A 57,671-nucleotide genomic window follows, 5' to 3' on the forward strand; every position below is an offset into this window, starting at 1 on the left:
CCTTTGCCGAATGTGCACAGCTTGTACTGCTTCATGTACGGACTGCGGCGAATGACACGCAGCGCCTCATCAACCCATTTTTGCGACTCGGGAAAGAAGTCCAGACAGCAATCAATGCGCGAGAGCGTCAGCTGTTCGAACTCGCAGTCCAGACCGATTTCATACAGCAGTTCTGTCATTTCCTTATCAAGCGATTTCAGCTGGTTTTTTTTCGCGGTGAACACTTTCTTGGGGGAATATTTTCCGTGCAGCAAAGTGTGCGGATTAAGCCGGAAACGAATAGAACAGGCAATGTTTTTATTGGTTTTATTTTCGTAGTGTTTCTGTTTGAACAGATAGAGCACCACGCCCCGACCGCAGTACGAGGTGCAGATATACTTCTCGATGCCTTTGCCGGAATGATATGTCGCGTCCGGGTAGATCTTGCCGAAATGCAGACTTTTCAGATGCTGAAACACCTTGTTGAAGCTCTTCTGGGACATTCTGCGAAAGAATTCAATCGTGTGAATGCCATAGCGAAAATCCATTTCACACGCCGCCTTTCACAAAGCAGGCGATTACGGCGTCATGCAGATCGTCCGATGATTCACAGATCGCATACAGTTCATTGACGGCTTCCACTGCACGGTCATCCGTGTCAGAGATAATGTCAAGATTCATCTGAAAGTCGGCGTCATTCCAGAGCAGCAGTGCCTTTGCGCGTTTGCCGTCGCGCCCGGCCCGGCCTGCCATCTGGTAAAATGACGCGACGCTGAACGGCAGCTGAGAGACAATAATCAACCGGATATCCGAGATATTCACGCCCATACCAAAGGCGGAAGTTGCAATCATGATATGTGCCTCACCGGAACGAAAGCGCGCTTCCTGCTCGGCTCGGTTAGACAGCCTGCTGTGGCAGAGAGCAATAGCAGAAGCCGAAATATCGCAATCCTCAATAAGAAAGTCATGCATATCTTCTACATCGCAGACGCGGGTGCAGTAGATAACGATTTTCCCTTTACTATCGTATTTCTGAACCACTTTTCTGACTTTCGCATAACGAGCAGCATCATTTTTCACAAATGCTTTCTTGAGGGAGAGATTAGAACGTTTGAGCTTGCCGATATGTACCGTCGGATTTTTCATACGCAGACTTTTCGTGATATATGGAATATCCTCCTGCATAACGGTTGCACTGAACGCAGCAACAACAGGGGATGAGGGTAAATCCTTAATAAATTTACCAATATTGCGATACATTGGACGGAATTCGCTGCCCCATTCCGTCAGACAATGCACCTCATCCACAACGACCGTGTGCACCTTGTTCTTCTGAATTGCCTTCCACAGATGCGGATCACTCAGCCGTTCCGGCGCGACAAAGATTGCCTGGAGTTTACGATGTGTCAGCCGTTCGATAACGGTGGTATTCTCCCTGTTTCCACTGTACAGGCAGCCCGCTCGGATTTTACTGTCCTCGCAACGCTGCACCAGATCACGCATGAGCGCGACTGTCGGGAGAATACTAATCAGCAGACCGTTCGGGTACAGGGTGATCATCGAGAGAAAGCAAATCGACTTGCCCTCAGAAGTTCGTGCTAAACCGAGTACATCTTTACCATCAGATAAGTCTGTGATCACCTTCTTCTGAAACGGTTTGAGTCTCGAAATGCCAAAGGTATTACATATCATCTTTTCCTGTTTGTTCGTCATAATTTTCACTCCAAAACATAGAATTTTCGTTCAAAACTAAAATCCAAAAATTTCGCCTGAACTGCCTTTATTCCATTGTTGAGATTGAAGTAGCTTTATAATTTCACAGGAATAACATGATATATAATAATAGCAGCGAAAGACGTTGTACTATGTACTAACTCCACCCATTTCTTTTGGCTAAATCGCTTACCGCAAAACAGAATTTCTCCCACGGTGCCAATGTCATCTGTAACGGGTCGCCCTCTCGAATCCTAAGCGTTCTTCTGATCTCCTTCGGAATAACAACGCGGCCGAGATCGTCCCTTTATGTCAAGTAGGTGCAAAAAAAATTTACAAACTATCCGAAAAGCCTTTAATATCAATGACTCTGGGCTTTCCGGACGGTGCTACGATGCGCCTACGAGGTTTCGATAGATTATGTTATTTTAGGAGTAAATTCGACAGATTTGCCCCGAAATGAAACACCGGAGTCAATTCGCAACTCCGATGTTTTCATCGGTGTCGATTTTTGATTCGTTGAACTTCCAGACAATTTCGATTGTCTCAGTGTCATAAACAAGTACACGTTCAACTGCATCATACAGATGCTCTCTGAGTTTGTCATCGGGCAAGCCGGTCATCCGGCTTGCTGCTTCATGCTGTTCTTCTGCATCGAGACTTTGCTGATGGAAGACCTCAAGCTGGGTTTCACAGGATTCAAGCTGCTCTTTCAGGGCGGCTTGTTTTTGTGCAAGGGCGTCTTTGCCGGACAGATACTCTTCCGGAGTCAGCTTCCCTTCACGGTAGTTTTCATAGATCGTAAACTTCTCACGATCACAGGCATCATACTGAGCTTTCAGCAAGACGAGCTGTCTTTCCAGACTTTCACCTTTGCTTTTCGCTGTTTTTCTGACGGCTGCGGATTCAATACTGACGATCTCGATCTGTCTTTTCAGTGCTTCAAAGACGATTTCTTCAAGTGCGCTTTTTCGCCAGCGGACGTTTTCACACGGACTGCCATCGTGATACCGATGGGACGGACAAGCAAATACAGTTCCATTGGCTTTCTCAAGTTTTCCGCCGCAATGAGCGCAGAAATAAACTCGGTCTGACTGGTCATGGGAGCTTCGGACAAACTTTTTACGTCTCTGGATTGCCTCTTGTGCCTGTTCGTATTCATCCTTTGTCACAATCGCCTCATGCGCATTTTCGCGGATATACCATTCTTCTTTGGGAACGCGCCGCTGGTTTTTGTCACGGATGAATCGGCTTTCGCGGGTATGGTTGACCATTGTTCCAGCGTACTTCACGCTCTCTATCATAGTCAGGATACCGCGATGTGTCCACTGGGGCTTCTTGGAAGATGCCTTTCTGGATACGGCTTTGTGCTGGGCGGGCGTTGGAATACCCTCTGTGTTCAGTTCCTTTGCAATCTGTGTACAGGACTTGCCACTGATCACTTCCATGAAAATACGGCGGACTATCGGAGCGGTTTCCACGTCGATGATAAGGTGATGCTTGTCAGCAGGATCGGCTTTATACCCGTATGGAACTGTGTTCACAAACTTTGCCTTCTCCTGTTTCATGCCCATTGCAGACTTAACCTTCTTGGACAGGTCTTTGCTGTAATAGTCATAGATAAGGTTTTTGAAGGCAATATCCATGCCGATAGTCTTGCCTTCATGTTTCGCGCTGTCATAATGGTCATTGATAGACTTGAAGCGGATGCCGAGAAACGGGAAAATATGCTCCAAATAGTCACCAACTTCAAGATAGTCTCGCCCGAAACGGGAAAGGTCTTTCACTACGATGCAGCTAATTTCTCCATGCTTTGCGCACTCTATCATCTTTGCAAAGTCAGGACGATCAAAGTTCGTGCCGGAGAAACCGTCATCGCAGAACTCTATACGAGGCAGATCGCAGAGAAGCGGGTTCTGATCCAGATGACGATTGATGAGCATACGCTGCGATGCGATACTGTTGCTCTCGTCCTTGACCTTGTTTGTGCGCTTGTCAACGTCTTCAAGCGACAAGCGCAGATAAATAGCGATTTGCTGTTTCATCAAGCAACCTCCTTCCTGATTTTCTCGCAAGTCTTCGTAAGTGCTGCAAACTCATCCATATAGCTGAGTTTGATTTCCAATGTGCCGTCCTCATGAATTTCCATAGTCTCGATGAAAGCGTCCGCCATTTCTTCGGAGATTTCCGTCGCGTCGTGGAAACGGCGGATCATCTGCTTCCACTTCATTTCGCCGGTAATCTGTTCCTCTGTCTGATTCTTTGGCGCTTCCAGCTCGGATAGATTTCTCTCAATCGCCCGGATGTCCTCCATGACGATCTCTTTATGGTGGCTGTACTCGGCGTCAGAGAGCAATCCTTCCTTGAGATCAACATACATACCGCTAAGGAGAGACTGTTTTTGCGCAAGTTTTTGACGCAGTGTCCGTATCTCTTGAACGGTATTGTCTTGCTTAATCATGACTTTTTTCATTGCCAGCAGAGAATGAAGCGTCTTCTCCATATCGAGGAATACTTCCATCTGAGACTTGATGAAGGAAAAAACTGCATCGTCAAGATCCTGCTTCCGTATTTTCACGTCGGAACAACCTCTTGTTCCATGCTCGGCGTAGGTCGGGCATTTGAAGGTGAAATACACCTTGTCCTTCTTCGTGCTGATGGAACGTTGCAATTTCATAATTGCTCCGCACTCGGCACATACAAACTTCTTCCCGTAGATATTTTTCGCTTTGGGTAGATGATCGTACTTGCCTGAATTGGCTCTCGTGCGTTCTACGGCTGCACGGTTGATCTCCTGCACCTTTTCAAAAAGTTCTTCACTGAGAAGTGGCTCATGGGTGTTTTTAGCGATGATCCATTCGTCTTCGGACGTGATGTGATAAGGGATGCTTCCATAGAGACACTGACTGCCTTTCTTCTGAGCTAAATGCCCGATATAGACGATGTTTTGAAGAATTTCGGTTATCATGTGTTTGTTCCACAGAATGACCCGATCCTTCTTATTGAAGTTCGTTTCCACCCCGCGCTCCCGTTTGAGCTGACTGGGTGAAAGAATACCGGCATCGTTAAGCTTTTTGTTGATGCCCATGTAGCTGACACCTTCGGCTCTCCATTGGAATATCTGGACAACAATCGGCGCAGTTTCAGGGTCGATCAGAAGATGGTTCTTGTTCTCAGGGTCTTTACGATAACCATAAGGTGCATAGTTTCCGATATAATCCCCGCGCTCCATCTTCGCTTGAAGGGCTGTTGTGACCTTGCGCGAGATGTCCTTCGCATAAAAATCATTGACGATGTTCGACAAGGAAGCGGACAAATGCCCTTCGCTCGTTACCGTTGCAGTGTCAAAGGAGTCATTGACGGAGATAAAGCGCAAATCGAAGAACGGGCAGACCTTTTCAATGAACTGAGAGGTTTCAATATAGTTTCTGCCGAGACGGGATAAGTCCTTCACCACGATGCAATCTACAATGCCCATCTTGACGGCTTCCATCATCCGGTTAAACTCTGGACGGAGAAAATCGGTTCCGGTATAGCCGTTGTCAACGAACAGCGCCGTCTTCTCAAGATACGAGCGTGACGCAACATAGTCTTCAAGGAGCGTGGTCTGGTTATCAATCGAGTCCGAACCTTTACCGTTATCCTCGACGGAGAGGCGGACATAAAGAGCGGTTTTCCAGCGGCGGATAGGAGTATCAACTGCTGGGGTAGGGAGATTTTGCTTTTTCCGCGATACTCGTGCCATTAGACCACCTTCCTTTCAAAGCGAATGACTTTATTCGCGTCCTCCTTTTCCTGACGTTCGCGCAGGAACTCAACGATAGATGCAAAGCGGTCGCAGTGCATGAGACCGACATCAATGTCTTTATTCTCTCGAATGTGAATATAGTCGATTAAGTTGACCACGGTGCTTCGAGTGAGTTCCTTGATATTTGCGTATTTTCTGAATTGCTCAAGCCAGCTTTGTTGTTCTGCCAGACCTCCCATCACGCTGTTTCGCTCACTGGTGAGCCGCATAATGGTGTCGCTTGCCTCCTTGATCTGCTGGTCGAACTGAGCTGTAAAGGCTTTGTATTCCTCACGGCTGATAAAATCGCTCTTGAAGTCTTCATAAGCACCGGTTTTCAAGCGGCGGTTCTTATCAATGATTTCTTCCTGAAACGAAATTTTTGCTTTGATCTTCTCAATCTCGCGGTTTTCCCAAGCCATATCGTCAATCCGCTTCAACGCATCTGCCATATTCATAGCGGCGTCAATATGTCCTTGAACGACAGCGAGAACGGTATCATATACAACAGATTCTTTGATGCTGTGAGACGAACAGAAGGTCTTGTCGCTCTTGTTGCCACCGCAGATGAAATAGGCATATTCCTTATCTCCGCAGCGTGATACTCTGCGTACCATCGGGCTTCCGCAGTCAGCACAATAAATTTTCCCGGAAAACGGATGGACGCCGGTTGCACCGGACGGGCTTCTTGTATCATCCAGCATGAGCTTCTGAACAAGATCGAATTGAGCATGGGCAATGATAGGCTCATGGGCATTTTCTGTCCGCGCCCACTCACTTTGCGGCTTCACTACGGTCTTTTTAACCTTGTGGTTTGGAGACGTGGTTTTGCCTTGCACCAGTGTTCCGGTATAAACCTCGTTCTTGAGAATGCGATATATCGCAACGGCGCTCCACAGAGCAACCTTCTTCGTCTGGAAACAGGTGCGCTGCTTTGAGCCATTCGCTTTCTTGTATTCAATCGGAGAAGGGACATTGGCGTCATTAAGCCGGTCTGCGATCTGAGCCGGAGACAGCCCTTCTATCTTCCACTTGAAAATATCCTGCACAACCGGCGCAGCAACCGGGTCAATCACCAACTGGTTCTTGTTGTCCGGTGATCTCAGATACCCGAAAACCACACGAGAGCCGACAAACTGTCCATTCCGTCGCTTTGCATCAAGGTTTGATCTGACTTTGATGGAGATGTCACGGCAATAGGAATCGTTCATCAGGTTCTTGAACGGAAGGACAAGCTCGTTGTCTGCCGCTCCGGGCTGTGCGCTGTCATAGTTGTCGTTGATTGCAATAAAGCGAATACCGAGGCGGGGGAATATCTTCTGGATGTAGTCACCAGCCTCAATATACTCACGACCAAAACGCGAAAGGTCTTTCACCACGATGCAGTCAACTAAGCCAGCGCGGACAGCCTCCATCATTCTGTTGAAGTCAGGACGCTCAAAGTTTGCGCCGGTAAAGCCGTCATCGCAGTATTCTTTTACTACGGTAATCTCCGGGTGCTTCTTGAGGTATTCCTTAATGAGCATTCTCTGGTTTGAAATGCTGTCACTCTCAAGTTTTTCGCCGGAAATAGAAAAGTCGCCATCTTCCTTTGATAATCTCAGGTAGATGGCGGCTTTATAATCTTTATCCAAAGATAATTTCAGCATAAAACGCCACTCCTTACTTTATTCCGGTCTGATAACCCGAAAACTAAAGTAGCAGTGGTGTTTCGCTGATTTTGTCCATGCTTATTATAGCACAGTCCAAAGCAATTATCCAGCCTTTTCAGATTTGTTCACAAAAAAGATTCTTTTGGGGTTATCCGACGGCTTTCTCACATACTTGCAAGCAGATTTACGAAATTGTCATTGATCGTAGCCTGAGTATTTGCGTAGGAAACCCTAACTACCGTGTTGCCGACCTTAAACATATAGGGATTTTTGATCTGCTCCACATAGGATTTCATCCGATCTTCTACCGACATGGAACGGTCAATTTTGACGTCCCGAATATCCACCAAGGAGTCGAGAAGTTCTTTTCTGCTTCTCTCATTCTCCATAACATCACCGCCTTTTCACGAGTATTCTTGCCCAATATTTACCTTCTTATGCGTTAAGCCGCGAGAACACTTTATCAGCAAATTGATAGGCAGCGGTCATGAGGATCGCTGCCCATAGTATTCACTGATAAGTCCTTTCGGACGTTTTCACAGTGTTCTACTTCCGGCATATTTGCAGCTCGCGCCCCTGCCGAATAGGGAATGCTGCGGACTACCAATGGTCAATCGGTATCATGGGACTCTCACCCCTCCGAGGATCGCTCCGAGCCGCCCCTTCAAAGAAAAGACGGAAGTATCATTATACCCGGCATCTGCATCGTCGCAAGCAGCCACACCACACGGCTGTTATAGCTCTCCGGAGGTCGCTCACTCCCTTGCAGGAGGTCTTGGCGTCGGAAGCTGTGTTGCTTCGCAGAAGCGGAAAGATCCGCAGCACTGAACTATTCAGTTTTCAAGGAACAGTGAAGCGGCCTGATTAACCCCTTCACTTTACAACGGACATTTTTTAAGCGAATTAGGGGGTGCCGGAGAAAAATTTTTTGAATTTTTTTCTGAGGGCATTTCGGGTTTCCTGAACCGTCGTGTAGTCAACGCCAATTTCCCGCGCATAGCTGCTTAGACTTTCCCCAGCAATCATGCAATGCTCAAATACACCGCGCTGTTTTTCTGTCAGACCGGCGTAAAATGTCTTAACCATGAGCTGCATTGTGACTTCTTTTGCGAGATCATACGAGTCAGCAAGCCATGCGGCAGTCTTCACATCGTCCTCCGGCATAGCGTCAAGGGACAGTACAGCATCAGAAGTTTTTTCTTCGCCGTCTTCATCCTCAGATGCACCATCAGAGCCATACGAACGTCTGAGCATCTTTTCCTCAGCGCGAAGTATTTTCATGACCTCACGGTCAACCTCCGTTACTTCGCCGGTGATTTTTACGCGCACCATGCACTTTCCGTCCTCCGTAGTCCAGAGGTCGTAGTCGAACTCGACAGGGGTTTTAGGGATTCGTTTCATTGCTTGTCCTTTCCGCTGGCGCGGAGCAGCGGATGGACAAGCCTAAAAAAAGAGCCGCATGACGGTGAGTTGTGATCCCATGCCGATAAAACAGAGTGCGAACACTCTGTTCATGCGGCATTAGGAAGACTCACCAGTCAGCGGCTCCACAGCACAGCTATCAAATATTTATTTGTTAAACTCCTTATCCTCTGTTGAGGTGGAGATATAACCTTCTCATACTGAGAACATTGAAGACGGTTTCTCTTCCGCAGAGTTTGCACTTTGCCTGAACGTGACCTCTTGTGTCCTCAAAAACGATGATGGTATTGTGATGGCAGTACGGGCATTCCATCGTTCGCCTCTTCTGGCTGGCAATGGCGATACGCGCCCGTCTGATCTTCATCTGCATTTCAGCAGACGGTTCAGTAACACGGATATTCTTTTTCATGCCCATACCTCCGTCGGATCGTTGAACTCTGAATATGGGCGGTCTTCGAGATAACCAAGCTGGCGCAGACGGATGACGGCTGCGGATTGGGAAACACCGAGTTGTGCGCATATCGCTCTGAGCGACAGGCGATCCCGGTATGTAAAGTAGCCGTCATAGGACGTCAACTTCTTCTCAGGGATGAAATACCATGCGGCAAGGTCAATTTCTTTCTGCGGCATCAGGATTGCCGCGCCGAGGACGTTTGCTTGCCATTCATTCCAGTCCTCATGTGTTTTGAGATCGCGCAGCGAATAGGCTGTTCGTGCGGAATACTGCCGGTTGCAGCATTGCTTGACTTCATCGGATTCCATCTGATAGAGAATCTGATGAGCGCATTCGTGGGCAAGCGTGAAGCGCCGCTTCCCGCAGAGCTTCTTTATCTGTCCCTGACGGATGAAGCTCTCGTCGAGCAACACCTGATTACATTTAAGCGGGAGTGTTCGTCTAACGCCCTTTTCCTCAACGATGTACTCTGTATCTGTATAAGCGGTCAAGCCGCAGATACTTCCATCGGAGGACAGGCGGGCAAAAGACACTTGCAAGCCGAGATAGTCTCTTGCGAACTGATCAATCGGCGTTGCACGAGCCATACGGACTTCCTCGGACTCCGTGCCAAAGAAGAACTTGTTGAAGTCTTCCGTGACGGCTGCTGCAATTTCTTCGATTTGCTTCTGGGATAAGATCACTGGGCATTCTCCTTTGCTTCGACAAACCACTTGTCTCCTTCATGAAAAAGGAACGACTCCTTTCCTTTAATCATGACTGTGTAACGGATGCCGCCACCACCAACCTTCTTGGATGTGGCGCGGCATTTGTAAAGAATCTGGTCGATCTGAAAAATCAAACCATTGTCCCACCTGATGAAACGCGGACGGATAGCCCCTTCCTTGTCTACATCCAGATTGACACAAACATACGCCTTCCTGCATCGTGCTTCCATGTTTTGCATCCTCACTCCTTGCCATTGAGCTGTTTCGGTGAAACAACTTATATTTGTAACTTTTCTGTGCATATTCTCGCGTTCCTCTTGACTTGATGAGTAATCCGCGATATACTGTGGGTAATTGAATTACGCATATCTATTATACATACTTCAACTACCCATGTCAACAGAAATGGGAAATTCAGTTTCGCGAACTTTTTGTGAAGGAGTGGTGAACGAGACATGACGTTTGCTGAGAAGTTCAAGGAAGAACGAGTAAAGAAGGAACTAACCCAGCAGCAAGTCGCGGACAGCTTGGGGATTACGCGCAAAATGATCACGCTGTATGAAAAAGGGACTTCTTTGCCCCGCACACGGGAAGCATATAAGAAGATTGCCGATTTCTTCGGTGTTGATGTCAATTATCTTCTGACGGAAGATGAGAACTTCGTTGTTCAGGCAACAGAGAAATATGGTGCGCGTGGAAAGAAACAGGCACAGGACTTGGTGGATGGTATCTCCGGTTTATTTGCTGGCGGAACGCTTTCTGAGCAGGACAAAGATGCCGTCATGAAAGCGTTGCAGGACATCTACTGGGATTCCAAAGCCCGAAATGTCGAAAAATACACGCCAAAGAAATACAAACTGCATCTCGATGAGGATTGAGGGCGGTTTATTGGACTGCTGATGTTATATAATTACGGAATAACCATCGGTATAGCGGGGGTGATGAAAATTGCTTCTACGACCTGAACTCATTCACCGCAAAGCCACGGATATTGTACGAGGCTGCGGAACACGGGACACCGTGCGTATTGCAAAAGAGTTGGGTATCTACGTTCATTTCATTGATGGACTGAACGAACTGCTTGGAATGTACACCTACCGGCATAAGGAGAGGCACATTCTTTTGAACTCCAATATGGAGTATATTGTAAAGCTCATGGTCTGCGGACATGAGATTGGTCACGACTGCTTGCACCGGGAGCAAGCCAAAGGCGCAAGCGGATTGCAGGAGTTTACGCTGTTCGATATGCGTAACGAGATGGAATATGAAGCCAATGCGTTCAGCGCCCATTTGCGGATCGACGATGACGAGCTGATGGAACTGATGAAGCAAGGGTATGATGTGGTACAGCTTTCCTCCATCATGGAGACGAATGTGAACTTGATGCTGATCAAGCTCAACGAGCTGAATCGCATGGGATGGCAGCTTAACTTACCGTATGTACCGCGTTCAGATTTCCTCAAAAATGTCAAGCCGGAAGGTTGACAGCAGAGGTTTTAAGGGATTTCCTGTCTGATATATTCATTATATGGGATGCCCTATGTCGAAACCTACACAATCCTGCAATGGCACTGAATTGCCGTATGCAGATGATGCTTGAACTACTCTCTCTACTTATGTCTCGTTACACAGTCGGAGTTCAAGAAGCAGCAAAAAGCCTTACACAAGAAACGTAACCGCGATAGACAGAGAAAGGACGTGCATTATGAAGTACAAACTGTTCCGTTCCCCTGGTGATCTGGACAAGTCCGTCCTCAAGCATGAGCTGGTTGCTGTGGAGATTGGCGGCAGCATTGAAGAAGTCACAGACGCACTCATCCGCGCAGTTCGGGATGATCTTGCGGAAATGCCAGAATATGCGCACTGTGAAACCGCTGCGTATGCACCGGAGCCGGTTCAGGAGCATCGCCGCGTGAGACGTTATCAGTATGAGATGATGGGTATTGTTTACCCGCAATATGCGGAGAAAAATATTCTGATTGATTATGGTGTGATTGAAGAGGTAGAGTAATGTCAGAGCGTTATGTCGGACAACTGCATAGTGCCGATGACTTGATTGCCGCTGTTGAAGAATACGGCTTTCTGCCTTTCTTTCAGAACGAGATTCCCGGCTTTTCTGTTGAAGAGCTGTGCGCCCCTGAATTGTGGTTTGCGGATGATGCAGACGGTCCGTGGGAGTGGAAAGGTCCGGCTGCGCGAAGCGGCAAATGTCTCTACGGCAAGATTTTCAATAAAAGAGCTGGCTTCGTGAGCCGTGATTGGATTCCGGACTTTGCAAACTTCCGGCGAGACGGATATGACTTTGATGCTCGGTGGGATGATGGCTTGACGTCCTATAAGGACAAAGAGCTTTACGAAACCATAGCTGATGAAGGCACAGTTCTTTCCAAGCGTCTGAAAGAATTACGGAACTATCGCAAGGGCGGCAACACCGGCTTTGAAACGTGTATCACAAGGTTGCAAATGCAGAGCTATGTCTGCATTGCGGATTTCGTTTATATGCAGGACAAGTACGGAAGACCTTATGGCTGGGGCGTTGCAGAGTATGCGACGCCGGAAGAGCTTTTCGGGTACGACTTTATCACGTCCGCCTATCAGCGAGACCCGCAGGAATCCAGAGAACATATTCTGAGACATCTGCACACGCTTCTTCCCAATGCAGTCGAGAAGCAGCTTGAGACAATCATAAAGGGGTAACGCTATGGACGATCTAATCTATGAAAAGGATTACCGACAAGTTGAGCCTACTGAACGCGATGAATGGTCCGAAGAGGTCTATGACCGTGTGCTTAACGGAGGTATGCTGAAAGCGTACTCTGAGGCGATGGACAAGATACCTAAGATCATTGTGCCGGAGGATAAGAAGAATTACGAGTATCTTTTGGAACGCTGTGATGCGTTTGTCAAGCAGCATCACGGACGTATTGAAGGGATCGTAGACTACCACCACTGGCATTCTGAAATCAATTTGTTTCTTCCATTCGTGGAGTTCGATGATCCGGAAGGCCTCGCTTTCCTGAAAGAGATCGCGGATAAGGCACATACCGTCTGCTTCTCTCCCGCTGAGGAAGGCGGCATTCGCGTCCACATCTTTATCAATTATTTTGACGAGTGGCTGCCAGAAGGAGCAAAGCAGCTTATAGAATACGACGCTATCATGAAGGATGAGCGGCTTGCATCTCTGCTGGGAATGCAGGATTCGTTTAAGCCGGAAGATGAGCCGGACTTGGAGCGCATAGAAGCACTTCTTGAGCGGTTTGAAACGGAAACTGATCTTAACCAGAGCGACGTGTTCTATGGAGTATTTCAGTTGATTATGAAGTCCAAAGATGAGGACATTACACTTGGAAAGATTGCAAATTTGATGGAGGTACTGTTGTATCTTGTTCTGAATGGTGGTCTGGATCAAGACGAATAAACATGGAGGCAATTATGAGCAACAAACTTGTAGCATATTTTTCTGCGTCCGGCGTAACCGCAAAGGTAGCCGAGACGCTGGCAGAGGCAATCGGCGCGGACATTTTCGAGATAGAGCCGAAGGTTCCTTATACGAAAGCTGATCTGAACTGGATGGACAAGAAAGCCCGCAGCACGATTGAGATGAACGATCCTGCTTCTCGTCCAGAAATTGCAGTGAAGCGGGACAACATGAAGGACTACGACACAATCTTTGTTGGTTTCCCGATCTGGTGGTACGTTGCACCGACAATTATCAATACGTTCCTTGAGAGCTATGATCTGACCGGCAAGACGATCATCCCGTTTGCGACCTCCGGCGGAAGCAACATTGGCAAGACGAACGAACGCCTTGCGCCGAGCTGCAAAGGCGCAAAGCTGCTGGAAGGCAAGGTCTTCAAGGGCAGCGTCGGGCATCAGGAGCTTGCGGCATGGGTTGATGGACTTGGACTTTGAAAAGAGTACAAATCGGAATTTATTAAGGAGAATATGGATGAAACTGTTTTTATGTTCGCACTTTTCAAGTGTAGGAAGTTTGATAAAAGAAGAAATTGATAACAAGAAAGTCGCATTTATTCCCACAGCTTCGCTGCGTGAAGGCTATACCGGTTATGTCGGCTCGGCTCGAAAGCTATTCAATAAACTGGGAGCAGCCGTAACGGAAATTGATATTTCAACGGAGGCTTATTTAACGATACAGTCCGTTTTTGAAGATGCGGATGTGATATATTTTACTGGTGGAAATTCTTTCTTCCTTATGGACCAGCTCCGTAAAACGGGAACGGATGAGCTATTGAAGAAGGAATTGGCAAAGGGAAAACTGATGATCGGTGAATCGGCAGGTGCGATTATATGCGCTCCAACCATCCAATATATTGAACAAATGGATGAAAAGCCGGAGGACTGCTCACAAGAAGATGATGCAGGGCTTGATTTGATTGATTTCTATGTTCTTCCGCATTATCTTACAGCACCATTTAAGAAAGTTACCGAGAAAATAATGACTGAATTTTCGGATTTGAATCTATGCCCAATTAACAACCGTCAGGGAATTGTAATTGATGGTGAAGGTTCAAAGGTTATTTGCAAAGACTAATTTGATAATTCAAGTTTAACGAACAGGAGATGATGATCGCATGAAAATCCTATATGAACTATCTTGGCTATGGGAAACGCTGGGCATTGCACTTTTGGCTGCGGCTGTCTGCGTGGCTTGCGGTGCGCTGATCTGCAAGGCGGTGAAGAAGAAACTCAGCAAAAAGGTGTTGGCGGTCATAGGAGCTGCGGCATTTGTGGGCGCGATTCTGGCGGTCATTCTGATTGCCCGGACGCCGATGCCGCTTTGACAGAATAGGAGAAAGTGATAATGGTTGTTCTTACCGAGCAAATAGAGATTCCGGCTTCCTATGAAAAAATGGAGGCATGGACTGCCAACTTTGAGGAAGAGTTTGTGAAATGGAGTCCCTACCACATCGAATGCAATCTCTATAACGGAAACTATAACGCAGGAAGCAAGATCCGCTTCCGCGAGATCGTCATGGGGCTGGACTACGATGTGACCGGCACAATTACGGAATGCGAACAGGATGAGAATCACTTCCGCATTGTATTCCGGAGCGACAAGAAAACGGCGTTCATCACCTTTGAAGGGAAAAGAACTAAAACAGGATGCCATTTCTCTCACACCGAGGCTTTCGGCATGACCACGCCGGTAATTGGGGCGATCATGAACTTCCTGATCTTCAAGGTGTTTTTCAGGAAAAAGGCAAACTGGCAGCTTATCCGGGATGATATGATTCTGGATAACAGGTATTTATATGACATTCTGACCGAAGGAAAATACCCGGAAAGAATCCCGCTGGACAAGCTGCTGACCGGCGCGAAGTAACCGGACGGAGGACTGAATAATGCCGCTTCAAATTGTCAGGAATGACATCACAAAAATGAAGGTGGACGCCATCGTCAACGCTGCCAACGAGTCGCTGCTGGGTGGCGGCGGTGTGGACGGCTGCATTCATCGTGCTGCAGGACCGGAACTGCTGGCGGAATGTGAAACGCTCCACGGCTGCAAAACCGGGAGCGCAAAAATCACGAAGGGCTATCGTCTGCCCTGCAAATATGTCATTCACGCAGTCGGTCCGCGCTGGTATGACGGGCGGCACGGTGAGTGCGAACTGCTGATCTCCTGCTATCGGACATCGCTCATGCTGGCGAAGGAATACGGATGCGAATCGATTGCGTTCCCGCTGATTTCCTCCGGCATTTTCGGCTATCCAAAGGATCAAGCCCTCAAGGTTGCGATTGACACCACCAGCAGCTTCCTTCTTGAAAACGAAATGACGGTGTACATCGTCATTTTCGACCGCAAAGCCTATCAAATCAGCGGCAAGCTGTTTGCCGACATTGCTTCATACATAGATGACCGCTATGTGGACGAACATACCGATAGTCGTTCCGAGCGTCTGCGCAGGATGAACGCCTTCCAGATGGAAGAACCCATGCCTTGCGAGTCATCCGTTTGTGATGAAGCTATTGAAAATTGTGATGAAGCTATTGAAAAGCTCACAGCTCCTATGGCAGTCAGCTCCGAAAAGGCAGCAACACTCGACGATGCACTGGAACAGATCGATGAGAGCTTTTCGGAGATGCTTCTGCGGAAGATTGACGAACGCGGCATGACGGACGCACAGTGCTACAAGAAGGCGAACATTGACCGGAAACTCTTCTCGAAGATCCGCTCGGACAAGTCCTACAAGCCTTCCAAGCCCACAGTCATTGCGTTTTCCATTGCCCTTGAGCTGCCCCTTGCGGAAATGAAGGATATGCTCATGAAGGCTGGTTTTGCACTCTCCCACTCCAACAAGTTTGACATCATCGTGGAGTATTTCGTGGAGCATGGGAACTATAACGTCTTTGAGATCAACGAGGCTCTGTTTGCCTTTGACCAGAGCTTGATAGGAGCATAAGGCTTATGGATAAAGTATTTCAGAAATTTTTGCGGAGTGGTATTGACCTTTCGCCCGTAGGGGTGGAGCGTCGTGAAGATAATAACCCCTACTTTTGCACGCCCAAAGGTGCATCTATTTTTGGCTGGGCGGGTGTGGATGGCATCCACTTCTGCTTTGTTCGAGGCTTTGGCGGCGTGGTTTTTTCCGTTAGTCCCATGAACTCGGCTCCTGATTATGTTCATCCGTTGGCAAACAATTTTGAAGACTTTTTGAGGCTGCTCCTTGCTTGCAGTGATTCGGCAGCGTTGGAACAGGCGTGGATGTTGGATAAGTCCCAATTTGAAGCCTTTTTGCGGGATAACCCTCCAACGCAGGATCAGCAAAGAACGTTATTAGAGCTTGCCGAGAAAATGAAATTGACGCCTATGGAACAGCCGTGGGCATACATCAAAAAACTGCAAGCATCTTTTGATTACAGCAAGATCAAGTACACCGAGGACTATTATGATGTTGATATGAACCCGGAAGCAGAACTGACCATGCCTGAGTGGAAGGTCTACTTTGAGGGAAACTTCTGGGGACATTCGGGAAAAGACCGTGCCGGAACGGAAATCCGGTTGAATAAGCAATTTGACTGGGCTGGGCATCATTGGGTTATTCCTGCGGCGTATTCTTGCAGTAAGGGACTCGTCATGGACTTTTGTATGCGCACCCCAGATGAAGACATTCGTAAGTTCATGACTAAATGGGATTTACACCCCGAAAACGACTCCTGCGAATACTTCACACAGGAGCAGCAAATGCAGATAGATTTAGACAATCCACTTTGCCTTGACTTTATTCCTCGTTTGGAATTGAACGGGAAAACAATGCTGACCTCCCACGGCTGTTCGGTGGTCTTTAATCCATGTTTGCCGGACAGGATGATCAATGAAGCGGAAGCAAAGTGGGCATTAGAACACTATGGTTTGGATACATCCTATGGATGGATGATTTTTCGGGCAGCTTTTCCATGGACAAGCAAACGCCGTCCTGAAATAAAAGCCCTCTCCCTTACAATGGAACAGCAGTCACGCCGTGTCCCGGGACCGCATTTCAAGACACACGCTCCCGGCGATTCGTTTTCTTTTTCCCATCCGGTCAGCGGAACAAAATATACATTGACCGTTCAGGAAATGGAGCAGCAAACAATTTCTGAAAAGTTCGTTGGTTCCGACCGGTGGTTCTATCCCACGCATTTTACTGCTATGAGCTATACGCTTTCTCCTGAACCGGACAATGATATTTCGATCTGTGATTGCGCTGAGGGAGACAAGCCTTTAGAAATTGCCTCATGCTCTGACCGCTATGCACCAGAGGCACAAAACGATATTGCTTGTATCGGCATTATCGGCGGAGCGGACGGTCCAATCGCAATCGTGTGTGGAGGCAGCTCAAAAGAAAAACTCCATGCGGCTTGTTCCTCTCTACACTTTGAGCCGGTGGAGGGTGATATTGAATGGCGTGTCGTATTCAACATTAAAAACTCTAATGAAATGTCATTAGAGCTAATCTAAGAAGAAAGCGGAGGCAAAGAAGGTGAAGCAACGCACTTACATCGCAATCGACCTGAAATCCTTCTACGCCTCCGTGGAGTGCAGGGAGCGCGGCTTAGATCCTCTGGACACAAACCTCGTCGTTGCGGATGAAAGCCGTACCGACAAAACCATCTGCCTTGCCGTCACGCCGTCCCTCAAAAGCTACGGTATCTCCGGACGCGGACGGCTGTTTGAAGTCAAGCAGCGCGTGAAGGAAGCAAATGCCGGACGGCAGCACGACGCGCCGGGACACAGACTGGACGGCACATCACACTTCTTCTCGGAGCTGCAAGCAGATCCGTCTCTGGCGATTGACTTCATCATCGCGCCGCCTCGGATGGCGTACTACATGGAGTACAGCACCCGCATCTATCAGGTTTATCTCAAGTATATTGCCCCGGAAGATATTGTGGTCTACTCCATCGACGAGGTGTTCATGGACGTGACGGACTACCTGAATACTTACAAGCTCTCGGCACATGACCTCGCCATGAAGATCATCCTCGATGTGCTTGAAACAACCGGCATCACAGCAACCGCCGGAATCGGCACGAATCTTTTCCTCTGCAAAGTGGCAATGGACATTGTGGCGAAACACATCCCCGCCGACAAGAACGGCGTCCGCATTGCAGAGCTGGATGAGATGAAGTTCCGGCGCGAGCTTTGGTCTCATCAGCCGCTCACGGACTTCTGGCGCGTGGGTCGAGGCATTGCCAAGAAACTTGAGCAGAACGGGATGTTCACAATGGGCGATGTTGCCCTCTGTTCCGAGCGGAACGAGGACTTGCTTTATAAGCTGTTCGGTAAGAATGCGGAATTGCTCATTGACCATGCGTGGGGCTGGGAGCCTACGACCATTGAGGCGATCAAGGCATACCGTCCCAGCTCCAACAGCCTCAGCTCCGGTCAGGTATTGCACTGCCCCTATGAGCCGCAGAAGGCGAAGCTGGTTGTGCGGGAAATGACGGATTTGCTTGTGCTGGACTTGGTGGACAAGGGACTTGTTGCTGACCAGATGGTTCTCACCGTTGGCTACGATATTGAGAACCTGACCGACCCGGCGCGACGGGCAAAGTATCACGGCGCGGTTGAGAAAGACCCCTACGGTCGGGAGATTCCCAAGCAGGCGCACGGCTCTATCAACCTTGACGGTCACACATCCTCTACCCGCAAAATAATGTGTGCTGTGTCAGAGCTATTTGACCGGATCGTGGACAAGAATCTGCTTGTCCGCCGTATGTATGTTGTGGCAAATCATGTCCTGCCGGAAGCGGACGCACCGAAGAAAAATGACGGTGCTGTCCAGCTCGACCTCTTCACGGACTATGCCGCCGAAGAGGAAAAGCAGAAAGCCGAAGCTGCCGCCTTGGAACGGGAACGAAAAATCCAGAAGGCGGCTCTCGCCATCAAGAAGAAGTACGGAAAGAACGCCATCCTCAAGGCGATGAATCTTGAAGAAGGCGCAACCGCGAAAGACCGTAATGCGCAGATCGGCGGGCATAAGGCATAAAGGATCAAACTAATCGGAAATTGTGAAATCCACATATTTTAAGAAGGAGCCTTCGCTTACGCGAAAGCTCCTTTTCTGCACACCTTACTTTTTCAGTTTTAAGCCATCTCGGAATGCTTCGCCCACACGCTCGGTGACTTTATAATAGCCGTGGGTGTAGGGGTCAAATGCGATGGCATTGACCTTAGACATATCAATTTTTCCATCCACCATAACGCTCTCATCGGCAGTGACATTGATCACCTTGCCGATGACGCCGCAGCCGTACTCATTGTTCTGATACTCAATGAACTTGCACTCCAAACAAATCGGGAACTCGTTGATGACCGGCGCATCGACGGCTTCGGCTTTGCTGGCGGTCAGACCGCTGCGGGCAAATTTATCGGCAACTTTATTGCCGGACTCCACACCAAAATAATCCGCTTCGACCATGTGGGCGGCATCGGCAATGCTGACGGTAAATGCGCCCCGTGCCTTGATGTTCTGTACGGTCTTATGAGTCTCGGTGAGGTTCAGCGCAACGGTGTCCCGCTCCTGCATGGTGCCCCATGCGGCGTTCATGACATTCACGCTGCCGTCCTCGTTATAAGTCGCAACCATCAGAACCGGCATCGGGAAAATGCCCTCGGTGATTTTTAATTTCGTTCTCATGATAACTTCTCCTTGTGATCAGATTGACAGGACTGTTCATCCTGCTTATAATTATATCCATGCAAATCATAAATTCAAGTACTGGCAATTATGACAGGTACTATCTTAGGAGAAAGTGGAATGATAAAAAATTACATTGAGAACGCCAATTTCGAGGACACCGGCTTTGCCTACACGCTGTCGCTGATCTCCGGCAAGCACAAGATGGTCATTCTTTACTGCCTGATGGAGTTTGAGACGGTGCGATTCAATGAGCTGAAACGGTATCTGAAAACCATCTCCGACAAGACCCTCAGCACGAACCTCAAGGAGCTGGAAGCGGATAAACTGATCGTCCGCATCGAGTATCCGCAGATCCCGCCGAAGGTGGAATATACGCTTTCGGAACGAGGAAAATCGCTGATGACTGTGCTGGATCAGCTCTGTGTCTGGGGCGAAGAAAACCGGCTGACAGAGTGACAACTTTCAGTTTATCTAAGAGGTGAGATATAGAATGCGCATGAATAATAGGTACGACGAGATTATCAATCTCCCTCACCACGTCTCCAAGACGCGACCGCAGATGCCGATGTCAGATCGTGCAGCGCAGTTCGCGCCCTTTGCAGCACTCACCGGATATGAGTCCGCCATCAAGGAAACCGGGCGTCTGACCGACGAAAAGATTGAGCTTGACGAGGAATCTCTGACTGCATTGGACATGAAGTATCAGCTTCTCATGGAAGCCCTTGATGACGCGCCGGAAGTTACCATCACCTACTTCCAGCCTGATGAGCGGAAGGCTGGCGGCAAATACATAGCAGCAACCGGCGCGGTCAAAAAGGTCGATGATTTTGAGCGGCGAATCACCATGCGGGACGGCACAAGGATTCCGATGGATGACGTTCTAAGTATTGACGGGGAGCTGTTCTCATCGCTGGAATAATGTCGCTTGCCATGCGACCAAATGAAGTGAATACCGAAGTACAATATGACTGTAAGGTGAGACGCCAGGCAGTCATATTTTTTATATACGGAGGTACTGAACATGAGAAAGAACTTGACGGAGATCGTATTCATCCTTGATCGCAGCGGCTCTATGAGCGGACTGGAAGCAGACACCATCGGAGGCTTCAACTCCATGATTGAAAAGCAGAAAAAAGAGAATGGCGAGGCATTGATCTCTACCGTTCTCTTTGACAACGTGAGCGAGGTTATCCATGACCGTGTGCCGGTTCAGAAGGTGGAGCCGATGACCGACAGGGACTATTCCGTTCGCGGCTGCACCGCGCTTCTGGATGCTATCGGCGGAGCGATTCATCACATTGGGAATATCCATAAGTACGCAAGAAAAGAGGATGTCCCTGAACACACACTGTTCGTCATCACAACGGATGGCATGGAGAATGCAAGCCGCCGTTATGACAGCGAGAAGGTCAAGAAGATGATTGAACGACAGAAGGAAAAGTACGGCTGGGAGTTTCTTTTCCTCGGTGCAAACATTGATGCAGTTGAGACGGCAAAGCATTTTGGAATTGGAGCAGATCGAGCGGTCAATTACCACTCTGACCGCGAGGGAACGCAACTCAACTATGAAGTTCTGAGCGAAGCGGTTTCCGCTGTCCGATGCAGCGTACCGCTGGGTACGAATTGGAAAAAACGTATTGATGAGGACTTCAATTCCAGAAAGGACGGGAGAAAGTAATGAGAACAATCACCGTAAAAGGGACAGGCAATGTCTCCGCAAGACCGGATTACATCATCTTATCCCTGAACATTGAAGTCTTATCTGAAACCTATGACCGCGCAATGTCGGAAGCTGCCGAGAGAATCGAAAGACTGCAAGGTGCCGCAGTCCGCGTTGGGTATCGCAAGGAAGACCTGAAAACCACGAGCTTTGATGTCCAGACAAGGTACGAGAACGTCAAGGATCGGCAAGGAAATTACAAGCGGGAGTTTGCAGGATATGCTTGCACCTACCGCCTAAAACTTGCCTTTGACTTTGACAGCAAACAGCTTGCAAAGGTCATTTCTGCGATTGCGGATTGTGGGGCGCAACCAGAACTCAGCATTGCGTTCACCGTGAAAAACCCGGCAAGAGTCAGCGAAGAGCTGCTGATCAATGCGACGGAGAACGCCAGAGCAAAGGCGGAGATTCTTTGCAAAGCATCAGGCAGTACGCTTGGGCAGTTGCTCAACATCGACTACAACTGGGGCGAACTCAATGTTTTTTCCAGAACAAGCTACGATGTTGAAGACTGCATTCAGCCTCTCATGGCGATGAGCAAATGCGCTGCACCAGAAATCGAGCCAGACGATATTGACGTATCTGACACCGTGACTTTTACATGGGGAATCACCTGATCGAATAAATATTTTGTACCACGACCCCCTATTTTGAATAAAAAAAGTCCGTTGTAAAGTGAAGGGGTATTTTACGGGGAGTCTCTGCGAGGGAATACGATTTTAGAGAATAGCAAGCACAGCCGGTGTATATACACACGGCGATTTCCGATTAAGGAAACCCTCCCCTTAATCGCAGAAATGCTTGTTGGGAAGTCTCCCAAACCCTCTTTCTTTACGAAAGGACGGAACGCCGATGGCAAACAGAACGCGACCAAATCAGATACTCTTCTTCGTCTCCGACGATGAGAAAAGAATCATCAAGGCAAAGATGGCGCAGCTCGGAACAAAGAACATGGGAGCATATCTCCGGAAGATGGCGATTGACGGCTATATCATCAAGGTGGATTACACGCAGCAGAAGAAACTCGCCGCCGCTGTCAGCCGTGTTGCCTCGAATATCAATCAGATTTGCCGCCGCATAAACTCCACTGGACACTTCTATGCGGACGATATTGCAGAGCTGAAAGAAAGGCAGGGTGAGATATGGCAGTTACTAAAATCAAGCCAATCCGAGGAACTGTAAACAAGGCTCTTGCCTATATTCTCGACCCGCAGAAGACCGACGATGCCTTCTATGTTTCCTCCTATGGGTGCGCTGCAAGCGACGCGGCAGCAAAAGAATTTGAATGGACAAGAAACCTTGCAGTGCAGCAAGGAATGCAGATGCCGAAGGTACTTGCCCGTCATCTGATTCAGTCCTTTGACATCGGGGAAGTGACACCGGAAGAAGCGCACGAAGTCGGGAAACAGCTTGCGGACGAATGGCTCAAGGGCAAGTACGAGTATGTGATTGCAACCCACATTGACAAGGGGCATTGCCATAATCACATCATCTTCAATGCTGTGAATTATGTGGACTTCCATGCCTACCGGAGCAACAAGAGAACCTATCGGGAGCTGCGTCAACTCAGCGATGAAATATGCAAAGAACATGGGCTATCTGTGATCCCTCCGTCGCAGAACAAGGGCATGGACTACAAGGAATACACCGAAGCCAAACGCGGCACGAGCTGGAAACAAAAGCTCAAGCAGACCATCGACCGGCTTGTCATCACTGCGAAGGACTACGATGACTTTCTGCGGCTCATGCAGGAAGCCGGTTATGAAATTAAGACCGGCAAATACATTTCCTTCCGCGCTGAAGGTCAGGAGCGATTTACCCGCTCTAAAACCATTGGAGAGAACTACACCGAGGAACGCATCAAGGAACGGATTGCCGGACGGACACCCCGAAGAAGCCAGAGGCAGACCATGCAGAAGGGCATCTCTCTCATCGGAGATATTCAGGAGCGGATCAGGCTCATCGACAGCAAGGGCTATGAGCATAAAGCCAAGCTCACGATCCTCAAGGAAGCGGCGCGGACACTCAACTATCTTACGGAAAACAACTTGCTCCAATACGCCGATCTTGAGAAGAAGGTTGAGGACGTTCACAGCTCCTATGACCGCACCGGCAAGGAGCTGAAAGACGTTGAGGCACGTCTGCGGGAAGTCCAGCCGCTTATCAAAAACATCTCCAACTACCAGCACCTAAAGCCCGTATATGACGCCTTCCAGAAGGCGAAAGACAAGCCGAGTTTCAAGGCAAAGCACGAAGCAGAGCTTGTGATCTTTGAGGCGGCGCGGAGTACACTGCTTGCCATGCAAGGCGATGAAAAGCTGCCGAGCTTGAAGACGCTCCAAGCGGAACAGCAGAGACTTCTTGAAGAGCAGCAGCGGCTTTATGACGAACGTGCGAGGCTCAAAAAGGAAGCTCGGATGATCGACACTTTGAAGGCAAACGTGGACGATTTCCTCAAGCCAAGCGCAGAGCGCGACCAAGAGTATCAACGCAATTCTCAGCGCGAATAAAGAGAAAAGGAAAGGCAGTTTTCATGAGTAACTGCCTTTCCCTTTTTGAAAATCAAAACCATCAAGAACTTGCATCTTTTTTGTGAACTTGTGCATGAGATAATTGCATTCAAAGAGGTTTTCGTGTATAATAGAATGGAAGTCATGATTAGCGGATGAGTAAAGGGGTGCGTATCATGGGAATCAGCTACAAAAAACTTTGGATGCTCCTGATAGAACGAGACATAAAGAAGTCCACCTTCCGGCAAGAGCTTAACCTTGCATCCGGAACATGGACGAAACTGAATAAGGGGGAAGAAGTGTCCCTCTCTATTTTGCTGCGCATCTGCGGCTATTTGAATTGTGACATTGGAGATATTTGTGAGGCTGTGCGGACGGACAACTGATAGGTCCTTTTTCCGTGCGGCTTTTTTATATACCAGTGGAGACGAATTAAATGTTTGTGCGTAGCAGGACTGTTACAAAAAAAGGAGGATAACAGATGGACATTGGCGTAACGATAAGCAAAGTCCGAAAAGAATACAGAGAATACTTACGGGAAACTCACCCGGACTGGGCTGACACGACTATCAGCACCCATGTTTCCGATGCGTTCTATCTGTATCAAAACACTATTGCGCTGTCCTTCTGGAAGTGTTTTGAAAGTGATGCCTCTATGGAGAAAGCGAAAGGCGAAATCTTCGACTACCTAAAACAAGAAGTAATGTCTGATCGAGCAGACGAACGCACTGCACAGTATTATAGAGATTTGAAGCGGCTGAAAGAATTTATTGATTCTAAGGGCGGCGTCAAGACGTATATCGGTTATGAATATGACTGCGAAGTCATTGTCTACAAATATGCTAAGATGGTTTATGATGGCACAATGGAGATGGACGCTGCTGTAAAAGCCATGTGTCAGGAGGTCCCGTGCTTTGGAGAAACCTCGCACAAGCTGACGATCATGCTCTTTGCGTCCATGATGAAGGGCATAAAATACACTCGCAGGTCCAACACTGAAACTACGGTTTACTTCATCGTCCACATTGGGAAAGACTACGGACAGGAGCAAATGGTCAATGCTCTAAAAGCCACTCAGGAGAACATTAAATATTACTACGAGCAAACCGGCAACAAGTCTAACAGCATTCGTAGAGGATGCAAAAAGATCGTCGAAGAGAACAACATTGATATATCCTTCGACGATGAAATCTTTGATGGAATCATTCCGAAGGAGAACACAGATACAGCTCTTTCATCCGACGCTACTGCAACACACTATTGGCTGTACGCAGCGGGTGATGGCTCCGCAAATTGGGTGAATGATTATGCCGAAGGGATTATGGCTATCGGCTGGTCTGACCTTGGCGATCTAATGGAATATAGCTCCAAGGAAGAAATGCGGGCAAAGATGAAAGAGGTCTACGGGGATACTGGCTCATATAAGAATCAGGTTCTTGCTACATGGCAATTTGCAAACGAGCTGAAACCCGGTGATGTCGTCTTTGTTAAAAAAGGCAGAAAACAGATCCTCGGTCGCGGGTTGGTCGAAGGCGAATATGTTTTTGATCCTGAACGCGGTCAATATGCCAATACCCGAAAGGTACGCTGGACAGATAAGGGCGAGTGGGAATTATCAGATCAGGGTGCTATCAAAACGTTGACGGATATTACGTCCTACACAGATTACGTCAAGAAGCTGCAAAACATAATTGACGGAGACAAGCACGAAGACAGCTTCGACGATGCCGCTGACGAGGAAATCACTTTCGAGCCATACACCGCTGATGATTTTCTGACTGATGTGTATATGGACGAAGATCGGTATAAGGTTCTCAAGTCGCTGCTTCTAACCAAAAAGAATGTAATTCTGCAAGGCGCACCGGGCGTGGGAAAAACCTTCGCAGCAAAGAGACTGGCATTTTCTATCATGGGAGAAAAGGACACCAACCGTGTGAAAATGGTTCAGTTTCATCAGAGTTATAGCTATGAAGATTTCATCATGGGTTTCCGCCCGACGGAGACAGGATTTGAACTGCGAAAGGGCGTATTCTACGAGTTTTGCAGACAAGCGGCTGAGGATGATCGTCCATACTTTTTCATTATCGACGAGATCAACAGAGGCAATCTCAGCAAGATTTTTGGCGAACTCTTCATGTTGATTGAGAGTGATAAACGCGGTGTCGAATTGCAGCTTCTATATGCAGATGAGCAGTTCTCCATTCCAAGTAACGTCTATATCATTGGCATGATGAACACTGCTGACCGTAGCCTCGCCATGCTGGACTACGCACTTAGACGTCGTTTTGCTTTCTTTGAGCTTGCTCCGGCATTTTCGTCTGCTGGATTCAGAGCATACAGAACGAAAGTCAATAACCCGAAGTTTGACCGGCTCATTGCAACAGTTGAGCAGCTTAACGACGTAATTGCAAACGATGACTCGCTTGGTGAGGGGTTCTGTATCGGACATAGCTATTTCTGTACAAACGCAACCATCAACGATGAATGGATGCGGTCTGTTGTCGAATATGAACTGATACCTCTTTTGAAAGAATACTGGTTTGACGAGGCAGTTAAAGTGAAGGATTGGAGCCGCACATTACGCGAGGTAGTCAAATGATCCGTGTCCAGAACGTTTATTATATGCTGGCTTATGCGTTCCAAGTGCTGCATGAGCAAGGGTATAAAAGTGTCGCCACCGAAGAGTTTGATAATGTGGCTGAACTTCTGTCTGCTATTCTCTGCCGTGGAGTATCTGTCCAGATAAAGAGAGGCTTAATCAGACAATACATTTCAAGAGAGGAAGCACTTGCGTCTCCCCGTGGGAAACTTGAAATTGGTGAATCCATAAAGACACAGGTTATTCGCAAGAAACAGCTCATTTGCAATTATGATGAGTTTTCGGTTGATGCCTACCCAAACCGAATCATCAAAACAACAATGGATTTGCTGCTTCGTGGAAGTATTTCAAAAGCCAGAAAAAAGGAGATCAGGAAGTTGATGATTTTCTTTGATGGCATCAGCATATTGGACATCCATAGTATCAACTGGGACATTCAATATGATCGCAATAATCAAACATATCGGATGTTGATAGCCGTTTGCCGATTTGTGATAAAAGGTCTTTTGCAGACGACAGCCGATGGCTCAACAAAGATTATGGATTATGCAGATGATCAAACAATGGCGAAGCTATACGAGAAGTTTATTCTCGGATACTATCAGCGTGAGCATCCAGAGTTAAAAGCATACTCTCCACAGATTGCGTGGCAAGTCACAGATGGGTACAGAACGCTCTTGCCGACGATGCAGTCCGACATTGTGATTACGAATAAGGCAGCAAAGAAAACGCTCATCATCGACGCCAAATACTACACGCACAATATGCAAATGAAGGCATCGTACATGACGCAGACACTTCATTCCGGAAATCTGTATCAGATTTTCACCTATGTGAAGAATTGGTCTGCCGCGCCGGATGAGGTCGTTTCCGGTATGCTTTTATATGCGGGAACAGACGATGCGATTCAGCCAAACAATGATTATCAAATGAGCGGGAATCAGATCAGTGTGAAGACATTGGACATGGACTGCGACTTTTCTAAAATTGCAGCGCAGCTCGACAGCATTGCTGATCGGATAAAGTAGAGCGTAGGCACTGGACAGCCGTTCTTCTAATCTCACCGCTTCTTAAACAAGCAGATACGCTCTCCGTGGAAAGGAGCAATCATGAGTATACTTGAAAATCCCATACCGAATGAGGTGTTGGATAATGCAACAAGCCCTCTCACCGATGACAGGGCAGCGTACAAAGGCAGCACCTACGAGATCGTTTCAAAGGTGGCTTACCTGATTGGTGTGCCAAAACGCATCTTTGACAACGAACATGAAGCCCCAAAAGTTGAAGTATACAATCGGTTGGACAGTGATAAAACAGCTCGGATTATAAGACATCTTTGCATTGTACGAACTGCGATTGAGCGCAATTTCAAGCGCATCAATGAACGCATGAGATTCCAGTATGAGACCATTCTGAGTATGCCGGAATATGTTCCGCAGGAAAGCATAAACCAGCTAAGTCTTGACGGAGTGAACTTCATCAAAAACACCAGCAAAAAACTGTGCCAACACGTTGTCGAGATTAACAGGTTGATTTGCGATAGAATCAACAACTGCAAGAAGCTCTTTCCACTCTGGATAAATTGGGATTACATTAAAGCACTTTTCGTCATGCCTGATGGTTTGAAGGAAGATGGTACAAGAGAGGCTGCCGACATTTATTACTCTCATTTGCTTTTTTATCCCTATCAGATGTACATAAACTGGCAGCCGGAGGAAGTCGGCAACATTCTTTACAATGATAAGAAGTTCGTTACCTTGCTGTACAGTTGGAACAACGACTATTTCACCGAATATAGCAAAGTCTCAGATGCGGGGAGTTATATCAAAGGAAGTATTTATGAGTTTATTGAGAGCAGCGAAAAGACTGTTATCGTTGTCGATTGTGAAAACTCTGATCCCTACAAGCTGTGTGCTACCTTAAAAAACCTCGATCACGAGTATACACAAAAAATTGCGTCGATCATTCTCTTTGATGATGTGCATACCGCCTCCGCATGGAGGATATTAGACAGCTTCACCGCAATTCATGTTGAACACATGATGATTGAACGGGTGAAGCAAAGCAAGTCACTCGTTGATGTCATGCTTATTGCCCGAACTTGTCAGGAACACTACAAGAATAACGTCGATTCCTTTATTCTTGTTTCCAGCGACTCCGACTACTGGGGGTTAATCTCGTCTCTGCCGGAAGCACGTTTTTTAGTTATGATTGAACGAGAGAACTGCGGACCGGACTTGAAGAATGCACTCCTGAATGCAGGGATATTTTATTGCTATATTGATGACTTCTACTCTGGGAATGCCGAGGACATCAAGCTCGGCGCACTTTTCAAAGAAATGGAGCGTTATATTGACCAAACCGTCAGGCTCAATATCAACGAGATGTTCAGTGCCGCTTTGAAGGCAACGCGCATTGAGATGAGTTCGTCTGAGAAAAAACAGTTCATCGCAAAGTACCTAAAAACAATGCAAATGGAAATTACAGATGATGGTGACGTGGTTTTGCAGTTGAAACGAAAATAAGTCCGGTATTTGGGACACTTGCTATGATAAAATAGAAATGAGGACAGGCTGGCAACCAACAAATGATCCTCAAGTATTGGAGATGAAGATATGGCATACCAAAGCGAAGCGGCTCTTGAACAGCAGTTTATTGAGCAACTGAACAAGCAGGAATATACCACAGTCGCAATTCCTGATTATGACGCGCTGGTGGAGAACTTCAAAGTTCAGTTTGAAGCCTTCAATGCGCCAAAGCTGGATACGCCTATCACCGATAAAGAGTGGGAGCGTATCTTCAACCTCATGCTCGGAAAGTCAGTTTTCCAGAGTGCAAAAATCTTGAGGGATAAGTTTGTCCTTGAGCGTGAAGATGGTACAAAGGTATATCTGTCCTTCTTTGATCAGGACCACACGAAGAACATTTTCCAAGTTACTCATCAAACGACCGTGGTTGGAAAGTACGTCAATCGTTACGACGTTACGATTCTCGTAAACGGCTTACCCCTGATCCAAGTAGAATTAAAGCGCCGTGGCATTGACATCCGCGAGGCAGTCAATCAGGTCATGCGTTATAAGAAGCACTCCTACAACGGGCTGTATCATTTCATTCAGCTCTTTATTGTCTCCAACGGTGTTGACACAAAGTATTTTGCCAATTCCGACAGAGACTTGATGTATAGCCTTGCTTTCTTCTGGACTGATTTCAATAACGTCCGCATCACCAATTTGAAGGACTTTTCGATTTCTTTCCTTGCAAGGGATCACATCATTAAAATGCTGACACGCTACACCATCCTAAATGATACCGATAAGATTTTGATGGTCATGCGTCCCTATCAGGTTTATGCCGTAGAAGCACTGATCCGTCAGGCAACACTCACAAACCGGAATGCGTATATCTGGCACACAACCGGTGCGGGCAAGACGCTTACATCCTTTAAGACGGCGCAAATCCTCGCAGCAAATCCGAACATCAAGAAAGTCATTTTCCTTGTTGACCGAAAAGACTTGGATTCTCAGACAACCGAAGAGTTTAACAAGTTTGAGGCTGGTTCCGTTGATGTGACAGATCGCACCGATGTCCTTGTCCGCCAGATGAAGGACAAGAACAGGCAGCTTATCGTCACCACGATGCAGAAGATGGCAAACGCTGTAAAGCGCCCTCAGTACGAGAAAGTAATGGACGCATACAAAGACGAGAAGGTTGTCTTTATCATCGACGAGTGCCACCGCAGCCAGTTTGGGGATATGCACAAGGACATTGTGCGGCATTTCAGAAAGGCACAGTTTTTCGGCTTCACGGGGACACCTCGGTTTGAAGTCAACGGTAAAACTGAGGGTAAAATCACGCAAACAACAGAAATGCTCTTTGGTGAGTGTCTTCACAATTACCTGATTAAAGACGCCATCTTCGATAATAATGTTCTGGGCTTCCACATCGAATACATAAAAACAATGGAGGGTGATTTCGACTGGGATGACCCGACACTCGCGGACGCGATTGATATAGGCGAACTCTATATGTCCGATGAGCGAATGTCTCTGATCGCCAATCACATCATCCAGAACCACAAGGCGAAAACCCGAAATGGACAGTATACGGCTATTTTTGCCGTGTCCTCTATTGATGCCCTTGTTAAGTATTACGACATTTTCAAGAAGATCAAGCATGACCTGAATATCAGCGGCATCTTCTCCTACGGGCAGAATGAGGATGCCGAGGGCAAGGACGAGCATAGCCGTGATTCGTTGGAGCGTATCATCAAGGACTATAACGAGATGTACGGGACCAATTTCTCCACAGATACGTTCTCGGCTTATCACAAGGACATCTCTGACCGAGTAAAGGGAAAGAAAACAAAGTCGCTTGATATTCTTATCGTCGTGAATATGTTCCTGACCGGATTTGACAGCAAGCAGCTCTCTGTCCTTTATGTGGACAAGGATTTGAAGTATCATGATCTGCTGCAAGCCTATTCCCGCACAAACCGTGTTGAGAAGGAAACAAAGCCCTTTGGCATTATCATTTGCTACCGCAACCTCAAAAAACGCACCGATGACGCGCTGACACTCTTCTCTAAGAGTCAAGATACTTCCGGCATTGTTGTTCCGGGGTATCAATACTTCGTGGAGAAGTTCAACGAAATGGTGATGAAGCTCAAGGAAATCGCGCTGTTCCCTGAGTCCGTGGACACAATGCAGAACGAGGACGATCAGAAGAAGTTTGTCGTGACCTTCCGTGAGCTGACAAAGTACCTCCAATCGTTGCAGACCTTTATTGAGTTCAGTTTCGATCAGGATGCTCTTATCATGTCCGAGCAAGAATATCAGGACTATAAGAGCAAATACCTCATGCTCTACTCAAGGCAAAAAACTGACCGCGAGGTTGTCTCCGTCCTGAATGACGTTGACTTCTGCATCGAATTGATGGAGAGTGACAGGATCAATGTCGCATACATCATGAACCTGATCCGTAACATCCACTTCGATGATCCCAAACAAAAGGATTACGATATTAAACACATTAAGGACGAGTTGGGGAGAACCGATAATCCGCAGTTGCTCCGGAAAGTCGAAATCCTGCAAGCATTCTTGGATCGTGTTGTTGTCGGCTTAGAAAGTGCGGATGAAATTGATGCAGCCTATAACGACTTTGAAAATGAAGCAAAGCGCGAAGAGATCGTTGCCTTTGCGAAGACCGAGGATATTGACGCATCCATGCTGACAGATATTATTTCGGAATATGAGTTTTCCGGCACAATGGATGCAGGAAATATCCGAGATCGGATTGAGAAGCCCTTGCCGCTTTTGAAGAAACGCTCCCTTGTAAATCGGATCGTTGATTTCATCCGACAGCACACAGAGAAATACCAATAAGGAGAGAGATAAATGGATAATTCGATTCAGGCTCATCAGAAGGAGCTTTGCAATAAGCTATGGGCAATGGCAAATGCCTTGCGCGGAAACATGGAGGCGTATGAGTTCAAGAACTACATCTTGGGCATGATCTTCTACTACTACCTTTCTGACCGGACAGAGAAGTATATGGCGAATCTTCTCAAGGATGACGGTATCGGTTATGAAGAGGCGTGGGCAGACGAAGAGTACAAGACCGCTGTTGTCGAAGAGGCGTTGCGCGATCTCGGCTATGTCATCGAGCCACAGTATTTGTTCCGCAAGATGGTCAAGATGGTAGAAAACCGTTCCTTCGACATTGAGTTCTTGCAGAGCGCAATCAACGCGCTGATGGAGTCCACAATCGGAAACGATTCTCAGGAGGACTTTGACGGACTGTTTTCTGATATGCAGCTCGATTCATCGAAGCTCGGTCATACTGTCAAAGATAGAAGTGCTGTTATGGCAAAGATCATCGCTTCGCTGGACGAAATCAACTTCGGCGTGGATGATACCAAAATTGACGTTCTTGGTAACGCTTATGAATATCTGATCGGTCAGTTTGCTGCAACTGCTGGCAAGAAAGCCGGTGAGTTCTATACGCCCTCCGGTCCTGCCGAATTGCTTTGCCGTCTGGCTTGCCTCGGTCTCACGGATGTCAAGGATGCAGCCGACCCCACTTGTGGCTCTGGTTCGCTGCTGCTGCGCCTCAAGAACTACGCCAATGTGAGAAACTACTATGGACAGGAATTGACCTCCACGACTTATAACCTCGCCAGAATGAACATGATTCTGCGCGGAATCCCATATCGCAACTTTAACATCTACAACGGTGATACCTTAGAGCATGACTACTTCGGAGACATGAAGTTCCGTGTTCAGGTTGCCAATCCGCCTTATTCTGCAAACTGGTCTGCCGATATGCACTTCATGGAGGACGAGCGTTTCAATGAGTATGGCAAACTTGCTCCGAAGAGCAAGGCTGACTTTGCCTTTGTTCAGCACATGGTTTACCACATGGATGAGGACGGACGAGCCGTCGTTCTTCTGCCGCATGGCGTCCTGTTCCGTGGTGCTGCTGAGGAAGTAATCCGCAAGCATCTCATTCAGAAATTAAATGTTCTGGACGCGGTAATCGGTTTGCCTGCAAATCTGTTCTTTGGTACGGGCATCCCCGTATGCGTCCTTGTTCTCAAGAGAGAGCGAAACGGTAACTCTGACAACATTCTTTTCATCGACGCTTCCAGCGACTTTGAAGCCGGAAAGAACCAGAACATCCTTCGTGAGTGCGACATTGACAAGATTGTTGAGACCTACGAGCGCCGTCAGGATGTCGAAAAATATGCTCATGTTGCGACCATGCAGGAGATTGAAGAAAACGGCTTCAACTTGAACATTCCTCGCTATGTTGATACCTTTGAGCCGGAACCTGAGATTGACTTGAATGAAGTTGCCGCTGAGATCCGTAAGCTACAATCTGAAATTAAGGATATTGATGCAGAACTGAAACCGTTTTTTGATGAGCTGGGGCTGGATTTCCCCTTTGATGTGGAGGGCAAATAATTATGGCAAATGTATCCTCAAGTAACGGTCTTGAGAAGCGTCCGAAGCTCCGCTTTCCGGGCTTTGATGAGCCGTGGAGAGCAGAGAAATTGTCTGATTTTGCAGAACGAGTAACACGGAAAAACAGCAACAATGAAACTGATCTACCCCTGACAATATCCTCGAAAGATGGTCTTGTCGATCAGATCAGTTACTTCAACAAAACCGTTGCAAGCAAAGACATGAGCGGATATTACCTTTTGAGGAATGGCGAATATGCGTATAACAAGAGCTATTCCGTAGGTTACGACTTCGGTTCAATAAAGCGGTTAGACCGCTATCCTATGGGAGCGTTGTCTACATTATATATCTGTTTTGCGCTCAAGAAGCACGATACAGATTTCATTAAGGTGTACTTTGATTCTCTCAAATGGTACAAGGAAATCTATATGATTTCAGCAGAAGGAGCAAGAAATCACGGATTGCTTAATGTCCCGACAGATGAGTTCTTCGCCACAAAACACTATCTGCCGGAGAATACTGCCGAGCAAAGAAAGATTGCAGACTTTCTCATTGCCTTGGATCGACGTATCGACGCTCAGCAATCTCTTGTAGATGCCCTCAAGAAGTATAAAAGAGGATTGCTCAATCAAATTTTTTCTGCAATCTCGAAAGGTTCTCAGCGCAGAAAACTTCGTGAGCTTGTTCACGTTTCAGGAGGCAAAACGCCAAGTATGAGTAATTCGCTCTATTGGAACGGAGACATCGTTTGGATTTCCTCCAAAGACATGAAGAGTAGTAGAATTTCCGGTAGCGAGCTAAAGATAACAAATCTGGCGCTCAATGAGATGACGCTTTATCATCCGGGGACATTATTGTTGGTTGCGCGGAGTGGTATCTTGAAACATTCGCTGCCTCTCGCTATTCTCGAAGTAGATGCAACGATAAATCAGGACATCAAAGCATTGCAAGTACATGGTTGCAATGCATTCTACCTCTATTATGCAATTCTGTCGCAAGAGGACAATATCATTAGAACCCTTGTGAAAACCGGAACAACTGTACAAAGTCTCATGATGGATTCCTTCTTAAACATTGAAATACCAACGCCTAACATTGACCAGCAACAAAGCATAATCGACAAGCTGGCTAAACTCGAAAAGTATGTAGATGTTCAGGGAAAAGAACTATCGTTATTATCCCAAATGCGAAATGGCTTGTTGCAACAGCTCTTCATATAAAGAGCTGCCTCATATAGCCGTCTCTCGTTTTACTCAGAAGGTCAAGTGTTTTTTGGGTCGCTTGCAACCGTGCCTCCACCATATCAAGAATATCTGCATACAGAAGTTGTTTCACATGGCTGGGATACATAACAGGAATACCCATAAGCAAATCATCCGTCATAGATACTCGATCATGACGAACGCCTTGTGAGCCGTTATCATAGATGTACCTGTACCATGCGTCGCTCTTAAAGTACCAAGCGAGATATGAAGGAGAAATATCTGCTTGCAGCACAAGACAGGTATATAGCGGCGAGATAATACCTTGCTCACTGAGAGTATATCTATTGAACGGTCCGTATGGCGCAGAATTTGACTTTCTCGGATTGTAAACAAAGTCTCCATTTTCGATGACATAGTAATTTGCTGTGTTTCCGTCCACTGCAATATCCTTGTCAAAGAAATCGCGCTGAGGAATTAGTCCGTATTCCGCAGAGTTGGTAATTACATTTTTTATTACTCCATCTGTGTTACGGCGCGAAACTTTTTTGAAAATATCACCCAGTCGAACACAAGTCCACTCTGTGCCATTCTGAGAAGGTAGTTGGCGAAAAATGCGCTGCATGACACCTCTTTTATACTTCTTGAGGTTATCGACAAGCTGTGCCTGTTTTGCAATCCTCCGCTCAAGTGTACGGAGCATATCTGCTACCCGGTTTTGTTCTGAGAGAGCCGGTATGCAGACCTTGATTGTTTCAATCTGAGGATACTTCAAGTTCCATGTATCAGAGGTCATGCCTTGAGAGTTCTTTCTAAATTCATTGATCAGGTTAGGGCTTTTGAAGAAAGCTGCAAAATATCCATTACTAATCGGGATTTTAGGCATTAGAACTGTGTATGCAGGACTAACTATACCATCACACGGAGAGATGCCGTTCGCTCCTTGCCACATTCTCATGGAGTTATAGACCATGTCTCCTGTTAGAACAACCTTATAATTGCTTTTGTCTTCACTTGAGTTGTCTTTGCCTTCAATCTCTGAGCGAGGCATAACGCCATCGTTCATCGTGACAGAAAGCAGTTCCATGTCAGAAGCCCCTCGCTGACTTCTTTCTGCGTAAATATCACCTATACGACATTGTTTGTACGGCTCATCGAAGCTCGGAAAGCGGAGCTTCGGACGCTTCTCAAGACCGTTACTTGAGGTCTATTTTCAGACCTCATTTCGGTATGAACCAAAAGTAAAATCCCTTGCAGTAGCAGAGATTTTCCGCTATTGCAAGGGATTTCGTCTGTCATATAGCTGTTTCTGCTTTCTTGATCAGAAGTATAAAAGAGGATTGCTTTCCCGCGAATTTGGGCAACAAGAAAATGGCGATCTAAACAATAGATATGTTGGGAAACTCAAAGATTACTTTCATTTATCTTCTGGATCAACACCGAGCAGTACAAACAGGGCGTTTTACTCAGGCAATATTAGGTGGGTGTCCAGCGGAGAGCTGAAACCAAAGTATCTGTGTGAAACCAGCCAGCACATTTCATCCGAAGCTGTATCCAGTTGTAACCTTCGAGAGTATCCAGCAAATACGTTACTCGTAGCGATGTATGGGCTTGAAGCAGCCGGAGTGAGAGGAACTGCATCAATTCTAAGTGTTCCAGCAACCATAAGTCAGGCGTGTATGGCAATCCAACAAACCGGGGAAATAGACATTGAATACCTTTACTATTGGTACATCTACAATGGTCAATGGATCGGCATACGAATTGCCCAGGGGACAAAACAGCAAAATCTTAGCACCGATACTTTAGGCAATCTGAGAATCCACGCACCGTCGTGCAGCAAACAAAAGAAAGTGTGTAAACTCCTATCTCAGATCGATTATCTTATTGAAAAAGAAGGTCAAAAAATTGATTTGCTTTCTTCTGCAAAAAGGGGATTGTTGCAGCAACTTTTTATATAAAGAGCTGCTGCAACAGAGCCTTTTGCATTGTACGCAAATACGTCAGCTCATTTTCGGCACTTTTGATTCTTGCGCCAACAGTCTCAAAAACTGAAATCATTTTGCACTGCGTGTTGTAGTCGGGGTAACTAATTTCTATCTTTGAAATCTCACTTGCCTGAATGTGAACGACGGACTTTCCCTGCGCAATCCGAGCAATTTGCCCGTTTACGATATGATTCAAAATATAACTCATAATCCGCCCGTCAATTTTTGAACTGCGGAATATGTTGAGGTCACCTGCGAGAATTATATCTGGCAGCATAACACACGCTGCGGTTGATATTTCTTCCGGTGTCTCACCGGAGGTGGGAATGATCACATCTCCAACATGGCTATAATATTGCTTTTCTGGTTGAGCTTTGGTTCTGCGTATAACCGAATTTATTACCTCATGGTATGTCGTGTACAATTCACCATATAGGATAAACGGAGTTCCATCAGGTGTTATGTCTGCTTTCGATAATGGTGCGCCTTTTGTAAATGAGCCTAAATCGCCAATCTTAGCCGTAGTCCATGTTGTTTCTTCAATACAACATGAATCAGGGGACAACAGTGTGCGAACGACACCTCTTTTATACTTCTTGAGAGCTTCTACTTTTTTTCGCTGAACATCAATTCGACGGTCAAGTATGGTTAGAAAATCAACGATTTTCTGTTGCTCACGCAAAGGAGGAAAAACTACCATCCCTGTTAGTACAAATGTATTATTGACCTTCATATCATGTTTTGCGCCAATATTAACCAGTGGCTTTAGAAACTTGTTAAGTCGAAGATCGTTCGAGAAATAGAAATCAACAAACCTCGGAACAACAGTTTTTAAGGGGTGGTACACAGCGTAAAGAGTGGACACTATACCGGGAACACCATTGTTGACTTTGATAATCCCATAAGGATTTGCTTTGAGGGGACTCTTTGTATATACAATGTCATCGGTTTCGACTACATGATAATCAGCAACACTTTCACCAGCGAAAGATCGTCCCTGAAACGCTATCTGATTAACAATACCATATTCCCCTGAGACGGAAAGAACATTCTCTTTTCCAAACTTTAATTGTTTATTGCGGTCGGTGTTTTCAACGAGATAATATAGTAGTTCTTTATGCTCCCACGGCTCATCGAAGCCCGGAAAGCGGAGCTTCGGGCGCTTCTCAAGACCGTTACTTGAGGGTGTTAATGCCCTGATTATCCCTCCACCGGATAATGTTCGTGGAGGTGGTCATTATGACTAACAATACACAATTCAAGACGCTTGTGAACACATGGCTAAATCAAAAGAAGCCCATGATCACGCCGTCAACCCACGCCAGCTTTACGCTGATTACCGAAAATCACCTGATTCCATATTTCGGCAAGCGCAAGATTGGCAGCATCACCGAAGCGGACATCCAGAGCTACATTTCGTATCTCTACAATGCTGGACGCTTGGATAAGACCGGAGGGCTTACCGTGAAGACGATAAGGGATGTTATCCTCGTTCTCCGGTTATCAATGGAGTATGCCTACAAGGAACGGGCTATTCCACTCCTGAACTGGGACCTAATTGAATACCCAAAAGAGCTTGGTATCAAGAAAGTGGTTTCTCTCTCAAAAGATCAAGAGCAAGCTCTAATTCAGTGTATCTACATGGACTTAAATCGGAAGACAGCAGGGATTTTGATTGCATTGTTTACCGGAGTCCGGATAGGAGAGCTGTGCGGCTTGCAGATGAGGGACATTTCGCTGACGGACAAGACCATCAGCATCAACAAAACCGTCCAGCGTATCTACGACAAGAAAAAGGGAGAATCGTATCTTCATATAGGACCGCCGAAAACGAAGACCTCCGCTCGAACGATTCCTGTTCCGTCTCTTCTCATGAACATCATCAAGAAGTTTTACACGGAAAACCCGAATCACTATTTCCTCACGGGCAAGACAAAGCCAACCGAGCCGAGAACATATCGGCAATTCTTCACACGTTTCTTGAAGCGGAACGGATTGGAGAAAGTGAAGTTTCATGAGATCCGGCATACATTCGCAGTTAGAGCAATCGAGATACCGGAGTTTGATATAAAGTCTCTTTCTGAAATTCTCGGACATAAGAACGTATCCTTTACCCTGAATGTGTACGGGAGTGCAAATCTCCAACAGAAGGTTAAGTGCATGAATCTTCTGAATGACCTCCTGTGATGAAAAAAAGCCCCCGGCGCTGTGCCAGATGCACAGTGCCGGGGGCATTCCCGTTTCCAGCGATTTAATTTTCTCCCGATGAGGGACTGTTCATGGAGTGGCACTTTCCATTTTGCGAAGCCGCGAAAACTCAGTGCGTTCTGTGGAGAAGTTCACGGGACAGCACATACCGTACACGTTTCCAATAATCACTGTTCAGTGCAATGTGTATTCATCATCGTAAGTAAATTCACGGTTTTCACAATGCTTGATTCAGAGGGGAAATTATTCGCCTTATTCTTGTGTGACATCAAGGGAAACCGGGTCAATGATCGTAACAGATTTGCCTTGCTGATGAGCATATCTGACGGTCTTTCCGGTTCCGCTGGGGCTTCCATCCCAAACCGCGATCAGGACATCCGCATGATCAACCATATAACGGTTGCGCTTGTCCATGCAATCGGGCGTGTAATGGGTTTGAATCAGCGTTTCCTTGTCGCACTTGGACGCAATGTCGAAATACCGATCTCTTAGAGCTTCTGACCACTTTGCGGCTTGGCTTTCGCATGGGATGGCGCTTTCAAGCGTAATTCCCAGATAGGATGCTTTCAGCCCCAGCACGATCTCGGCGGCATACATATCTACACCGATTGCCATTCCGGATATGAAGTGTGTGACGCCTTCATTCTCGATGAGATTGATGATTTGCTCCCTGAGAGCTTTTTTGAGGTCTATGCAGCGTTCGTCTTCCTCATTGAAACCAAACGGGAGATTTTGCGGACGATGCCCGGTAAAAGCACAGGTCTTCATTTTCTTTTTCATCTCCTGACTATGTATTAGAGGCAGCTTCTATGTCTCTAATACATAGTATAGCACAGAGATATGAAATATTCTGTCGAAATAAGGGAAGAAAAAAGGCTGCGTGAAAAAATCACACAGCCCATGACGGATTCATCCATTATCTGCCGTTTCCTGCTGGATCATCAGCTCAACCATCTGCAAAATGCGCTTCTGCGCTTGCGGAGACAACGAAGCAAGTTTCTCCGAGAGTTCAGACGATTTATAGCTTGTCGAATGCTCCAGGACGTCACAGAAAATCGCGTCTGCCGAAACCTCAAGCCCATTGAGAAGAATGATCAATTTCTCACAGCGAGGAAACGACATACCACGTTCAACCGTAGAAATATAATTTGCAGTCAGCCCGGTCTTTTCCGCAAGCTCTTCTTGCGAGATTCCGAGGCGTTCCCGGCATTGTTTTACTCGTTTACCTATTCGTTTGTCAATCATAGCGCGTACCTACACCTTTTCTATAACGCTCATAACAATTATATGGGTTAGAGGCATAGTTATACAGAAGCGCTAATAGCGACGCTGTGTATTAGCGTGTGATTTTCGACGGTATTTACAGAAAAGATACAAAAAAAGAGCCTCTGCCGATACCCAAACCGGGCATCGACAGAGGCTCTTCGTTCGTTTTGTGGGTATTTGAATAAGTGCCGGAATCGACACCTATTCTCGCTCTATTGCCGAAACTGTGCGGGGAATATAATCACACGGGGCGGTCATTTCTCGTCGTTCTGAGGCTTGCAATCATAGGCTTTTTTGACCTCTAATTGTCCACGCTGCTGCTCCTTCCGGAAAAAGCCCGGACAGGAGATGAGATTCGCCCGAAAGCTCTGCTTGCAGTCATGGACGCAGCGGACGCAGAAGCGGTTATACTTCCGGCGTCCGCTGTCTCCTATGAAGAACGACCACTCCTGCCGCCATTTCTGACTTCTGCTCACAGATCAATCTCTCCTTTGTGCTTCTGCGGAGCGCAGCACTCCTTCGGCTTCTCAGCCTTTGCAGACTTGAGCCTGTCCATGATGGAGGTCTTCTCGCCCTTTTCGGGAAATTTGGCATCAGCGGTCTTATCTTCCTTCGGACCGTTGTTGATGATCCCATCAATCATGCCGTAGTCATCCTCCATAGACATCTCCGCTGCCTTGAGGTAGTTTTCCTTCTCAAGAGCTGCCATCCAACTTTCCTTGCTGATACCGAGCATTCCGCCCTTTGCCGCATGATCGGCAATCTCCTTGGCATCTACGCACAAGCCCTCGGTGTTATCGGAATAGAGGCGGTAAACCTCGCAGCCCTTCTCTAAAGCCTTCTCTGCCGCCTCCTGACCGACGGGAAGAACGCCAGCCCATGCGTAGCCGTAGTCCTTCATATCCTGAACGGAGAGCGTGGGATCGGGCATCTCCGGCACTTCCTTGACCTCAAGGTCGAGAAGGCGGAGCGTGTCATCGTCAAAGCCGTTGTAGACATCATCAAGGACGAGCTTGCCGCGCTCATCGACGATGATGCAAGCCGCCTCATCGCCGTAGGTGTCATGCTCCATCAAATAAAAGCTGTGACCGCCGACCTCGTGCCGGTCAATGGTGTGCCACGTCCCGATGTGACCGGCAACCGTCAGACCGGAGGTATCGGCGTTCATCTCAAAGTCCTTCTGCTCGATGCTCTCCTGCTTCTGCTGTTCCTGCGAGATCATGGGGATCGCCACAATCCTATCGCCCAGTTTGACAAACTGCTCCGGCACTTTGAAGTGGTCAGAGAACTTCTGCATCTGCTCTACGGTCAGAGAGCCGAAGCTGTCATCCGTCAAACCGACTACCATAAATGTTCCGGCAACAACATCGTAGATGTCACCGTCCTCATCACGCAGGGCGCGGTTCAAGGGCAGCCCTTCCAGCTTGCCTTCCTCGTTGCAGACTAAGGCAACCGGGTCTTCGTAGGGATAAATCGCCTCGATGTAGCCGCCGACTTCATGCTGCAAGGACTCCAGCCCGGAGTCAATCTCCTTCACATAAGGTTCCTTCCCCGGCTCAACGATGAGAACGGCGATGGTGCTGTCACGCTCGGCGGCTTCCCCTGAGCCGGTGATCCGGTATTCGTCGGGAATATCGTCCAGCTCACCGTTAAACTGTCTGTCCCAGCGTTCGCTTGCGACGCGGACATAGCCTTCATCGGTGAAGCGTCCCTGTTCATCATAAGCGATGTCGTGACCATAGCGTTCATAGTCGATGTAGTCTGCCAGAGGACCGAGATCCTTTTCGGAGTAGATACCGGCTTCGTTGGCATAGTAATAGCCGAGGTCATATTCGTCGTTGATACCGGGCATGATGTCGTAGCAGTCCAGATTGAACGTCAGGTTGATGAGATCGTCGATGTCGCTGACCTCATCGCAGCCAGATTCCATAATGGCAACGAGCTTTTCCTGATCGCTCAGGGAAAGCTCGTCAATCAAGGCGGCGAGGTAGTTGAGCTTATCAAGGCTCTCGTACTCGCCAAGCATCTTCTGGACGCCGTAGATCGGGCATTCGTAGTCGGTAATAAACCACTCTTCATAGGGCTGACCGAACTCATCCTGCTTGCCGATCCCGATACGCTCAAAAACCTTCTGCATCTCTTCCTCTGTGGTGGGCAGCTTCACCCACTCACCGACCAGCATACCCTCGTTGTACTTGCCAAGGTTCGTGACGAAGGCTTCAAAATCACCGTCTAATACGGGCATAGGCATCCTCCTTTCAGTCATCTACCATGCCGTCCGGCATGATATACAGTTCCTCAAACTCCGCGTCGCTCATGGATTCGAGCTTCCGGACGGTTTTGTACATCAGCTCTGCGAACTCACCGTCCACGTCGTTCAGAGTGACGCTCTTCATATCGTCGATCAGCCGCTTCCGGCTGGACGTATTGAAGCAGCACATGAGGTTGAGTTCTTCTACGGTAAAGTTTTTCATATCAGAGTACCATATCCTTTCCTTTCGATTTCTGCGGTTTCGGTGTGTGGGGCGGCTGTGCTTTCTGCGCGGATTTCAGCTTGTCGCGGATGGATTCACGGGCAGCGGGCTTCTTCGGAACAGTGTTATAGACGGCAATACCGGCATCTTCCACATAGGAGCGGACATACTGGATGCTTTCAGAAAAGCGGATGGGACGGTTCTTGTCCTCGATGTTGGTCAGCCGGACTTCATCAGCAACAAAATCAACCGCGTCAATTCTGCACTTGATGCCATCCACATTCAGCGTCGCTCCGACCGGAATGTAATCTGCGGCTTTGAATTCCTTGAAGGTCTCGCCGTCCTTGCTGAGAAAGACATCCGTTCCAGACTTCCAGAGCTTGTGAGAACCGGCTACCCATGCGCTTTCACGGAAGCCGGTCACCGGCATGGAGGGCTTGCCGCGCACCTTCTTCTCAAGGAGCTTCGTGCCGAGCAAGGGCGCAGCTTTTTCCGCGTCCTTGCCGTACAGCTCAAAATAGCCGTTCTGGGCAAAGCAGACCAGCGCGTCCGGATGCGCCTTTTTTGACTGCCTCATACTTCCGAAGTTCTGCAACGGGCAGAGGCGATAGTGCCTCTGTCCTTTCTGCCTCCGGCAGTCTGTCACGGCGGCTTTTCTGCTTGGACAGCACTTCCGCCAGAGCATCCGCGTCCTTCGGGAGCGTCTGGTGGGTTTTGACGCCTCCATGCTCACCGACCAGAGCCATTGCTGCATCGAAGCTGCTGCGGCAGGGGGCGTCCAGCACAAAGCCGTCTGCGAAGGTCAGCCGGTCATGATCCGGCGCAACCGAGTTCTGCGCTACATTTGCCGCCTGTTCCCGGTAATTGACCTCAAAGACATCTCCGAAGACCTTGCCGCGCTTAACAGCTTTCGGGACAATGACGCGGGCAACGCACTCGTCGTATGTCTGTTCCGCGTAAAAACGGAAGGTGTTGTGATCTCGCGTTCCCTGAATAAAGACCTGATTTTCGTTGAGACAGTGCGTTCCATGCGGACGGCAGAACCACATCAGCGTTTTCTCTTCGGGATTCCGGCTTTCGGCAGCGCGGCGGATGATACGCTTGTCGATGTCGAAGTCTTCCTTGTAGCTGTCTACATGACTGTCCACGAGCTTCTGCAGCTCCGCAACGATGTCAACGTCTGTGTATTTCTTCATGCTTCTCCTTTCTCACAACTCCATGTCGTGTGTTTTGGATTTGACCGGGGATTTCTTCTCCGGCTGCTGTTTTGCGGCAGCTTTGAGCTGATCGCGGATAGAGGGCTTTTCCTGCTTCTGCTCCTGTTTGATGTATTCCAGCGTCGGCATCAGTTCACGATAACAGCCCTGCGTTTTCCGTGCCGCATGACGGCGATGGATTTTGAACAGCGGCTCACCGTTCTGCGTGACCGTGTTGCCCTCAATTTTGACGCCGTTCCGTGCCAGCAGATTGAAGGAGTGGTTAGAGGCGCGGTAGGAAGCCCGCATCCCGTCATTGTGATAGGCAATCTGCCCCTTGAGCGTGTCCATGACGGCGGCTTTGATTTCCTTCTCTTCGGCAGTCAGGCGGTGTCCCTTCGGTGCTTTTGCCGCTTCCTCCGGCATGGAGGCAACGGGAGACTTGACCTCTACGGTTTTTACCTCAATAGAGGTAATCTCATCGCTTTCCCATGCAACGACCTCCGGGTCTCTTTCCTCTGTTTTCTCAGAAGTGACTTCCTTTTGAGCTTCGGTCTGCTGGCGGAACGCATCCACGAAAAGTGCCGTCAGTCCGGGATTGGGTTTATCCACAAGGAAGCGAGAGGCATTCTCCGGGCAGACCTCAACGTTCTTCGCCCATTCCTTGAGGGGCTGGGGAATGCGCCCGTCAAAGTCTTTCTGCTGAATGGTGTTTGCGAGGACATACCGGACGCGCTCCGGAGAGAACTGCTCAAGGACGCTTTTCACGGCAGCTTCCGCATTCAGGCGGTTATCTCCGTAGTTGGAGCTGATCGCCGCTTCAATCGCACGGCGGCATTCCACGTTTGCGGCGAGAGAAGCACGATATGACTCCAGCTCACCGGCTTCATAGGCGTAATTCGCCGTCTCGTGGTAAATGGGGACTTCCGGCATCGGTTCTGCGGGCGCTTCGGCTTCCTTCTCTGCGGACTGTGCTTTTTCTGCCAGCAGCACCTTGAGCTTGGCGTCAATGCCCTCGATCATCTCAGCCGCCGTCTTGCGGATGGTGTCCAGAGAGCTTTTCAGTTCCTTGGTTTCCTTGCCGGATGACCAACCGGCGATGTAACCGAAGGAGTAGTCCGAGGTTTCAATGCCGTACCGTTGGCAGACGGTGTAGGCAACGCTTTCCGCTTCAACCTCCTTGGTGTGCCGATCCTTCTTATCTTCTGGCGCGGCTTTCTCATCCGGCTTGACGGCGTGGAGCTTCGCGTGGGCGATCTCGTGAATGGCGGTTTTGACCGTCTGGATTTCGCTCATGCCCTCCTGAATGGCAATGCGGCTTTCAACCGGCGAGAAGAATCCCTTTGCACCGCCCGGAATGTCCTCAAAGGAAATAGGGACGGGAGATTCCTGCCTGAGCGCGTCTAAGAACGCCTCGTAGTTTTCGACGGTGCCTTTCAGCTCATCGACGATGATGTCCGGAAGCTCCTTGCCGTCCGTCTGGGAAACATCAAAGACACTCACCACCTTGAAGGCAGGACGCAGAACCTCGACCGTCTCCGTGACAGCCTTTCCGTCTGTGCCAATCACCGGCTTCTGCGTCAAAGGGTCAATCTTCTCGCGCTCTTCCTGCGCCTTGTACGGCGCGGGTGCGAGAATCTTGATGCCCTTTTCGCCCTTCATGACCTGACGGTCAAAGTTGCGCTGCCACGAGGTATAACCGGCAACATAGGTTGCCTCTGGCTTCTGCATCGCAATGAGCAATGTGTTGTTGAAGGAATAGTTGTAGAACTTGGACATCGTGCGGAGGTATTCCTTGAACCGCTCGGATTCAAAAAGCTCCTTGATGCCCTGTTCCAGCTTGTCCGTAATTTCGCGGACTTGCTGTGCATTTCTGTTTTCAGCCATCTCAAACCTCCATTTCGTATTTGCTTCGGGGAGAAGAAAACCCCGTCTGGGATTTGCTCAATAAACGAGCCTTTACCTCAGACGGGGTTTCTCTGCGTGTCAGCCGACGATGAAAGATGTTATCCTCCTTCTCCCATTCAATCAGCCGGTCAAACAGCTCCGGGTGTTTTGTAATCATGTGCAACAGCTCTTCGTCGCTTGCGTTGGGACAGAACCAGCAGCCGTTTCTCCGGCAGTGAGTGTAGATTGGGGAAAGCAGCCCTTGTTCCTGACAGAGCTTGTAGGCGTCAACCTCGGTCATGCCGTACTTGGCAAGCAGACTGACCTTCTTCACGCCGTCCAGACGCGCAAGGCGTTTGGGTTCATCCTCCGCGATGCCGACATAGCTCACGGTGTCCGGAGAAAGCGCGGCATTGTACTTTCGGACGGGCGGGATTTTGCAGTCCCGATTGACCGCGCACATCCCGGCCCACGCAAAACCGCGAACCTCGCCCTTGTGCGGTCCGCGGGTGATGACATGATGGAACACCTCATCGTAGGTCTTGTCCGCATGGAGAATGGTGAACTTGATGCCCAGCTCCTTTTCGCAGAAGGGCTTGAGCCGGTCATAAATGAAGTCCCGGTGTTCCGGGACTTCGCCGCTTGTGTTTTTGTCGAACATGACCTCACTGAAAACCGCCTCGTCAAGCGGCTCATTGTGCTGTGCAGCCAGCAGGAGCGTCGCTACGCTGTCTTTGCCTCCGCTGCATGAAGCAACATACTTTGGGCGGGTCATCGATCAAACTCCATCTTGAAGCTGACGTATTTGCCGCCGCTGTCATCCAGACGGATCACCGCATCGTAGAGCTGAGGCTTCTTCGGCGTGTAAAGCCCGGTCACTCGGCACCAGCCCTTGTCCAGCAGCTCCTTTGCAATCCTCTTGGTCAGCTTCTTTTTCTTACTGGAAAAGAACTTGTTGTCTTCCCACAGGCAGAAGGAGCAGTCCTTGTTCGAGCAGTAGAAGTTGCCCTTGCCCACATAGACCAGAGAGCCGCAGCGGGGACACTTGCCGATTTCCTCCTTGCCCGTGCCGAAACGTTGGGCTTCGGCATCGGAGAGAAACGGATAGGCTTTTACAAGATCCCCGGTCATCCGGACAATACCGCTGAGGAAGGCGTCTGCATCCGCATTGCCGCGCTCAATCTCCTTGAGCGTGTTTTCCCATTCCGCAGTCATTGCGGGAGACGTGATCTGTTCCGGCAGGACGCAGACAAGGTTGCAGCCGTCCTTCGTAGGAATGAGGGATTTACCCTTGCGCTCTGCAAAGCCGGATTTCACCAGCTTTTCAATGATACCGGCGCGGGTTGCGGGAGTGCCAAGACCTTTCTTCTCGGTGTCATCGTCAAACTGATCGTTTCCGGCAGTCTCCATCGCAGACAGGAGGGTATCTTCCGTGTACTGCTTCGGAGGTGTTGTGAAGTGTTCCGTGACGCTGGCAGATACACTATCCAGAACATCGCCTTCATGGACTTCGGGCAGGGACTTCATAGGATCATCCTTTTCCTTCGTCTTGAGGGATGCCTTGAACAGCTCTTCAATGGCTTTCCAGCCGTTTTGAACAACGGTCTTGCCCTTGGTTTTGAACTCGTAGCCCTCGCAGGAGAGCGTGATTTGCGTTTCCGCGTAGGTGTGCTTCTCGCCTGTCGCACACAGAAGGCGCATCCCGACAAGAGTGAGGATTTTCTGCTCTGACTGAGGGAGAGCGGAAACATCCTGCTTTTCAAGCTGGACGGTCGGGAGAATGGCGTGGTGATCCGTGACCTTGCTGTTGTCGGTCACGCGGGAAATGTCCGGAGTAGTCGAAACGCCGGAGAAAAGCGGAAGCTGGCGGCAGACGATGGAAATGACCTTACGGGCAGTGTCCTCCATATCATCCGTGATAAACTGACTGTCCGTGCGCGGATAGGTCAGGAACTTCTTTTCGTAGAGCGTCTGAACGAGATCGAGCGTCTGCTGGGCAGTGAAGCCATAGTATCGGTTTGCCTCGCGCTGCAAGGTGGTCAGATCGTAGAGCTTCGGAGGATTGACGGTTTTCGTCTCCCGCTTGAGAGAAGAAACGACGGCTTGCTTTTTCTCGCAAGCCGCCGCAATCTTCTTTGCTTCCTCTTCGGTTTTGACCTTTTCCAGATCGGCAGTCAGATCGCCCTTGCCGACATGGACATTGAAATACTTTTCTTTCTGGAAGGTGGAGATTTTCCCGTCACGCTCCACCAGCATTGCAAGGGTCGGCGTCTGGACGCGCCCGACCACCAGCTTCTTGTGATAGAGCGTGGTGAAAAGGCGGGTGCCGTTGATACCGACAATCCAGTCTGCCTTCGAGCGGCTGAGTGCCGCTTCATAGAGACGGTCATAGTCCTTGCCGTCCCGGAGATGCTGGAAGCCTTCGCGGATGGCGGAGTCCTCCAACGAGCTGATCCACAGACGCTTGAAGGGCTTGGTGCATCCGGCTTTGTTGTAGACCAGCCGGAAGATCAGCTCGCCCTCACGCCCTGCATCGGTTGCACAGACCAGCTCGGTGACGCGCTTGTCCTTCATGAGAGCGGACAGTACCTTGAACTGCTGTGCTTTGTCCTTCGTGACCTCAAACATCCAGCTTTCCGGGACAATGGGCAGATCGTCATACCGCCACTTGGCATATCGCTCATCGTAGGAGCTGGCGTCTGCCAACTCCACCAGATGACCGAAGCACCACGAAACGATGTAATTGCCGCCCTCCATATAGCCGTCCTTTCGGGACGTTGCGCCCAGAACCTTTGCGATGGACTGGGCAACGCTGGGCTTTTCAGCAATAACTAAGATCAATCTTCATCACCATCCGTTTCAGCATCCTCCGCAATCTGCGGCTCATCATCCTCGTTGATGTACGGCTCTTCCTCGTAGCCTTCATCATCAAAGAAGTCCATATCTTCATCCTTGGGCTTTCTGCCCTTGACGAACTTGATGTAGTAATAAGCTGCACCCGCAGCACCTGCAAGAACGAAGATGACGAGGATCATGCCGATGTTGGATTTCTTTTCGGGTTTAGGGGCGGGAGCATCGGTTTCCGCATCCTTATCCGGCTCAGGTGTAACGGGGGCTGTGCCGGTGCATTCGCTCATGTTGGTCTTGCAGACCGGGCAGTCGGTGTTGACCTGACCGGCAGCGCATTTCTCTTTGCAATTACAGGTAGTCAGAGCCGGCGCAGTATCATCATCCAGCAGCGCAAGCAGGTCGCTCTCATCGACCATGTTGAGGAAGTACGTCTGATACTGTTCCTCGTCCTCATTGATGGGTGCATCGTAGTCGATGACAACGAAAAAGGTATTGCCGTTCTTCGTCTGGACTGTGATGAACTGCTTGTTGGTTGCCTTGTCATAGAGCAAGTCGCGGGTGTAGGCGTTGCCCTCATCGTCAATCTGCTCACCCTTCGGCTTTTCCGGCGTGGGAGCGACTGCGGGCTGCTGTTCGGGCTGAGTTGCCTCCGTGACGGGAAGGTTCTGTTCGGTATCATCGGCGTAGGCAAACGCCGTGACCGAGAAGCAAGACAGAACCATGACGCAGACCGCAAGGACGGTCAGAAAACGAAACTTCTTACGCATTGTCGATTACCTCCGTATTTTCAGCGGGCTTGGTGCCGCCCTTCATGGAAGACAGGAACACCATGATCTGATCCTTGTCCATCACCATAGAGCGCACGGTATTGATGATTTCAAGGTTTTCCAGCTCTGTCTTCTTGTCGTACAGCTCCTTGAGCTGACCTTCGATTTCGGATTTCTTCTTTTCAGCCTTCTCAATGTCGGAGAGGACTTTCTGATACTTGGGATTCATGAAATAACTCCTTTCTTTTAATAGGCGGGTCTTCCGAAGGCGTAGAAATGCTGCTGCCAATAGGAAGAGTTGATGGATGTGTACTGAATGGGATCGCCGCAGTGGATCATGACCCCATCACCAACATAAATGCCGACGTGAGACACGCCGGGGGTGTCATACGTCCCGACAAAGAAGATGAGATCACCGGGCTGTGCATTCGCCTTTGAGACCGGCGTACAGACGTTGTAAAGCCCTTGTGCGCCCAGCCGACCGGTATTCACAAGACCGCTGTTCGTGAGAACGTAGCTGACAAAGCCGGAGCAGTCAAAGGATGTGTCGGGATTGGAGCCGCCCCACACATACGGATAGCCGAGATACTTTTCCGCCTCGGTAATCAGCGTTGCAAACTTCTCGTCGTTCAGGTATTCCGGGTTGACATCGTAGTCGGCGGGAGGATTTGTGATGTACTTGTCCACATAGGGGGAGTCACCGAACAGATCCTCACGGTTGCCCAACACCGACATATACGTTGCGTACATGGAAAGTTGTTCCTGAGACATGATGTAGACCGGGACATGGGAGAGATTGAAGTTTTCGAGCTTCACGTTGCAGATGTAGTAGTCATACGGGACGCGGTAGGTTTCCGTGTGCGTATTGCCGTCTGCATCCGTCCATGTGTCGGTCTCCGTGCGGTATCTGGTTTCGACGATGACCTCTTCTGTGAGGATATACTGCTTTTCAAACAGCATTTGGAGCGTACCCTGCACCTCATCCAGCGTAAACTCGCCCTCGTGGAGAGCCGAGAGAATGGAGATCAGCACATAGGGGTCATGCTCAATATCGTCCAGATCGAAGTGGTATTCATCGTAGCTGTGAGTGCTTTCGTAGGTGTCGAGATAGCGTTGCAGCTCTTGCTCCATTTGGCAATACTGCGCCTCCGCGCCCAGCATCGCATCATCCTCGCTGAGATAGGAGGAAGCGATAACCGACGAGCCGGTAGAGGTGAGCATCGAACACGAGCTGATTCCGGCACCGAGCAACACGAGAAGGGCAATTCCGACGCCGATCCAGATAAAGACCTTCCTGTTGTTCTCAAAGAACTCCTTGAGCTTGTCGGACACCTTTTCGCCGAGCTTCTTGCCGGTGCTTTTTGTGGCAGTCCCGGCAGTCTGGGAACCGGCATTCCGTGCAGCGGCATATTCCTTCTTGATGTTCTGCTTCTGGTAGTGCTTGTTCATGTTCTGCTTCTTCATCTCAGGATGCACCTGCTGATTTCTTTCATATTGGAGCTTCGCATCAGCAGCATCCGCCTTGTGTTCCAGCTTGGAGACCTTCTCGTAGGGCTTGTTGACGCTGCTTTCCCGATGATGACGGAAATGCCGAGCGGCAGTCTCAGCGGCGATCTCCGTTTTATGCGCCGCCTCAACCGCCGAGTTTTCCTGCTCGACCTCATGGATTTTGCCGTGAATGCCGGAAGCGAGGGTGTCACCGACCTTGCGGACGGTTTTGTCTGCCTCGAATTGCAGCTTGCTTTTGCTCTTGGGCTTTTTCAGCTCATCCTCAAAATGAAGGCGGGTTTTGCCCTTTCCGGTCTCTTCATCAAAGACGCGCTCTTTCTTGAGAACCTTGTGCGTGGGCAGCTTTTCACGGGCGGCATCCAGACGTTCATGCGCCTTCTCGGACTTCCTTTCGAGCTTCTGCATCCGCTTCGTGGGCGGGACGGCATCGTCCGAGACCGGCTTTGCGGAGGAAGTCTCTGCCGCTTGGGAGAGAACGGCATCCGCATCCACTGCCTCCACTGCCGAGGTCTTGCGCAGCTTGTGTGTGACAACCGTTTCGGCAATCACCGTGCCGGTATGAGAAGAAACGCCGTGCTGCTCAAAAGTTGGAGGCTTGAACGGCGTTTCCGAAGGCAGCGGTTCAGGTACATTCTGGGGTGGATTTTCTGCCCTTTTCTCTTCTGTGACGGACGTTTCCGAGAGCGGCTGTGTGTCGTTATCCTCGGCGTGTTCCACCTGAAACTGACGCTGCTGACGGCGCATCTGCACCTTTTTCTGTTCCTCCGCAGAAAGGGCTTCGGAAGGTGCGGCTGTCTCAACCGGCTTGACCAGCTCCGCATATTCCTGCCGCTTTGACACTCTCTGCTCGGTGCCAGCCGTCAGGTTTTCCTCAACCGCGCCCTCCCGCGTCATCCGCACGACTACCTTGTCGCGGGCTTTGAGTTCCGGATCCTTGGACATCAGATTTCACCTCCAATCCGCTTGTAGGCAAGCTCGGTGTATTCAGGATTCAGCTCCACGCCCACGAAATGCCGCCCCATCTGCGAGGCAACCATGCCGGTTGTACCGCTCCCCATGAAAGGGTCAAGCACAATGCCGCCTTCGGGACAACCGGCGAGAAGACAGGTCTCAACCAGCTTCGGAGGGTAGGCAGCGTAGTGACCGCCCTTGAAGGGGACGGTGTTGATCTTCCAGACATCGCGTTTGTTGCGGAGCGGATTGATGTCTGCGTCCTTGATCTCGCCATGCTCACGCGGACGGTTGATGGTCTGCGGCTGAGGCTGACCGGGAACGGGCTTTCCGTATTTGTTGCCGCCCTTCATGCCGCGCTTGAGGCGTTCCGCCGTTGCGGGAGCAATCGGCTCGGAGATTGCCTTGTAGTCAAAGAAATACTTCTTGGACTTGGAGAACAGGAAAATATGCTCATAGCAGCGGGCGCATCGGTCTTTCACGCTCTCCGGCATGGGGTTATCCTTCATCCAGATGATGTCGTTGCGCAGATACCAGCCGGTATCGCGGAGGGCAAAAGCAAGCATCCACGGAATGCCGATCATGTCCTTCGGCTTGCAGCCCTCAACCTTGTTGTTGAGAGCCACAGCCTGTCCGTTTCTGCCGTTGGGGTTCTTCGGATCAATAAAATCACCCTGATTGCCCTTTCCGGCGTAGGTGTCCGAAATGTTCAGCCAGAGCGTTCCTTCCGGACGCAAAACGCGCCTGACTTCGGTAAACACTTCCGTCAGGCGCGAGATATATTCCTTCGGCGTTGTCTCTCTGCCGATCTGAGCATCCATGCCGTAATCGCGGAGCGCGTAATACGGAGGGGACGTCACACAGCAATGAACGCTGTCTTCGGGCAGAGTTTTCAGGATTTCAAGGCAATCGCCGGTATGAATGATGTCAAGTTGTATGGTGGTGTACCTCCTGTTCTGTTGGATTTGTGTTTCCATTGAAATGTTGGCTGTGAAACCCGACAACATTTCAATGGGCATCAGTCGGAGTAATACTCGTCCGGCTCGTAATCCTCATCTTCCGTGAAGTCCTCGTCGAGATTGTCAATCTCGTCTGCCCAACGGTCGAAGATTTCCTCAGCTTCCTTCGCCGCCTCACGATAGAGGCTCAGCCGGTTCTTCTCAAAGGCGGCAAAGGCGGGGACGTACTTGCCGAACTCACGGAATGCCTTCACATCCTGCGTGCGCATATCCGCAACGCACAGGATGATTTCGGACATGGTGAGCAGATCGTCGATCATCAGCTCATACTCGCCCTTGGGGATAGAAACGGTTTCATCTTCACCCGCGTCAGCGAAAGGGGTATTCTCATCGTTGTTGCTGCACTCAGAAACATCAACATTGAAGTAAAAGCCGATCATATCCACGGCTACTTTGGTCATAATCTGACGCGCTTCCTTGACCTTTTCGTCGATGTCCTCCCTCACATGGAGGTAGGCGCGGTGATGCTTCTTGAGGTCGCTTTCCAGTCGGATCAGATCGGTCAGCTCCCACAGAGCCTTAAACAGCGCGGAGGTGTTCTCTCCGTATTCGATAGCGTCCGCATAGGGAATGGTAATCATCTTGTTGGTCATATTCAAAAATCCTCCTATCAGTTCTGTACGGTTTCTTCTAAACGGGTGGTCATGATGCGGTAGAGCTGGGTGTCCTTCGGGAAATCGTCCTTGAAGGGAACGATGGTCGAGCCGTAGAAGATCAGCCCCTCACCGGCGTTGGAGTTGGTGATGTAGTTCTGCTGGCTGGGCGAGATGTTCAGCGCCTTCGAGAGAATCTGCCGGTCGCCGGATGCCTGATTCAGAAGGTAGACAAAATCCGAGTTTTCAAAAATGTTCTCCACCTCGCGGGAGGCAAGAAGATCCTTGACGTTCTGCGTGATTCCGGTCGGGATGCCTCCCCATTTTCTGAAACGCTTCCAGATTTCCACGCTGTACGCGGCGGTCTGTTCCTCTTTCAGCAAAAGGTGGAACTCGTCCATGTAATAGCGCGTTGCCTTATGCTGGGCGCGGTTAATGGTCACGCGGTTCCACACCTGATCCTGCACAATGAGCATTCCGAGCTTTTTAAGCTGCTTGCCCAGTTCCTTGATGTCATAGCAGACGAAGCGGTTGTTGACATCCACATTCGTTCTGTGATTGAAGACGTTCAGCGAGCCGTGAACATAGATTTCAAGGGCGGTTGCGATGCGCTGTGCCTCCGGCTCCTTCTGATTTCTCAGAATGTTGTAGAGGTCTTCGAGGATCGGCATTTTCTCCGGCTTGGGGTCTGCAAGAAACTCCTGATAGACCATTCGGACGCTGCGGTCAATGATGGTCTTCTCAACCGGCTGCAAGCCGTCCTTGCCGCCGACAATCAGCTCACACATGGAGAGGATGAAGTCGGATTTCAGCGTCAGCGGGTTTTCCTCTTCGGAGTAGTTCGTGTTGATGTCCAGAGGATTGATGTAATCCGTGCTGACCGGCGAAATGCGGATGACCTGACCACCGAGCTTCTGCACGAGGGGAAAATACTCGGCTTCGGGGTCGCAGACGATGATGTCATCCTCCGTGATGAGGAAGGCGTTCGTCATTTCGCGCTTGGCGGAGAAGGACTTACCGGAACCGGGTGTACCCAAGATCAGCCCGTTGGGGTTCTTGAGCTGCTTGCGGTCTACCATGATCATGTTGTTGGACAGCGCGTTCAGCCCGTAGTAGAGAGCTTCACCGCCCTGAAAAAGCTCCTGTGTGGTGAACGGCACGAAAACCGCCGTGCTGGAAGTGGTCAGTCCGCGTTCGATCTCCACCTGATTGACGCCGATAGGCAAAGAGGACATCAGCCCTTCCTCCTGCTGGAAGTCAAGACGCTTGAGCGCACAGTTATACTTTTGGGCAATGGCGGCGGTCTGGAACACCGCGTTTTCGAGCTTCTGGCGGTTGGTTGCCGTATTCATGATGAGGATGGTCACGAGGAACAGTCTCTCATTGCGGGTCTGGAGATCCTGCAACAGACGCTTTGCCTCACCGCCGAAGGTGGCAAGATCGGATGGGATGATGTCCATATCGTAGCCGGAGCGGACTGCCTTTTTCTGCTCTTCAATCTTCATCTTGTCGAGGTCGGTGATCTTCGACTTGATGCTCTTGATTGCCTTCGCCTGGTCAATCGTCCGGATATGAAAATTGACCGTGATGTTGCTGTCCATCTCAAGGAAGTCGGCAAGCATACGGTCATTGAGTTCCGGCGCGAGGATTTGCAGAAAGCTCACCGCGCCGATGGTTCTGCCCATCTTGAAGCACTTGCCTTCACGGAAGTCAAAGGAAGTGGGCGCGATGAAGTCCTTCGTGCTGAGTCCTGTTCGGGCTACCATGTCAAAGGAAAAGCGGAACGGCTCATTGGTGTCCATGTTGAATACATCATGAAGCACTTTCAGCCGCTCATAGCCGGACAGCGGCTCGGTTCTCACACCAAGGGTTTTGAAGTTGTTGAGAATGTCGGTTTCAATGCGTTCGAGCTTCGGCTTTGCCGTGCGGAGGGAGTCTGCCTCAATGCCGAAGGTGATGTACTTCTTCTTGACCAGCCCGTTGTTGCCCTTGGTAAGCTGGCTTTGCAGCATACCGGAATACTCGGAGCGGATGTCGTTGAAGGCGTCCTCCTGTGCCGGAATGTTGATGCGCTTGCGAAACTCATTCAGGCTTGCCTTCTGATTGATGAAGGAGAGCTGGACGAAGATCGAGCTGTCGAAGTAGTTCAGAAAGTCGCACCAGTTCTCAAAGATGGCAGTTTTGTCCTCGTTCTGCGCAAGCTGGTAGTTGATGTCCTCAAAGGCGATGGACTTGGTATAGAGCCGGTTATTCACCTTGCAGATACCGTCGCGGCACATCTCCACATAGGGAATGGTCTGCTGGGCGGACTTGCGGACTTTCTTTGCCTTCCTGTCCTTTTTCTTCTGCATGACGATCCGCTTCTTTTCCTGAGCGGAAAGGGCATCGCCGTAAATGACGCCGTTTTTGACCGTCATCTTAGGCTTTGCCTTTGCTGTGCTGTTGTTCAAGCTGCAATTCCTCCTGTTCTTTGATTTTCTGCTGAATTTCAGCATAGAGATTGTTTGTGCGATAGGGACGCACCTTGTCCCGGATAAACATGGACTGTACGATGTGGTACAGATATTTTTCGGCGGGCTGTCCGTCCTTCTCGTAAAGCGCGAAGAAGATGAACGGGAGCATGATCACCACCATCAGCATTGCCGCCGTAGACAAGTCGAGATGCGCCTTCGCCAGAAAGAAGATCGGGACGCCGACCGCCGCAGCGATGGAAAAACAAATGAGCTGCCGCTTGGTCAAGTTGAACATGACCTTCGTTTTGACGCGGTTAAGATCCTTCGGGACCGGAACAAATGCCATTGACTGTTTCCTCCTTTCTAAGCTGCTTTTCATAGCGCAGCTTCATTTGTGCGGGATATTGATCCTCCTTCGGTTGACGCTTGCCCGTCCAGTGAAGCCCACCCGCTTTGCCTTGACAAATCCAGCCGGAAGCCCGAAGGCTTGCACCGTTTTCGCTTTCCAGCGTGTAGGTGATGATGCGCTTATAGCCCATAGCCGCAGCAGCTCTTGCTGCCGCACCGTAGAGAAAGCTGCAAGCGTTCTTTTCTCCGTTGGTGCATAGCCTTGTAACTTCCAATGTGAAGCCGTCATCCAGATACCGGCTGACGGGACGCCCGGCGATGATTACACCGACCAGCTCACCGTCTGCTTCACAGCCGATGGAAAACTTGTGACCGGCAACCGGCTTGTGATGCCGGTGATGCTTCCGGACATACTCGTTGGCGTCACGAAGAGAGATGGGTTTTAGCCGCAGCATGGTGTTTCCTCCATAGGAAGATGAGCCGTGCATTCGACCTCGTTGCCCCAAACGTCCCAGCCTTCGGGAGACTGACGGGCAAAAAGCTCTACGCGGGGAAGGTCTCCCATGAGCCGGACAATGCGCTCCCGCGCTTCATCCGGCTTTTTGGAATGCTCTTCGATGTGGCTGAGGATGACCTGACGCACACCGGCGTCAACGCGCTTCGGATGTCCCTTTGTGGCAAGGATGCAGATTTCCGCATTCGCCCTTGTCCAGTAGCCCATGCCGGTAAAGAGATCGTCGTTCCTGCGGTTTTGCTTCACCCATACAAAAGCCACAGTCTTATAAGAAAAGCCCCATGCCGTCAGCACTTCGAGTGCTTCACAGAGGCACGGGAATGTGATCCAGAGAAACAGGGCGCAGTCCTTCGCGGCAAGCTCACCGACCGGAAGCGCCTTGATGTCCTCAATGCACATTGTTGGGTAGTGACTTTCTGCCGACCGCCCCTGTCCTTTCTTGGAGTAAGTCCGATACGCCCAAGGGGGATCGGCATAGATGATGCTGTACTTCTTCATGCTGCCGACCTCCTTAGTGCGCATGGAAAATGGATTTTGCGAGGCTTCCGGTCTTGAACAGCGAGAAGCACAAAATAACCGTGTACGCTGCCACAGAGAACAGAGCCGAATGAATGTTGTCTGCGATGATCATGCCGTTGATCAGCACCGCATAGATGCCGACGCAGACCATGATGAGAAAGCCCTGAAATGCCAGAGCGAACAAGCCTTTCAGATAGTTCGTGCCGATGCTGCCCCATTCGCGGTTGCTCATGGTTGCGATGGGAATAGGCGCAATACTCACGGTGCAGTAAATCTC

At 49.1% G+C, this 57,671-nt stretch carries 58 protein-coding genes and 2 pseudogenes (1 of these 60 running past the window's edge); 27 read left to right on the top strand and 33 right to left on the bottom strand.

All coding sequences use genetic code 11. The features are described 5' to 3' along the window. The 11 genes and pseudogenes from PGS25_RS12410 to PGS25_RS12460 form a co-directional block, all read right to left on the bottom strand. Positions 1–527: hypothetical protein (locus PGS25_RS12410; protein ID WP_270418895.1), on the bottom strand; the 527-nt coding region annotated here is incomplete at its 3' end. A 1-nt stretch (position 528) separates the two neighbouring features. Next, positions 529–1,692 carry a RecQ family ATP-dependent DNA helicase gene (locus tag PGS25_RS12415; protein WP_270418897.1) on the bottom strand — a complete coding sequence of 388 codons (1,164 nt, stop codon included), beginning with the start codon at positions 1,690–1,692 and terminating at the stop codon, positions 529–531. Between the two features lie 226 nt (positions 1,693–1,918). Beyond that, a pseudogene (locus PGS25_RS12420) lies at positions 1,919–1,975 on the bottom strand (stage V sporulation protein T); the annotation flags it as partial. Positions 1,976–2,165: 190 nt separating this feature from the next. Beyond that, positions 2,166–3,737, bottom strand: coding sequence for a recombinase family protein (locus PGS25_RS12425; RefSeq protein WP_119191165.1), 1,572 nt, complete (start codon positions 3,735–3,737; stop codon positions 2,166–2,168). Then, positions 3,737–5,437: a recombinase family protein gene (locus PGS25_RS12430; protein ID WP_118480469.1), complete on the bottom strand. Its 1,701-nt coding sequence runs from the start codon at positions 5,435–5,437 to the stop codon at positions 3,737–3,739. Before PGS25_RS12430 ends, PGS25_RS12425 begins: the two co-directional genes overlap by 1 nt. Further along, the gene (locus PGS25_RS12435; protein WP_118480471.1) at positions 5,437–7,128 is read right to left on the bottom strand and encodes a recombinase family protein; all 1,692 of its coding nucleotides are present in this window, start codon (positions 7,126–7,128) and stop codon (positions 5,437–5,439) included. Before PGS25_RS12435 ends, PGS25_RS12430 begins: the two co-directional genes overlap by 1 nt. 167 nt (positions 7,129–7,295) lie before the next feature. Beyond that, positions 7,296–7,520, bottom strand: a complete 225-nt coding sequence (locus tag PGS25_RS12440; protein ID WP_008396774.1) for a DUF6870 family protein — start codon at positions 7,518–7,520, stop codon at positions 7,296–7,298. A gap of 514 nt (positions 7,521–8,034) precedes the next feature. Then, complete coding sequence (locus PGS25_RS12445) at positions 8,035–8,532, bottom strand: hypothetical protein (protein ID WP_119191164.1); 498 nt, start codon at positions 8,530–8,532, stop codon at positions 8,035–8,037. Between the two features lie 184 nt (positions 8,533–8,716). After that, entirely contained in the window at positions 8,717–8,962 is a 246-nt protein-coding gene (locus tag PGS25_RS12450) for a hypothetical protein (protein ID WP_044930861.1), read from the bottom strand. Then, complete coding sequence (locus tag PGS25_RS12455) at positions 8,959–9,690, bottom strand: ImmA/IrrE family metallo-endopeptidase (RefSeq protein ID WP_118480475.1); 732 nt, start codon at positions 9,688–9,690, stop codon at positions 8,959–8,961. The genes PGS25_RS12450 and PGS25_RS12455 overlap by 4 nt, the downstream gene beginning before the upstream one ends. After that, a complete protein-coding gene (locus PGS25_RS12460) occupies positions 9,687–9,944 on the bottom strand; it encodes a hypothetical protein (protein WP_118480489.1) in 258 nt (85 codons plus the stop codon). Before PGS25_RS12460 ends, PGS25_RS12455 begins: the two co-directional genes overlap by 4 nt. 225 nt (positions 9,945–10,169) lie before the next feature. Here PGS25_RS12460 and PGS25_RS12465 point away from each other — a divergent pair, with 225 nt between their 5' ends. From PGS25_RS12465 to PGS25_RS12520, 12 genes are all read left to right on the top strand, one after another. Beyond that, the gene (locus tag PGS25_RS12465; RefSeq protein ID WP_118480477.1) at positions 10,170–10,592 is read left to right on the top strand and encodes a helix-turn-helix transcriptional regulator; all 423 of its coding nucleotides are present in this window, start codon (positions 10,170–10,172) and stop codon (positions 10,590–10,592) included. Between the two features lie 70 nt (positions 10,593–10,662). Next, positions 10,663–11,199, top strand: coding sequence for an ImmA/IrrE family metallo-endopeptidase (locus PGS25_RS12470; RefSeq protein WP_118480479.1), 537 nt, complete (start codon positions 10,663–10,665; stop codon positions 11,197–11,199). Between the two features lie 220 nt (positions 11,200–11,419). Beyond that, positions 11,420–11,725, top strand: a complete 306-nt coding sequence (locus PGS25_RS12475; RefSeq protein ID WP_270418902.1) for a carboxylate--amine ligase — start codon at positions 11,420–11,422, stop codon at positions 11,723–11,725. Next, positions 11,725–12,411: an AlkZ-related protein gene (locus tag PGS25_RS12480; protein ID WP_119191163.1), complete on the top strand. Its 687-nt coding sequence runs from the start codon at positions 11,725–11,727 to the stop codon at positions 12,409–12,411. The genes PGS25_RS12475 and PGS25_RS12480 overlap by 1 nt, the downstream gene beginning before the upstream one ends. Before the next feature lie 4 nt (positions 12,412–12,415). Next, complete coding sequence (locus tag PGS25_RS12485; RefSeq protein ID WP_270418905.1) at positions 12,416–13,132, top strand: hypothetical protein; 717 nt, start codon at positions 12,416–12,418, stop codon at positions 13,130–13,132. A gap of 14 nt (positions 13,133–13,146) precedes the next feature. Beyond that, positions 13,147–13,626, top strand: coding sequence for a flavodoxin (locus PGS25_RS12490; RefSeq protein ID WP_118480487.1), 480 nt, complete (start codon positions 13,147–13,149; stop codon positions 13,624–13,626). Between the two features lie 37 nt (positions 13,627–13,663). After that, positions 13,664–14,266 (top strand): Type 1 glutamine amidotransferase-like domain-containing protein, encoded by a 603-nt coding sequence (locus PGS25_RS12495; RefSeq protein WP_270418907.1) that lies wholly within the window; start codon positions 13,664–13,666, stop codon positions 14,264–14,266. 40 nt (positions 14,267–14,306) lie between these two features. Further along, entirely contained in the window at positions 14,307–14,516 is a 210-nt protein-coding gene (locus tag PGS25_RS12500) for a hypothetical protein (RefSeq protein ID WP_119191161.1), read from the top strand. A gap of 20 nt (positions 14,517–14,536) precedes the next feature. Then, a complete protein-coding gene (locus tag PGS25_RS12505) occupies positions 14,537–15,058 on the top strand; it encodes an SRPBCC family protein (protein ID WP_119191160.1) in 522 nt (173 codons plus the stop codon). 19 nt (positions 15,059–15,077) lie between these two features. Beyond that, on the top strand, positions 15,078–16,136 hold the full coding sequence (locus PGS25_RS12510) for an O-acetyl-ADP-ribose deacetylase (protein ID WP_270418910.1): 1,059 nt from the start codon (positions 15,078–15,080) through the stop codon (positions 16,134–16,136). 5 nt (positions 16,137–16,141) lie between these two features. Then, on the top strand, positions 16,142–17,674 hold the full coding sequence (locus tag PGS25_RS12515; protein WP_118564764.1) for a hypothetical protein: 1,533 nt from the start codon (positions 16,142–16,144) through the stop codon (positions 17,672–17,674). A gap of 22 nt (positions 17,675–17,696) precedes the next feature. Continuing rightward, complete coding sequence (locus PGS25_RS12520; protein WP_270418911.1) at positions 17,697–19,205, top strand: Y-family DNA polymerase; 1,509 nt, start codon at positions 17,697–17,699, stop codon at positions 19,203–19,205. Positions 19,206–19,289: 84 nt separating this feature from the next. On the opposite strand, the gene PGS25_RS12525 is transcribed toward PGS25_RS12520, so the two are convergent. After that, on the bottom strand, positions 19,290–19,856 hold the full coding sequence (locus tag PGS25_RS12525; protein WP_118480145.1) for a flavin reductase family protein: 567 nt from the start codon (positions 19,854–19,856) through the stop codon (positions 19,290–19,292). A 120-nt stretch (positions 19,857–19,976) separates the two neighbouring features. On the opposite strand from PGS25_RS12525, the gene PGS25_RS12530 reads away from it, so the two are divergent. The 13 genes from PGS25_RS12530 to PGS25_RS12590 all read left to right on the top strand — a co-directional run bounded on the left by PGS25_RS12530 (position 19,977) and on the right by PGS25_RS12590 (position 34,870). Continuing rightward, positions 19,977–20,315 (top strand): winged helix-turn-helix transcriptional regulator, encoded by a 339-nt coding sequence (locus tag PGS25_RS12530; protein WP_118480147.1) that lies wholly within the window; start codon positions 19,977–19,979, stop codon positions 20,313–20,315. A 40-nt stretch (positions 20,316–20,355) separates the two neighbouring features. Beyond that, positions 20,356–20,778 (top strand): YolD-like family protein, encoded by a 423-nt coding sequence (locus PGS25_RS12535; RefSeq protein WP_119191172.1) that lies wholly within the window; start codon positions 20,356–20,358, stop codon positions 20,776–20,778. Positions 20,779–20,880: 102 nt separating this feature from the next. Then, on the top strand, positions 20,881–21,537 hold the full coding sequence (locus tag PGS25_RS12540; RefSeq protein WP_118480149.1) for a vWA domain-containing protein: 657 nt from the start codon (positions 20,881–20,883) through the stop codon (positions 21,535–21,537). Continuing rightward, on the top strand, positions 21,537–22,196 hold the full coding sequence (locus tag PGS25_RS12545; protein ID WP_270418913.1) for an SIMPL domain-containing protein: 660 nt from the start codon (positions 21,537–21,539) through the stop codon (positions 22,194–22,196). Before PGS25_RS12540 ends, PGS25_RS12545 begins: the two co-directional genes overlap by 1 nt. Positions 22,197–22,431: 235 nt before the next feature. Next, on the top strand, positions 22,432–22,761 hold the full coding sequence (locus PGS25_RS12550) for a plasmid mobilization protein (RefSeq protein WP_118480153.1): 330 nt from the start codon (positions 22,432–22,434) through the stop codon (positions 22,759–22,761). Beyond that, entirely contained in the window at positions 22,722–24,089 is a 1,368-nt protein-coding gene (locus PGS25_RS12555) for a relaxase/mobilization nuclease domain-containing protein (protein ID WP_119191156.1), read from the top strand. Before PGS25_RS12550 ends, PGS25_RS12555 begins: the two co-directional genes overlap by 40 nt. Positions 24,090–24,265: 176 nt before the next feature. Then, on the top strand, positions 24,266–24,475 hold the full coding sequence (locus PGS25_RS12560; RefSeq protein ID WP_118480157.1) for a helix-turn-helix domain-containing protein: 210 nt from the start codon (positions 24,266–24,268) through the stop codon (positions 24,473–24,475). Between the two features lie 95 nt (positions 24,476–24,570). Continuing rightward, positions 24,571–26,688, top strand: coding sequence for an AAA family ATPase (locus PGS25_RS12565; protein WP_270418915.1), 2,118 nt, complete (start codon positions 24,571–24,573; stop codon positions 26,686–26,688). After that, positions 26,685–27,716 (top strand): 5-methylcytosine-specific restriction endonuclease system specificity protein McrC, encoded by a 1,032-nt coding sequence (gene mcrC / locus PGS25_RS12570; protein ID WP_270418916.1) that lies wholly within the window; start codon positions 26,685–26,687, stop codon positions 27,714–27,716. The genes PGS25_RS12565 and mcrC overlap by 4 nt, the downstream gene beginning before the upstream one ends. Positions 27,717–27,797: 81 nt before the next feature. Next, positions 27,798–29,213 (top strand): NYN domain-containing protein, encoded by a 1,416-nt coding sequence (locus PGS25_RS12575; protein WP_270418917.1) that lies wholly within the window; start codon positions 27,798–27,800, stop codon positions 29,211–29,213. A gap of 90 nt (positions 29,214–29,303) precedes the next feature. Beyond that, positions 29,304–32,069: a type I restriction endonuclease subunit R gene (locus tag PGS25_RS12580; protein WP_156069330.1), complete on the top strand. Its 2,766-nt coding sequence runs from the start codon at positions 29,304–29,306 to the stop codon at positions 32,067–32,069. Between the two features lie 12 nt (positions 32,070–32,081). Beyond that, positions 32,082–33,650, top strand: coding sequence for a type I restriction-modification system subunit M (locus tag PGS25_RS12585; RefSeq protein ID WP_119191153.1), 1,569 nt, complete (start codon positions 32,082–32,084; stop codon positions 33,648–33,650). Positions 33,651–33,652: 2 nt separating this feature from the next. After that, positions 33,653–34,870, top strand: a complete 1,218-nt coding sequence (locus PGS25_RS12590; protein WP_270418919.1) for a restriction endonuclease subunit S — start codon at positions 33,653–33,655, stop codon at positions 34,868–34,870. Here PGS25_RS12590 and PGS25_RS12595 read toward each other — a convergent pair. Next, the gene (locus PGS25_RS12595; RefSeq protein ID WP_270418920.1) at positions 34,863–35,939 is read right to left on the bottom strand and encodes a restriction endonuclease subunit S; all 1,077 of its coding nucleotides are present in this window, start codon (positions 35,937–35,939) and stop codon (positions 34,863–34,865) included. The two genes, PGS25_RS12590 and PGS25_RS12595, sit on opposite strands and share 8 nt — an antisense overlap. Positions 35,940–36,192: 253 nt before the next feature. Between PGS25_RS12595 and PGS25_RS12600 the strand changes: the two genes are divergently transcribed. After that, positions 36,193–36,813 carry a restriction endonuclease subunit S gene (locus PGS25_RS12600; protein WP_270418921.1) on the top strand — a complete coding sequence of 207 codons (621 nt, stop codon included), beginning with the start codon at positions 36,193–36,195 and terminating at the stop codon, positions 36,811–36,813. On the opposite strand, the gene PGS25_RS12605 is transcribed toward PGS25_RS12600, so the two are convergent. Further along, positions 36,806–37,705, bottom strand: a complete 900-nt coding sequence (locus PGS25_RS12605; RefSeq protein ID WP_270418923.1) for a restriction endonuclease subunit S — start codon at positions 37,703–37,705, stop codon at positions 36,806–36,808. The genes PGS25_RS12600 and PGS25_RS12605 overlap by 8 nt on opposite strands. Before the next feature lie 374 nt (positions 37,706–38,079). Between PGS25_RS12605 and PGS25_RS12610 the strand changes: the two genes are divergently transcribed. Next, positions 38,080–39,027 (top strand): site-specific integrase, encoded by a 948-nt coding sequence (locus PGS25_RS12610; RefSeq protein ID WP_119191150.1) that lies wholly within the window; start codon positions 38,080–38,082, stop codon positions 39,025–39,027. Between the two features lie 273 nt (positions 39,028–39,300). Here the strand turns inward: PGS25_RS12610 and PGS25_RS12615 are convergent, their stop codons facing one another. The 19 genes and pseudogenes from PGS25_RS12615 to PGS25_RS12710 form a co-directional block, all read right to left on the bottom strand. Then, a complete protein-coding gene (locus PGS25_RS12615; RefSeq protein WP_252192638.1) occupies positions 39,301–39,816 on the bottom strand; it encodes an SLOG family protein in 516 nt (171 codons plus the stop codon). A gap of 141 nt (positions 39,817–39,957) precedes the next feature. Next, on the bottom strand, positions 39,958–40,293 hold the full coding sequence (locus tag PGS25_RS12620; protein ID WP_008396821.1) for a helix-turn-helix domain-containing protein: 336 nt from the start codon (positions 40,291–40,293) through the stop codon (positions 39,958–39,960). A 275-nt stretch (positions 40,294–40,568) separates the two neighbouring features. Further along, positions 40,569–40,790 (bottom strand): hypothetical protein, encoded by a 222-nt coding sequence (locus tag PGS25_RS12625; protein WP_119191149.1) that lies wholly within the window; start codon positions 40,788–40,790, stop codon positions 40,569–40,571. After that, positions 40,787–42,559, bottom strand: a complete 1,773-nt coding sequence (locus PGS25_RS12630) for an antirestriction protein ArdA (protein WP_270418926.1) — start codon at positions 42,557–42,559, stop codon at positions 40,787–40,789. Before PGS25_RS12630 ends, PGS25_RS12625 begins: the two co-directional genes overlap by 4 nt. A gap of 13 nt (positions 42,560–42,572) precedes the next feature. Beyond that, positions 42,573–42,788 carry a transposon-transfer assisting family protein gene (locus PGS25_RS12635; RefSeq protein ID WP_118626352.1) on the bottom strand — a complete coding sequence of 72 codons (216 nt, stop codon included), beginning with the start codon at positions 42,786–42,788 and terminating at the stop codon, positions 42,573–42,575. Between the two features lies 1 nt (position 42,789). After that, positions 42,790–43,984, bottom strand: a pseudogene (locus PGS25_RS15660) (DNA mismatch repair protein MutS). Between the two features lie 12 nt (positions 43,985–43,996). After that, positions 43,997–45,871: a DUF3849 domain-containing protein gene (locus tag PGS25_RS12650; RefSeq protein WP_270418931.1), complete on the bottom strand. Its 1,875-nt coding sequence runs from the start codon at positions 45,869–45,871 to the stop codon at positions 43,997–43,999. A 1-nt stretch (position 45,872) separates the two neighbouring features. Beyond that, on the bottom strand, positions 45,873–46,646 hold the full coding sequence (locus PGS25_RS12655; RefSeq protein ID WP_270418932.1) for a phosphoadenosine phosphosulfate reductase: 774 nt from the start codon (positions 46,644–46,646) through the stop codon (positions 45,873–45,875). Then, a complete protein-coding gene (locus PGS25_RS12660) occupies positions 46,643–48,712 on the bottom strand; it encodes a DNA topoisomerase 3 (protein WP_270418933.1) in 2,070 nt (689 codons plus the stop codon). The genes PGS25_RS12655 and PGS25_RS12660 overlap by 4 nt, the downstream gene beginning before the upstream one ends. Beyond that, complete coding sequence (locus PGS25_RS12665) at positions 48,709–49,488, bottom strand: DUF4366 domain-containing protein (protein ID WP_270418934.1); 780 nt, start codon at positions 49,486–49,488, stop codon at positions 48,709–48,711. The genes PGS25_RS12660 and PGS25_RS12665 overlap by 4 nt, the downstream gene beginning before the upstream one ends. Further along, on the bottom strand, positions 49,481–49,717 hold the full coding sequence (locus tag PGS25_RS12670; RefSeq protein WP_117452843.1) for a DUF4315 family protein: 237 nt from the start codon (positions 49,715–49,717) through the stop codon (positions 49,481–49,483). The genes PGS25_RS12665 and PGS25_RS12670 overlap by 8 nt, the downstream gene beginning before the upstream one ends. A 17-nt stretch (positions 49,718–49,734) precedes the next feature. Continuing rightward, positions 49,735–51,939 carry a C40 family peptidase gene (locus PGS25_RS12675; RefSeq protein WP_270418935.1) on the bottom strand — a complete coding sequence of 735 codons (2,205 nt, stop codon included), beginning with the start codon at positions 51,937–51,939 and terminating at the stop codon, positions 49,735–49,737. After that, a complete protein-coding gene (locus PGS25_RS12680) occupies positions 51,939–52,925 on the bottom strand; it encodes a DNA-methyltransferase (RefSeq protein WP_270418937.1) in 987 nt (328 codons plus the stop codon). Before PGS25_RS12680 ends, PGS25_RS12675 begins: the two co-directional genes overlap by 1 nt. Positions 52,926–52,966: 41 nt before the next feature. Further along, positions 52,967–53,560, bottom strand: a complete 594-nt coding sequence (locus tag PGS25_RS12685; RefSeq protein ID WP_270418938.1) for a nitrogen fixation protein — start codon at positions 53,558–53,560, stop codon at positions 52,967–52,969. A gap of 17 nt (positions 53,561–53,577) precedes the next feature. Continuing rightward, the gene (locus tag PGS25_RS12690) at positions 53,578–55,977 is read right to left on the bottom strand and encodes a VirB4-like conjugal transfer ATPase, CD1110 family (RefSeq protein WP_270418949.1); all 2,400 of its coding nucleotides are present in this window, start codon (positions 55,975–55,977) and stop codon (positions 53,578–53,580) included. Position 55,978: 1 nt separating this feature from the next. Further along, the gene (locus tag PGS25_RS12695; protein ID WP_005934790.1) at positions 55,979–56,359 is read right to left on the bottom strand and encodes a PrgI family protein; all 381 of its coding nucleotides are present in this window, start codon (positions 56,357–56,359) and stop codon (positions 55,979–55,981) included. Beyond that, complete coding sequence (locus PGS25_RS12700) at positions 56,328–56,816, bottom strand: XF1762 family protein (RefSeq protein WP_270418939.1); 489 nt, start codon at positions 56,814–56,816, stop codon at positions 56,328–56,330. The genes PGS25_RS12695 and PGS25_RS12700 overlap by 32 nt, the downstream gene beginning before the upstream one ends. Beyond that, on the bottom strand, positions 56,804–57,397 hold the full coding sequence (locus PGS25_RS12705; protein ID WP_081365654.1) for an MT-A70 family methyltransferase: 594 nt from the start codon (positions 57,395–57,397) through the stop codon (positions 56,804–56,806). The genes PGS25_RS12700 and PGS25_RS12705 overlap by 13 nt, the downstream gene beginning before the upstream one ends. Beyond that, on the bottom strand, positions 57,387–57,671 hold the 3' portion of the coding sequence (locus PGS25_RS12710) for a VirB6/TrbL-like conjugal transfer protein, CD1112 family (RefSeq protein ID WP_005934793.1). Its footprint extends 585 nt past the window's final position; 285 of the gene's 870 nt are visible here — the last part of the coding sequence; its start codon lies beyond the right edge, outside the window; its stop codon occupies positions 57,387–57,389. The genes PGS25_RS12705 and PGS25_RS12710 overlap by 11 nt, the downstream gene beginning before the upstream one ends.

Origin of the sequence: Butyricicoccus sp. AM78-15b2TA (assembly GCF_027665985.1) — a bacterium.
Classification (GTDB): Bacteria; Bacillota; Clostridia; order Oscillospirales; family Butyricicoccaceae; genus Agathobaculum; species Agathobaculum butyriciproducens.

Excerpts from the sequence above, each read along its gene's own strand:
- PGS25_RS12635 (WP_118626352.1), bottom strand. The coding sequence starts at position 42,788 with ATGAAAAACTTTACCGTAGAAGAACTCAACCTCATGTGCTGCTTCAAT.
- PGS25_RS12525 (WP_118480145.1), bottom strand. The coding sequence starts at position 19,856 with ATGAGAACGAAATTAAAAATCACCGAGGGCATTTTCCCGATGCCGGTT.
- PGS25_RS12565 (WP_270418915.1), top strand. The coding sequence starts at position 24,571 with ATGGACATTGGCGTAACGATAAGCAAAGTCCGAAAAGAATACAGAGAA.
- PGS25_RS12450 (WP_044930861.1), bottom strand. The coding sequence starts at position 8,962 with ATGAAAAAGAATATCCGTGTTACTGAACCGTCTGCTGAAATGCAGATG.
- PGS25_RS12670 (WP_117452843.1), bottom strand. The coding sequence starts at position 49,717 with ATGAATCCCAAGTATCAGAAAGTCCTCTCCGACATTGAGAAGGCTGAA.
- PGS25_RS12415 (WP_270418897.1), bottom strand. The coding sequence starts at position 1,692 with ATGACGAACAAACAGGAAAAGATGATATGTAATACCTTTGGCATTTCG.
- PGS25_RS12680 (WP_270418937.1), bottom strand. The coding sequence starts at position 52,925 with ATGGAAACACAAATCCAACAGAACAGGAGGTACACCACCATACAACTT.
- PGS25_RS12490 (WP_118480487.1), top strand. The coding sequence starts at position 13,147 with ATGAGCAACAAACTTGTAGCATATTTTTCTGCGTCCGGCGTAACCGCA.
- PGS25_RS12480 (WP_119191163.1), top strand. The coding sequence starts at position 11,725 with ATGTCAGAGCGTTATGTCGGACAACTGCATAGTGCCGATGACTTGATT.
- PGS25_RS12555 (WP_119191156.1), top strand. The coding sequence starts at position 22,722 with ATGGCAGTTACTAAAATCAAGCCAATCCGAGGAACTGTAAACAAGGCT.
- PGS25_RS12550 (WP_118480153.1), top strand. The coding sequence starts at position 22,432 with ATGGCAAACAGAACGCGACCAAATCAGATACTCTTCTTCGTCTCCGAC.
- PGS25_RS12425 (WP_119191165.1), bottom strand. The coding sequence starts at position 3,737 with ATGAAACAGCAAATCGCTATTTATCTGCGCTTGTCGCTTGAAGACGTT.
- PGS25_RS12620 (WP_008396821.1), bottom strand. The coding sequence starts at position 40,293 with ATGATTGACAAACGAATAGGTAAACGAGTAAAACAATGCCGGGAACGC.
- PGS25_RS12495 (WP_270418907.1), top strand. The coding sequence starts at position 13,664 with ATGAAACTGTTTTTATGTTCGCACTTTTCAAGTGTAGGAAGTTTGATA.
- PGS25_RS12575 (WP_270418917.1), top strand. The coding sequence starts at position 27,798 with ATGAGTATACTTGAAAATCCCATACCGAATGAGGTGTTGGATAATGCA.
- PGS25_RS12435 (WP_118480471.1), bottom strand. The coding sequence starts at position 7,128 with ATGCTGAAATTATCTTTGGATAAAGATTATAAAGCCGCCATCTACCTG.
- PGS25_RS12460 (WP_118480489.1), bottom strand. The coding sequence starts at position 9,944 with ATGGAAGCACGATGCAGGAAGGCGTATGTTTGTGTCAATCTGGATGTA.
- PGS25_RS12630 (WP_270418926.1), bottom strand. The coding sequence starts at position 42,559 with ATGCCCGTATTAGACGGTGATTTTGAAGCCTTCGTCACGAACCTTGGC.
- PGS25_RS12440 (WP_008396774.1), bottom strand. The coding sequence starts at position 7,520 with ATGGAGAATGAGAGAAGCAGAAAAGAACTTCTCGACTCCTTGGTGGAT.
- PGS25_RS12595 (WP_270418920.1), bottom strand. The coding sequence starts at position 35,939 with ATGGAACTGCTTTCTGTCACGATGAACGATGGCGTTATGCCTCGCTCA.
- PGS25_RS12560 (WP_118480157.1), top strand. The coding sequence starts at position 24,266 with ATGGGAATCAGCTACAAAAAACTTTGGATGCTCCTGATAGAACGAGAC.
- PGS25_RS12665 (WP_270418934.1), bottom strand. The coding sequence starts at position 49,488 with ATGCGTAAGAAGTTTCGTTTTCTGACCGTCCTTGCGGTCTGCGTCATG.
- PGS25_RS12695 (WP_005934790.1), bottom strand. The coding sequence starts at position 56,359 with ATGGCATTTGTTCCGGTCCCGAAGGATCTTAACCGCGTCAAAACGAAG.
- PGS25_RS12615 (WP_252192638.1), bottom strand. The coding sequence starts at position 39,816 with ATGAAGACCTGTGCTTTTACCGGGCATCGTCCGCAAAATCTCCCGTTT.
- PGS25_RS12510 (WP_270418910.1), top strand. The coding sequence starts at position 15,078 with ATGCCGCTTCAAATTGTCAGGAATGACATCACAAAAATGAAGGTGGAC.
- mcrC (WP_270418916.1), top strand. The coding sequence starts at position 26,685 with ATGATCCGTGTCCAGAACGTTTATTATATGCTGGCTTATGCGTTCCAA.
- PGS25_RS12475 (WP_270418902.1), top strand. The coding sequence starts at position 11,420 with ATGAAGTACAAACTGTTCCGTTCCCCTGGTGATCTGGACAAGTCCGTC.
- PGS25_RS12650 (WP_270418931.1), bottom strand. The coding sequence starts at position 45,871 with ATGGCTGAAAACAGAAATGCACAGCAAGTCCGCGAAATTACGGACAAG.
- PGS25_RS12700 (WP_270418939.1), bottom strand. The coding sequence starts at position 56,816 with ATGCTGCGGCTAAAACCCATCTCTCTTCGTGACGCCAACGAGTATGTC.
- PGS25_RS12485 (WP_270418905.1), top strand. The coding sequence starts at position 12,416 with ATGGACGATCTAATCTATGAAAAGGATTACCGACAAGTTGAGCCTACT.
- PGS25_RS12545 (WP_270418913.1), top strand. The coding sequence starts at position 21,537 with ATGAGAACAATCACCGTAAAAGGGACAGGCAATGTCTCCGCAAGACCG.
- PGS25_RS12500 (WP_119191161.1), top strand. The coding sequence starts at position 14,307 with ATGAAAATCCTATATGAACTATCTTGGCTATGGGAAACGCTGGGCATT.
- PGS25_RS12585 (WP_119191153.1), top strand. The coding sequence starts at position 32,082 with ATGGATAATTCGATTCAGGCTCATCAGAAGGAGCTTTGCAATAAGCTA.
- PGS25_RS12685 (WP_270418938.1), bottom strand. The coding sequence starts at position 53,560 with ATGACCAACAAGATGATTACCATTCCCTATGCGGACGCTATCGAATAC.
- PGS25_RS12515 (WP_118564764.1), top strand. The coding sequence starts at position 16,142 with ATGGATAAAGTATTTCAGAAATTTTTGCGGAGTGGTATTGACCTTTCG.
- PGS25_RS12445 (WP_119191164.1), bottom strand. The coding sequence starts at position 8,532 with ATGAAACGAATCCCTAAAACCCCTGTCGAGTTCGACTACGACCTCTGG.
- PGS25_RS12705 (WP_081365654.1), bottom strand. The coding sequence starts at position 57,397 with ATGCGCACTAAGGAGGTCGGCAGCATGAAGAAGTACAGCATCATCTAT.
- PGS25_RS12610 (WP_119191150.1), top strand. The coding sequence starts at position 38,080 with ATGACTAACAATACACAATTCAAGACGCTTGTGAACACATGGCTAAAT.
- PGS25_RS12430 (WP_118480469.1), bottom strand. The coding sequence starts at position 5,437 with ATGGCACGAGTATCGCGGAAAAAGCAAAATCTCCCTACCCCAGCAGTT.
- PGS25_RS12535 (WP_119191172.1), top strand. The coding sequence starts at position 20,356 with ATGAATAATAGGTACGACGAGATTATCAATCTCCCTCACCACGTCTCC.
- PGS25_RS12675 (WP_270418935.1), bottom strand. The coding sequence starts at position 51,939 with ATGTCCAAGGATCCGGAACTCAAAGCCCGCGACAAGGTAGTCGTGCGG.
- PGS25_RS12465 (WP_118480477.1), top strand. The coding sequence starts at position 10,170 with ATGACGTTTGCTGAGAAGTTCAAGGAAGAACGAGTAAAGAAGGAACTA.
- PGS25_RS12505 (WP_119191160.1), top strand. The coding sequence starts at position 14,537 with ATGGTTGTTCTTACCGAGCAAATAGAGATTCCGGCTTCCTATGAAAAA.
- PGS25_RS12580 (WP_156069330.1), top strand. The coding sequence starts at position 29,304 with ATGGCATACCAAAGCGAAGCGGCTCTTGAACAGCAGTTTATTGAGCAA.
- PGS25_RS12655 (WP_270418932.1), bottom strand. The coding sequence starts at position 46,646 with ATGACCCGCCCAAAGTATGTTGCTTCATGCAGCGGAGGCAAAGACAGC.
- PGS25_RS12590 (WP_270418919.1), top strand. The coding sequence starts at position 33,653 with ATGGCAAATGTATCCTCAAGTAACGGTCTTGAGAAGCGTCCGAAGCTC.
- PGS25_RS12690 (WP_270418949.1), bottom strand. The coding sequence starts at position 55,977 with ATGACGGTCAAAAACGGCGTCATTTACGGCGATGCCCTTTCCGCTCAG.
- PGS25_RS12540 (WP_118480149.1), top strand. The coding sequence starts at position 20,881 with ATGAGAAAGAACTTGACGGAGATCGTATTCATCCTTGATCGCAGCGGC.
- PGS25_RS12530 (WP_118480147.1), top strand. The coding sequence starts at position 19,977 with ATGATAAAAAATTACATTGAGAACGCCAATTTCGAGGACACCGGCTTT.